The organism is Gilliamella sp. Gris3-2 (assembly GCF_001690345.1).
Lineage (GTDB): Bacteria > Pseudomonadota > Gammaproteobacteria > Enterobacterales > Orbaceae > Gilliamella > Gilliamella bombi.
The window spans coordinates 1-55200 of record NZ_LZHB01000075.1 but is presented as its reverse complement, the minus strand read 5'-3'; the positions used below and the strand labels follow the sequence as shown (position 1 = coordinate 55200).

General features: G+C 36.1%; 74 protein-coding genes and 1 tRNA gene (1 of these 75 only partly in view). 59 read left to right on the top strand and 16 right to left on the bottom strand.

Annotation, left to right across the window (positions count from 1 at the left end; translation table 11 throughout):
• The 8 genes from A9G32_RS11500 to A9G32_RS11470 form a co-directional block, all read right to left on the bottom strand.
• Positions 1–261 carry the 5' end (the start) of a Sak single strand annealing protein gene (locus tag A9G32_RS11500; RefSeq protein ID WP_065589192.1) on the bottom strand. It extends 348 nt beyond the left edge of the window, so only the first 261 of its 609 coding nucleotides appear in the window; it begins with the start codon at positions 259–261; the stop codon falls past the left edge of the window.
• Positions 262–274: 13 nt separating this feature from the next.
• Positions 275–451 carry a hypothetical protein gene (locus A9G32_RS13125; RefSeq protein WP_176701322.1) on the bottom strand — a complete coding sequence of 59 codons (177 nt, stop codon included), beginning with the start codon at positions 449–451 and terminating at the stop codon, positions 275–277.
• Positions 448–849, bottom strand: a complete 402-nt coding sequence (locus A9G32_RS11495) for a hypothetical protein (protein WP_065590572.1) — start codon at positions 847–849, stop codon at positions 448–450. Before A9G32_RS11495 ends, A9G32_RS13125 begins: the two co-directional genes overlap by 4 nt.
• Entirely contained in the window at positions 849–1151 is a 303-nt protein-coding gene (locus A9G32_RS11490; RefSeq protein WP_065590571.1) for a hypothetical protein, read from the bottom strand. Before A9G32_RS11490 ends, A9G32_RS11495 begins: the two co-directional genes overlap by 1 nt.
• Positions 1152–1257: 106 nt before the next feature.
• Positions 1258–1542, bottom strand: a complete 285-nt coding sequence (locus A9G32_RS11485; RefSeq protein ID WP_065590570.1) for a hypothetical protein — start codon at positions 1540–1542, stop codon at positions 1258–1260.
• 2 nt (positions 1543–1544) lie between these two features.
• Positions 1545–2078: a hypothetical protein gene (locus A9G32_RS11480; protein ID WP_065575885.1), complete on the bottom strand. Its 534-nt coding sequence runs from the start codon at positions 2076–2078 to the stop codon at positions 1545–1547.
• A 561-nt stretch (positions 2079–2639) separates the two neighbouring features.
• Entirely contained in the window at positions 2640–4088 is a 1449-nt protein-coding gene (locus A9G32_RS11475) for a DUF4236 domain-containing protein (RefSeq protein WP_065590569.1), read from the bottom strand.
• Between the two features lie 51 nt (positions 4089–4139).
• The gene (locus tag A9G32_RS11470) at positions 4140–4850 is read right to left on the bottom strand and encodes an XRE family transcriptional regulator (protein ID WP_141672907.1); all 711 of its coding nucleotides are present in this window, start codon (positions 4848–4850) and stop codon (positions 4140–4142) included.
• A 46-nt stretch (positions 4851–4896) separates the two neighbouring features.
• Between A9G32_RS11470 and A9G32_RS11465 the strand changes: the two genes are divergently transcribed.
• From A9G32_RS11465 to A9G32_RS11290, 39 genes are all read left to right on the top strand, one after another.
• Entirely contained in the window at positions 4897–5130 is a 234-nt protein-coding gene (locus tag A9G32_RS11465; protein ID WP_065590568.1) for a transcriptional regulator, read from the top strand.
• Positions 5127–5354: a helix-turn-helix domain-containing protein gene (locus tag A9G32_RS11460; protein ID WP_065590567.1), complete on the top strand. Its 228-nt coding sequence runs from the start codon at positions 5127–5129 to the stop codon at positions 5352–5354. Before A9G32_RS11465 ends, A9G32_RS11460 begins: the two co-directional genes overlap by 4 nt.
• The gene (locus tag A9G32_RS12885; protein ID WP_065590566.1) at positions 5354–6070 is read left to right on the top strand and encodes a replication protein; all 717 of its coding nucleotides are present in this window, start codon (positions 5354–5356) and stop codon (positions 6068–6070) included. The genes A9G32_RS11460 and A9G32_RS12885 overlap by 1 nt, the downstream gene beginning before the upstream one ends.
• Entirely contained in the window at positions 6067–7476 is a 1410-nt protein-coding gene (locus tag A9G32_RS11450; RefSeq protein WP_065590565.1) for a replicative DNA helicase, read from the top strand. The genes A9G32_RS12885 and A9G32_RS11450 overlap by 4 nt, the downstream gene beginning before the upstream one ends.
• Before the next feature lie 168 nt (positions 7477–7644).
• Entirely contained in the window at positions 7645–7833 is a 189-nt protein-coding gene (locus tag A9G32_RS11440; protein WP_065590563.1) for a DUF1187 family protein, read from the top strand.
• 14 nt (positions 7834–7847) lie between these two features.
• The gene (locus A9G32_RS11435) at positions 7848–8186 is read left to right on the top strand and encodes a hypothetical protein (RefSeq protein WP_141672751.1); all 339 of its coding nucleotides are present in this window, start codon (positions 7848–7850) and stop codon (positions 8184–8186) included.
• An 8-nt stretch (positions 8187–8194) separates the two neighbouring features.
• Positions 8195–8443 (top strand): DUF3310 domain-containing protein, encoded by a 249-nt coding sequence (locus A9G32_RS11430; RefSeq protein ID WP_065590561.1) that lies wholly within the window; start codon positions 8195–8197, stop codon positions 8441–8443.
• Positions 8436–8879 carry a recombination protein NinB gene (locus A9G32_RS11425; protein WP_065590560.1) on the top strand — a complete coding sequence of 148 codons (444 nt, stop codon included), beginning with the start codon at positions 8436–8438 and terminating at the stop codon, positions 8877–8879. Before A9G32_RS11430 ends, A9G32_RS11425 begins: the two co-directional genes overlap by 8 nt.
• Positions 8879–9028: a hypothetical protein gene (locus A9G32_RS13120; RefSeq protein WP_176701349.1), complete on the top strand. Its 150-nt coding sequence runs from the start codon at positions 8879–8881 to the stop codon at positions 9026–9028. The genes A9G32_RS11425 and A9G32_RS13120 overlap by 1 nt, the downstream gene beginning before the upstream one ends.
• Before the next feature lie 159 nt (positions 9029–9187).
• The gene (locus tag A9G32_RS11415; RefSeq protein ID WP_065590559.1) at positions 9188–9733 is read left to right on the top strand and encodes a recombination protein NinG; all 546 of its coding nucleotides are present in this window, start codon (positions 9188–9190) and stop codon (positions 9731–9733) included.
• 3 nt (positions 9734–9736) lie between these two features.
• Entirely contained in the window at positions 9737–10237 is a 501-nt protein-coding gene (locus tag A9G32_RS11410; protein WP_065590558.1) for a hypothetical protein, read from the top strand.
• Positions 10238–10332: 95 nt separating this feature from the next.
• Positions 10333–10494: a hypothetical protein gene (locus A9G32_RS13115; protein WP_176701324.1), complete on the top strand. Its 162-nt coding sequence runs from the start codon at positions 10333–10335 to the stop codon at positions 10492–10494.
• Positions 10495–10665: 171 nt separating this feature from the next.
• Entirely contained in the window at positions 10666–10890 is a 225-nt protein-coding gene (locus tag A9G32_RS13740) for a phage holin family protein (RefSeq protein WP_081296841.1), read from the top strand.
• Positions 10850–11383 carry a lysozyme gene (locus tag A9G32_RS11405; protein WP_065590557.1) on the top strand — a complete coding sequence of 178 codons (534 nt, stop codon included), beginning with the start codon at positions 10850–10852 and terminating at the stop codon, positions 11381–11383. Before A9G32_RS13740 ends, A9G32_RS11405 begins: the two co-directional genes overlap by 41 nt.
• Before the next feature lie 268 nt (positions 11384–11651).
• Positions 11652–11972 carry a hypothetical protein gene (locus A9G32_RS13110; protein WP_176701348.1) on the top strand — a complete coding sequence of 107 codons (321 nt, stop codon included), beginning with the start codon at positions 11652–11654 and terminating at the stop codon, positions 11970–11972.
• Positions 11893–12147 (top strand): Rz1-like lysis system protein LysC, encoded by a 255-nt coding sequence (lysC, locus tag A9G32_RS13735; protein ID WP_442902822.1) that lies wholly within the window; start codon positions 11893–11895, stop codon positions 12145–12147. The genes A9G32_RS13110 and lysC overlap by 80 nt, the downstream gene beginning before the upstream one ends.
• 1 nt (position 12148) lies before the next feature.
• On the top strand, positions 12149–12550 hold the full coding sequence (locus tag A9G32_RS11395) for a hypothetical protein (RefSeq protein ID WP_065590555.1): 402 nt from the start codon (positions 12149–12151) through the stop codon (positions 12548–12550).
• 230 nt (positions 12551–12780) lie between these two features.
• Positions 12781–13506 carry a KilA-N domain-containing protein gene (locus A9G32_RS11390; RefSeq protein WP_065590554.1) on the top strand — a complete coding sequence of 242 codons (726 nt, stop codon included), beginning with the start codon at positions 12781–12783 and terminating at the stop codon, positions 13504–13506.
• A gap of 11 nt (positions 13507–13517) precedes the next feature.
• Positions 13518–13883 carry a hypothetical protein gene (locus tag A9G32_RS11385; protein WP_065590553.1) on the top strand — a complete coding sequence of 122 codons (366 nt, stop codon included), beginning with the start codon at positions 13518–13520 and terminating at the stop codon, positions 13881–13883.
• 68 nt (positions 13884–13951) lie between these two features.
• The gene (locus A9G32_RS11380; RefSeq protein ID WP_065590552.1) at positions 13952–14347 is read left to right on the top strand and encodes a DNA-packaging protein; all 396 of its coding nucleotides are present in this window, start codon (positions 13952–13954) and stop codon (positions 14345–14347) included.
• 5 nt (positions 14348–14352) lie between these two features.
• Complete coding sequence (locus tag A9G32_RS11375; protein ID WP_065590551.1) at positions 14353–15579, top strand: PBSX family phage terminase large subunit; 1227 nt, start codon at positions 14353–14355, stop codon at positions 15577–15579.
• A complete protein-coding gene (locus A9G32_RS11370; protein WP_065590550.1) occupies positions 15576–16844 on the top strand; it encodes a phage portal protein in 1269 nt (422 codons plus the stop codon). Before A9G32_RS11375 ends, A9G32_RS11370 begins: the two co-directional genes overlap by 4 nt.
• Complete coding sequence (locus A9G32_RS11365) at positions 16801–17640, top strand: phage head morphogenesis protein (RefSeq protein ID WP_065590549.1); 840 nt, start codon at positions 16801–16803, stop codon at positions 17638–17640. The genes A9G32_RS11370 and A9G32_RS11365 overlap by 44 nt, the downstream gene beginning before the upstream one ends.
• 62 nt (positions 17641–17702) lie before the next feature.
• Positions 17703–18836: a DUF2213 domain-containing protein gene (locus A9G32_RS11360; RefSeq protein WP_065590548.1), complete on the top strand. Its 1134-nt coding sequence runs from the start codon at positions 17703–17705 to the stop codon at positions 18834–18836.
• Positions 18836–19333 carry a structural cement protein Gp24 gene (locus A9G32_RS11355; protein ID WP_065590547.1) on the top strand — a complete coding sequence of 166 codons (498 nt, stop codon included), beginning with the start codon at positions 18836–18838 and terminating at the stop codon, positions 19331–19333. The genes A9G32_RS11360 and A9G32_RS11355 overlap by 1 nt, the downstream gene beginning before the upstream one ends.
• A gap of 2 nt (positions 19334–19335) precedes the next feature.
• A complete protein-coding gene (locus A9G32_RS11350; protein ID WP_065590546.1) occupies positions 19336–20292 on the top strand; it encodes a major capsid family protein in 957 nt (318 codons plus the stop codon).
• Between the two features lie 15 nt (positions 20293–20307).
• Entirely contained in the window at positions 20308–20685 is a 378-nt protein-coding gene (locus tag A9G32_RS11345; RefSeq protein WP_065590545.1) for a DUF4054 domain-containing protein, read from the top strand.
• Positions 20682–21149 carry a hypothetical protein gene (locus A9G32_RS11340; RefSeq protein WP_065590544.1) on the top strand — a complete coding sequence of 156 codons (468 nt, stop codon included), beginning with the start codon at positions 20682–20684 and terminating at the stop codon, positions 21147–21149. Before A9G32_RS11345 ends, A9G32_RS11340 begins: the two co-directional genes overlap by 4 nt.
• On the top strand, positions 21139–21465 hold the full coding sequence (locus tag A9G32_RS11335; RefSeq protein ID WP_065590543.1) for a hypothetical protein: 327 nt from the start codon (positions 21139–21141) through the stop codon (positions 21463–21465). The genes A9G32_RS11340 and A9G32_RS11335 overlap by 11 nt, the downstream gene beginning before the upstream one ends.
• A complete protein-coding gene (locus tag A9G32_RS11330) occupies positions 21437–21883 on the top strand; it encodes a phage neck terminator protein (protein ID WP_176701347.1) in 447 nt (148 codons plus the stop codon). Before A9G32_RS11335 ends, A9G32_RS11330 begins: the two co-directional genes overlap by 29 nt.
• A 2-nt stretch (positions 21884–21885) precedes the next feature.
• Entirely contained in the window at positions 21886–23397 is a 1512-nt protein-coding gene (locus A9G32_RS11325) for a DUF3383 domain-containing protein (protein ID WP_065590541.1), read from the top strand.
• Positions 23398–23405: 8 nt separating this feature from the next.
• The gene (locus tag A9G32_RS11320) at positions 23406–23837 is read left to right on the top strand and encodes a phage protein (RefSeq protein ID WP_065590540.1); all 432 of its coding nucleotides are present in this window, start codon (positions 23406–23408) and stop codon (positions 23835–23837) included.
• Positions 23837–24253: a phage tail assembly chaperone gene (locus A9G32_RS11315; RefSeq protein ID WP_065590539.1), complete on the top strand. Its 417-nt coding sequence runs from the start codon at positions 23837–23839 to the stop codon at positions 24251–24253. Before A9G32_RS11320 ends, A9G32_RS11315 begins: the two co-directional genes overlap by 1 nt.
• An 8-nt stretch (positions 24254–24261) precedes the next feature.
• Complete coding sequence (locus tag A9G32_RS13105; protein ID WP_176701346.1) at positions 24262–24405, top strand: hypothetical protein; 144 nt, start codon at positions 24262–24264, stop codon at positions 24403–24405.
• The gene (locus tag A9G32_RS11310) at positions 24405–26192 is read left to right on the top strand and encodes a hypothetical protein (RefSeq protein WP_065639604.1); all 1788 of its coding nucleotides are present in this window, start codon (positions 24405–24407) and stop codon (positions 26190–26192) included. The genes A9G32_RS13105 and A9G32_RS11310 overlap by 1 nt, the downstream gene beginning before the upstream one ends.
• On the top strand, positions 26192–26923 hold the full coding sequence (locus A9G32_RS11305) for a phage baseplate protein (RefSeq protein WP_065590537.1): 732 nt from the start codon (positions 26192–26194) through the stop codon (positions 26921–26923). The genes A9G32_RS11310 and A9G32_RS11305 overlap by 1 nt, the downstream gene beginning before the upstream one ends.
• Before the next feature lies 1 nt (position 26924).
• Positions 26925–27266 (top strand): phage baseplate plug family protein, encoded by a 342-nt coding sequence (locus A9G32_RS11300; protein ID WP_065590536.1) that lies wholly within the window; start codon positions 26925–26927, stop codon positions 27264–27266.
• Positions 27235–28059: a phage protein gene (locus A9G32_RS11295; protein ID WP_065590535.1), complete on the top strand. Its 825-nt coding sequence runs from the start codon at positions 27235–27237 to the stop codon at positions 28057–28059. The genes A9G32_RS11300 and A9G32_RS11295 overlap by 32 nt, the downstream gene beginning before the upstream one ends.
• A 37-nt stretch (positions 28060–28096) precedes the next feature.
• Positions 28097–28417, top strand: a complete 321-nt coding sequence (locus A9G32_RS11290) for an SHOCT domain-containing protein (RefSeq protein WP_065590534.1) — start codon at positions 28097–28099, stop codon at positions 28415–28417.
• Positions 28418–28535: 118 nt separating this feature from the next.
• On the opposite strand, the gene A9G32_RS11285 is transcribed toward A9G32_RS11290, so the two are convergent.
• Together A9G32_RS11285 and A9G32_RS11280 are read right to left on the bottom strand one after the other, a co-directional pair.
• Positions 28536–28982 (bottom strand): type II toxin-antitoxin system HicB family antitoxin, encoded by a 447-nt coding sequence (locus A9G32_RS11285; protein ID WP_065590533.1) that lies wholly within the window; start codon positions 28980–28982, stop codon positions 28536–28538.
• Between the two features lie 22 nt (positions 28983–29004).
• Positions 29005–29187, bottom strand: coding sequence for a type II toxin-antitoxin system HicA family toxin (locus tag A9G32_RS11280; protein ID WP_065560046.1), 183 nt, complete (start codon positions 29185–29187; stop codon positions 29005–29007).
• 72 nt (positions 29188–29259) lie between these two features.
• Between A9G32_RS11280 and A9G32_RS11275 the strand changes: the two genes are divergently transcribed.
• From A9G32_RS11275 to A9G32_RS11250, 6 genes are read left to right on the top strand one after another with little or no spacing between them, the layout of a single operon-like run.
• Positions 29260–29910: a Gp138 family membrane-puncturing spike protein gene (locus tag A9G32_RS11275; protein WP_065590532.1), complete on the top strand. Its 651-nt coding sequence runs from the start codon at positions 29260–29262 to the stop codon at positions 29908–29910.
• Positions 29907–30272, top strand: a complete 366-nt coding sequence (locus A9G32_RS11270; protein WP_065590531.1) for a hypothetical protein — start codon at positions 29907–29909, stop codon at positions 30270–30272. Before A9G32_RS11275 ends, A9G32_RS11270 begins: the two co-directional genes overlap by 4 nt.
• Positions 30253–31374: a baseplate J/gp47 family protein gene (locus tag A9G32_RS11265; RefSeq protein WP_065590530.1), complete on the top strand. Its 1122-nt coding sequence runs from the start codon at positions 30253–30255 to the stop codon at positions 31372–31374. The genes A9G32_RS11270 and A9G32_RS11265 overlap by 20 nt, the downstream gene beginning before the upstream one ends.
• A complete protein-coding gene (locus A9G32_RS11260; RefSeq protein ID WP_065590529.1) occupies positions 31367–32011 on the top strand; it encodes a DUF2612 domain-containing protein in 645 nt (214 codons plus the stop codon). The genes A9G32_RS11265 and A9G32_RS11260 overlap by 8 nt, the downstream gene beginning before the upstream one ends.
• Positions 32012–32021: 10 nt before the next feature.
• Positions 32022–33161, top strand: a complete 1140-nt coding sequence (locus A9G32_RS13730; RefSeq protein WP_081296840.1) for a phage tail protein — start codon at positions 32022–32024, stop codon at positions 33159–33161.
• An 18-nt stretch (positions 33162–33179) separates the two neighbouring features.
• A complete protein-coding gene (locus A9G32_RS11250; RefSeq protein ID WP_065590528.1) occupies positions 33180–33788 on the top strand; it encodes a tail fiber assembly protein in 609 nt (202 codons plus the stop codon).
• An 11-nt stretch (positions 33789–33799) separates the two neighbouring features.
• Here the strand turns inward: A9G32_RS11250 and A9G32_RS12870 are convergent, their stop codons facing one another.
• On the bottom strand, positions 33800–34015 hold the full coding sequence (locus tag A9G32_RS12870; protein WP_141672906.1) for a hypothetical protein: 216 nt from the start codon (positions 34013–34015) through the stop codon (positions 33800–33802).
• 345 nt (positions 34016–34360) lie between these two features.
• Between A9G32_RS12870 and A9G32_RS11245 the strand changes: the two genes are divergently transcribed.
• Positions 34361–34552, top strand: coding sequence for a thermostable hemolysin delta-VPH (locus A9G32_RS11245; protein WP_065574966.1), 192 nt, complete (start codon positions 34361–34363; stop codon positions 34550–34552).
• A 174-nt stretch (positions 34553–34726) separates the two neighbouring features.
• Positions 34727–36070 carry a prephenate-dependent tRNA uridine(34) hydroxylase TrhP gene (gene trhP / locus A9G32_RS11240; protein WP_065590527.1) on the top strand — a complete coding sequence of 448 codons (1344 nt, stop codon included), beginning with the start codon at positions 34727–34729 and terminating at the stop codon, positions 36068–36070.
• Positions 36071–36129: 59 nt separating this feature from the next.
• Here the strand turns inward: trhP and proA are convergent, their stop codons facing one another.
• The 4 genes from proA to gpt all read right to left on the bottom strand — a co-directional run bounded on the left by proA (position 36130) and on the right by gpt (position 40502).
• A complete protein-coding gene (gene proA / locus A9G32_RS11235) occupies positions 36130–37383 on the bottom strand; it encodes a glutamate-5-semialdehyde dehydrogenase (protein ID WP_065590526.1) in 1254 nt (417 codons plus the stop codon).
• A 170-nt stretch (positions 37384–37553) separates the two neighbouring features.
• On the bottom strand, positions 37554–38663 hold the full coding sequence (gene proB / locus A9G32_RS11230; protein WP_065590525.1) for a glutamate 5-kinase: 1110 nt from the start codon (positions 38661–38663) through the stop codon (positions 37554–37556).
• Positions 38664–38685: 22 nt separating this feature from the next.
• Positions 38686–39942: an alpha/beta hydrolase gene (locus A9G32_RS11225; protein WP_065590524.1), complete on the bottom strand. Its 1257-nt coding sequence runs from the start codon at positions 39940–39942 to the stop codon at positions 38686–38688.
• Between the two features lie 23 nt (positions 39943–39965).
• The gene (gene gpt / locus A9G32_RS11220; RefSeq protein ID WP_081296839.1) at positions 39966–40502 is read right to left on the bottom strand and encodes a xanthine phosphoribosyltransferase; all 537 of its coding nucleotides are present in this window, start codon (positions 40500–40502) and stop codon (positions 39966–39968) included.
• 146 nt (positions 40503–40648) lie between these two features.
• Between gpt and A9G32_RS11215 the strand changes: the two genes are divergently transcribed.
• The 6 genes from A9G32_RS11215 (at position 40649) to serC (ending at position 48360) form a co-directional block, all read left to right on the top strand.
• The gene (locus A9G32_RS11215) at positions 40649–42112 is read left to right on the top strand and encodes an aminoacyl-histidine dipeptidase (protein ID WP_065590523.1); all 1464 of its coding nucleotides are present in this window, start codon (positions 40649–40651) and stop codon (positions 42110–42112) included.
• A 237-nt stretch (positions 42113–42349) separates the two neighbouring features.
• Positions 42350–43360 carry an N-acetyl-gamma-glutamyl-phosphate reductase gene (gene argC / locus A9G32_RS11210; protein ID WP_065590522.1) on the top strand — a complete coding sequence of 337 codons (1011 nt, stop codon included), beginning with the start codon at positions 42350–42352 and terminating at the stop codon, positions 43358–43360.
• A 78-nt stretch (positions 43361–43438) separates the two neighbouring features.
• A complete protein-coding gene (gene argB, locus A9G32_RS11205; protein ID WP_065590521.1) occupies positions 43439–44218 on the top strand; it encodes an acetylglutamate kinase in 780 nt (259 codons plus the stop codon).
• A gap of 104 nt (positions 44219–44322) precedes the next feature.
• Complete coding sequence (locus A9G32_RS11200; protein WP_065590520.1) at positions 44323–45567, top strand: argininosuccinate synthase; 1245 nt, start codon at positions 44323–44325, stop codon at positions 45565–45567.
• Positions 45568–45741: 174 nt separating this feature from the next.
• Complete coding sequence (gene argH, locus A9G32_RS11195; protein WP_065590519.1) at positions 45742–47115, top strand: argininosuccinate lyase; 1374 nt, start codon at positions 45742–45744, stop codon at positions 47113–47115.
• Between the two features lie 159 nt (positions 47116–47274).
• On the top strand, positions 47275–48360 hold the full coding sequence (gene serC, locus A9G32_RS11190) for a 3-phosphoserine/phosphohydroxythreonine transaminase (RefSeq protein ID WP_065590518.1): 1086 nt from the start codon (positions 47275–47277) through the stop codon (positions 48358–48360).
• A 76-nt stretch (positions 48361–48436) separates the two neighbouring features.
• Here serC and A9G32_RS11185 read toward each other — a convergent pair whose 3' ends face one another.
• Positions 48437–48796 carry a DUF4156 domain-containing protein gene (locus tag A9G32_RS11185; RefSeq protein ID WP_065590517.1) on the bottom strand — a complete coding sequence of 120 codons (360 nt, stop codon included), beginning with the start codon at positions 48794–48796 and terminating at the stop codon, positions 48437–48439.
• Positions 48797–49012: 216 nt separating this feature from the next.
• Between A9G32_RS11185 and A9G32_RS11180 the strand changes: the two genes are divergently transcribed.
• The 6 genes from A9G32_RS11180 (at position 49013) to A9G32_RS11155 (ending at position 54897) form a co-directional block, all read left to right on the top strand.
• Positions 49013–49089, top strand: a tRNA-Ile gene (locus A9G32_RS11180).
• Between the two features lie 56 nt (positions 49090–49145).
• Positions 49146–50042: a ParA family protein gene (locus A9G32_RS11175; RefSeq protein ID WP_176701345.1), complete on the top strand. Its 897-nt coding sequence runs from the start codon at positions 49146–49148 to the stop codon at positions 50040–50042.
• A 41-nt stretch (positions 50043–50083) separates the two neighbouring features.
• Positions 50084–51415: a replicative DNA helicase gene (locus tag A9G32_RS11170; RefSeq protein ID WP_065590515.1), complete on the top strand. Its 1332-nt coding sequence runs from the start codon at positions 50084–50086 to the stop codon at positions 51413–51415.
• A 16-nt stretch (positions 51416–51431) separates the two neighbouring features.
• On the top strand, positions 51432–53063 hold the full coding sequence (locus A9G32_RS11165) for a ParB family protein (protein WP_065590514.1): 1632 nt from the start codon (positions 51432–51434) through the stop codon (positions 53061–53063).
• Between the two features lie 14 nt (positions 53064–53077).
• Positions 53078–53677, top strand: coding sequence for an STY4526/YPO1902 family pathogenicity island replication protein (locus tag A9G32_RS11160; protein ID WP_081296838.1), 600 nt, complete (start codon positions 53078–53080; stop codon positions 53675–53677).
• Between the two features lie 5 nt (positions 53678–53682).
• Complete coding sequence (locus A9G32_RS11155; RefSeq protein WP_065590512.1) at positions 53683–54897, top strand: STY4528 family pathogenicity island replication protein; 1215 nt, start codon at positions 53683–53685, stop codon at positions 54895–54897.
• The last annotated feature ends 303 nt before the right edge of the window (positions 54898–55200 follow it).

Below are 55200 nucleotides of genomic sequence, written 5' to 3'. Positions count from 1 at the left end.
GTCCATAACTGGTAGCCACATAAATCGAGTTGCTTCGTTGATATCCTCTTTTATTGTTAGTGTTACGCTAACCATCATAGAGCCATCCAGTTCAATTGTTGGCGGGTTAATTATGTATGATGATTGAGGATAATACTCCATTAAAACACCCCATGCCCACGCCCAAGACAGATATGTTAATCCGTTCTTTTTTTCTACTTTGTCGTTAACATTAACCTGCGATAGAGTTTCCCAAATTTTCTTTTCAAACGATTCTGCCATTTTTATATTTCCTTTAATTAGTTGCCACTTCTAACATCCAGCTAAACCACATAAACAATCCGCCGAATGTCACAATTAAGACACAAAAAAGGGCGTATACTTGCTCGCCCTTGTTTAGTTTGTAATTAATATTAAATCGGTCTGTTTGATAAACATTACAGCCGACGTAGTCAATTGGTATTGTGTTCATTTAGACGTCCTCTGGTCTTTTGTGAGTGACAGACTCCAGTTAATGCCATCAATATTGAAAGATAAGACGCTTCTACAATACTCACCGCTAGAATTATTCCAGTCAGTATCATCCTTATCGGCATATGGTTCATTAATATAAAAATACACTTCGCCATCTTTGTCCATTGCCGCATATTTCCATTTTTCATTAATCATCGCCCACATTTCACGTGAAATTGGCAACGGCGTCGGTTGCGGTACGATGCGATATTTTATATCTAATGAAACGCAATCATGGCCTGCTAAGCACCAATCGTTGTCATCAACTTTATATTCGACCCGTATACCCTGCATTTTTGCTAATAAAACCTGTACCATATGCTCTTGATGTTCATTTTGTGGTGTTAATTTTTCCATTATTCACTCCTCAACTCTTCGAAAAACCAATCTGTTATGCATTCTAAATCAGAGCTTCCAGCATCGAAATCATCTTGAACCTCCCAATAAAGTCTGTACCTATCGAAGAGAGAATATGCACCAATAACTACTGGTAGTTCTTGTTGAATTTGATCCGATATAAACGGCGCTTGTACATTGTCTAACCAGCTAATATTTGCATCCAAGCAAGCATTTAATACTAATGCTAATTCGTGCTCAGTTTCACACTTAACAAACCAATCTAATTGTAGTAATCGCTCAATAATCTTTTTACTTGTCATTGTTTAACCCTCATACTTTCTATTTGCTAATTCTGTAAAAAAGCCCCATTTCTGGGGCAAAGGATTTGCATGTACTCGTCTTTCCGAGTTGTCAAAATTCGTTAGCTTAATAAAATGATTTTTTATTTTTTTCATTAAAATGAAATTCAGCTTTTTCATAACATATGAGCTTTAATGCTTTTTGAACTGAATCAGTGTCAACATCATCCCAACCAAACGCTTTCATTATTTTTTCTTCAATTTCTAGATAATCACTATCGCTGAGTTTGTCATAAAGTTCGTTTGATTGAGCTTTAATTTCTGCTTCTTTAGCGTCTTGCATTTCAGAATTATTCATCATGTTGCAATAAGCATTTTCGTAACCATTTTCTACAGCTGTTTGTAATTGCATTTTTACATCCTCACTGGCATTAGGATTGCTATTGCTTCTTGATTCCAAAACTCAAAAACAGCAGGCTCATCACTGTTCATCGGCATGAATATTTTTACTGCAGGGAATTTTGGACTGATAATTTTTCCGACTTTTAATATGTCACTGAGATATTCAGTATTAAAACCGATTACAGACGTGTGTTTTTTAGTGGAAAGCTTAGGTATTATCTTTTTATAATCAGGATAAACCCCGTCAACAACCTCAATTAACCCAACTGATAAAGTTTCATCTTTTTCTGATTTGTAAAAGATTAGTCCTTTTTGTGTGTTTATTTCTGCATAATAAAATTTTGTTGGGATTTTATCTTTTATTGATATGATTACACCTGCCTTTATTTTACTCAAATGCTTTCCAACAAAAAGCTTATGCCCGTTTGTTGCTGCTAATGTTCCGTCTTTATCAAAGAAAAGACCATTTAAATAGTATCTTACGTCTTGATACGCTCTAAACAATTGGGCTGACAATAATTGAGCTTTTTCAACTTTGATAATCATCTTTTTATCTCCTCTTACCTCAAACTCAAGCGCACTTGTTTAAATGCGCTTTGATTTGATTATTAGGCGCAGACCTCTCAGCCTGCTTGGTGGTTTACCTGCACAATTCATCCAGTCACCCACTAGGCGGAATCAGCAACCAGTAGCCGCCTCTAATCTCTGGTTACTATATAAAATTAAGCAATCTTTTTACTAAAGAACTTGATGGCCAGTCGGTCTCTGTCGAGGCTGGGAGTGATTAAGTCGCTCACCCGATGCGTACTGCTGTGATTGCTTTCAAAACCGCTGTACTTTCATATGCCTCAGCTAGCTACTTGAATCTTCTTAACCTGTTAAATAACTCGTAGTCTTGTTTAACTTTTTGGTTAAGTTGATTTGTTTTGATGTGATTAAGTATAGTATATTTATACTTTATGTAAACTGTTTTTAAACAAAAGTATAAAAAAAATATACTGATTGATTATTTTTTAATCTTTTTGGTATGGTTATATTAGTAGAGGTGGGATTCAGGTATAAAAAACCGCCCATGAGGCGGTTGATGGTAATTTTCTATTTATTAATTTATGAGCAATATGCAATAATCGATAACACCATCCACGCAAAGCTGATAATCCTTGCTGTTTTAGAATACCCTTTTTTTAAGGTGAACCAAGCGAAAATACATGGAAAAAAGATAATCCCAATTATAAGTAATATACTAAGCGATTGATGTTGTGGTTTGTCTTCTCTTTTCTGTGATTCCTGTGCTGATAAGCCGTTATCTTCATCAGGATATTTAAGCTCGCTTACTTCTTCTTGCTCCTTTTCATTGTTGTCTCTTATGATTGTTGCAAAAGGAGTAATAGCTTTAAATACCCCAGTTTTACTCATGTCACGAATCAGATCAAATTGATTAAAACATTCAACCACATCAATATGTTCAATATTATTAAAATTGATTGACTTCCATTCCGCTTTATTAATATTGACACTCACAAGATACTGATCTTCTATATTTCCATTTTGATTGTTCGTCCTCTGCGAGTACGCGGAAAGGGTAATTCTTTTTATTGTTGGGATCAAACTAAATACATCAGCTATTATTCTAAAAATTATAGAATGAATATGTGTCATGTATATTTTTCTTCGCTCTGTGTCAGAAATCGTTTTTACTGAAATTCTTAGAGAGTTATCTGATGCCGTATATTTTTTATTCGGGATGTCTTCAATTTCTGGTAAATCTACATCAAGAACTAAATTATCTTCATTTATCTCAAAATCGACATTAGTTTCCTTTGGAAATGAAATATTGGATAATAAAGTTACCAATTCAGAATTTATTACTTCTTCATTGCCAGAAGCTAGTAATTCGTTGATTCTATATGCTATATCATTCTCGTTTTTATCAAAATTTTCTTTTTTTTGAGACCAAATTTTCAGTTTTTCATTATATGCAATCTCCATAGATTCATTGAATTTTAATCGATTTTTTTCAATAAAAGGTAATATTTTGCTTAAAAAGTTTTTTTCCTTTAACTTTGTTTTTTGTGGTCGAGGCTCAGGATAATCTTTTTTATGATAAATTCTAGTATCAGATGGTGGCATTGCAGTCAAATGAAGTTTATCTAGTAAATCTAAACCGTCATTATTTTTTTTACAAGCCTGTTTAAAAATGGATATTAATACTTCTTTGTTATTTTTTTTGATATCGGAGACTATATTTTCGGGTAAACGTGTATTGTCATTTGGATTCAAATATTCAACAGAACCGTCTTCATTTATCCTAACTTTTATCGAGATATCTGATATTGATTTTTGTGTTGTTGTCGGTCGTTTGACGTTTTGATTGCTTGATAACTTTGTGCGATATGACAAACCACTGCCGGGCAAACTTAAATTGCCATATGTGCCTTTTTTTCCAATGCTTAGTGAAGCTCCTCTTCCACCTAAGCTAACACTAGCACCACTTGAGCTTAAATTTAGTTTTACGCCCGGAATTATTTTTATTCTTTTCCTAAACCTTACAGCCATAATAATTATTTCCCCTTCTTTTTAAATTTTCTACGCACAACCGCTAAGGCGTTACAGACCAGCATTACCTCCAGTCCAAACAACACGCCCAATTATTTTATCATTTTGAAAAGCATACATATTTGGAAATGCACTTTTGTCAGCGTTATCACTGATGTAGATCCAGTCCCCATTTTTATCTCTAGTGATTCGCTTCATGATTAGACCGTTAAGATCTCTCATTATCAAATAAACTTTATTTTCAATTGGTATTGTTTGGCTTGTATCAATTAAAACAGCCTGTCCATCTTGTAATGTCGGATACATACTTAAACCTTTTGCGTATATTACATAGCAATATTTTGGATTGATGCCCATTTCTTTCAACCATTCTTTACTAAAAGATAAACCACCTCGAAGCTCAAAGTAATCATTGTATTCACCCGTTCCACATTCCGCTCTAACTGTTAATTCATCAATTATCACTGCAGTTTCTTCAGTTGGTGTTTTTAATTCATTTGTTGGCAACGATACGTCACAAATATGACATATTTTTAACATGACATTAAAACTAGGTGATGTCCTGCCATTTTCAAAAGCTGAAACATTCCCTTTAGTCATTGATAATTTTTCAGCTAGCTGCTCTTGTGTATAACCAGCATTTAATCGGGATTGTTTAACCCACTCTGCGACATTTAAATCCATAATTTCTCCTTTTTTAGAATAGTAAAGTAAATTTATACTTTTGTCGTATAAAAATACTTTACTTGTTTGTATAGTCAAATTATACTTTCATTATTATGTATTTTATTTTTATACATGGAGCAATATGGAAAAGAAAAACCAAGCAATAAAAAAGGCTATTGATTTCTTTGGTGGATCTCAAGTAAAGACAGCAAAAAAACTTAACGTTTCTAAATCACAAGTTTGGCAATGGTTAAACAACGTTAATGCAATAGCAATAGAAAAAGCAATAGATATAGAAGATAAAACAAACGGAGCTGTTAAATGCGAAGAACTCCGCCCTGATGTCAACTGGTCCGTTATTCGAGGTCGGGCATGAGCACATTAAACAATGAAAGCACACAAAGCCAATGTAAAAACATTTTACGACATTTGCAAAGTGGTAAAACCATTAATCCGTTACAAGCATTAGATCAATACGGTTGCCTTAGGCTAGGTGCGCGTATTTATGATTTAAAAAAACGTGGTCATTCAATAGATAGCCGCATGGTAAAAAGCCGAAACGGCAAGAAATATGCTGAATATTCGATGAGGGTTAATTGATGAATAAGTTTATATCTAACTCATTTCAAGTTCCCAACGCTGTTATTGATGAATTAATGGCTGATATGTCAGCTAATGCGTTACGTTGTTATTTGCTCATTACTCGCAAAACTACGGGGTGGGGCAAAGCGAGTGATAAAATCAGTATATCTCAATTTATGCAATATTTAGGGATAAAAGACAAGCGCACTATCTATGTCGCTCTATCTGAATTAACAAATTTAGGTTTGATCAATGCAATTAAAAATAATGGTGAGATTACTGAATATTCACTAGTGTTGGAAACGTCAGAACCAGTGACAAAAAATGCAGGTACAAAAAATGCTACTGGTAGCAAAAAATGCATAGAACCAGTGACAAAAAATGTTACTACCACCAGTGACAAAAAATGTCACTCTACAAAAGACACTATTAAAAACAATATTACAAAAGAAAATAATATTGATTTTGATTTGGTCATGGATGCATACAACGATGCTGTAGAAAACAGATTGCCACAGATTCAAAAAATGACTACTGCAAGAAAAAACGCAGTGAAGAAATTACTCAAAGAGCTTGATCAACCAACATTCCAAAACTTGGCTAATTATTTTTATGATTTTGTGGATCATGCAAAACCGTTTTATTTCGGTGAGAACGACCGAGGCTGGCGTGCTGATTTCGATTACATCATAAAACCAAGTACATACTTGAAAGTTGTGGAGGGTACGCTATGAACGTGATCCCACATGACTTAGTTGCTGAACAAGCCGTGCTTGGCTCAATGATGTTAGATTTTCAATCAGACCGCTGCCAAAAAGCAATCTATTCATTGAAGCCAGAATCATTCTACAGCAGACATCATCAAGTTATTTTTGCTGAAATGCTTGAATTAAATCGTAAAAATTACCCAATTGATCTGATTACTTTGTCAGACAGTATGGAAGCAAAGGGAACTTTGAAAGATTGCGGTGGTTTAGCTTATCTGGCTGAATTATCCAAAAATACGCCGTCGATGATCAACGTTACAGCCTATGCTGGAATCGTTCGAGATAAAGCGATAGAACGCTACACATTGCAAAAATTAAACGACTGTAGCGCTATGATTTTTGAGAAATCAAATCTATCTACTAGCGACAAAATATCGGCTATTCATGCGCTATTTACGCAAATTGATGACTATAACAAAACTGGTAAAACAACTGGACTTAAGTCGTTAAAAACAATTGCTGATAAATGGACAGAAACCCTTGGACAACGATTAGAAAACGCAGATAGTGCACGTGGTTTATCAACTGGAATCAAAGCATTAGATGAGAAATTAGCACCTAAAGGATTGGTCCGCGGATCGCTGTTTGTTGTTGGTGCTCGTCCAAAAATGGGTAAAACCACTTTCGAAATAAACATGGCTCGTTATTGCGCTATGAATGAGAAATTACCTGTGCTGATGTTTTCGTTAGAAATGCAAGATGAGCAAATGCTTGAAAACATTTTAGCCCAAGAATCAGGTGTAAACAGCAATATTTTCTATGACGGTGGTTTAGGTTCGGATTCAGAGTTTGCGCGTGTTATGCATCATCTCAACGAATTATCAAACACCGATAACATTTACATTGACGACACACCTGCGATCACACTATCGCATATCCGTTCAGAAGCTCGACGAATGGCAAGAGAAAAGGGCCAGATAGGCATGATCATGGTTGACTATCTAACTCTAATGGAGAAAGAAAAAACTGGCGATGATACTCGTAATGACTTGGCTTACGGAGCAATCACGAAAGGGCTTAAAGCGTTGGCCAAGGAGCTTAATTGCGTTGTTGTTATGTTAACTCAATTAAATCGTAATCTTGAATCAAGAGCAGATAAACGACCGATACCAAGTGACAGCAGAGATACGGGACAAATTGAGCAAGATTGCGATTATTGGGTTGGTATTTATCGTGATGCTGTTTACAACGACAACGCAGATAAAAACTTAATGGAAATTAACGTTGCGTTAAACAGACACGGAGCGGGAAATTTTACTGTTTTCGCAGGTATTAGCAATGGACGCATTTATGAAGTAGATCAGCTCGAATCACAAGCTAGAGCAAATCCAGAACCAGTGAAGAAAGAGCGTAAATATGCGAGAGCAGGTTAACCACTGCCCACTCGGTATTAATCACATGCTCGACAAAATAGCGTACGACTATGTGAGAGATATAAAGAACAGGGGAGCAAATACGGCAAAGATTAAACAGCAGTTGGCAGAACGAGTAAAAAATTATTCAGAAGAAGATAAGGCAAAATTGAGGGAGTTGATACAAAAATGGCTTACAAAATAACAGCAACAATCATAAAAGACGGACACCAACCGATAAATTGGACTCATTTTACTAATGAAGAATTAACAGTCGAACAATGCATTGAAAAGCTGTCAAACGGTAAAAAGAATTCTTTTGGGTGGAAAGCAAAAGAGCTAATTCGGCTTGATAACTTTGAGTGCGTAAGGGTTTAGTGATGAGATATTTAATGTACTTTTTGAGACGGGTTTTTATAAGTCATCTCAAGAAATTTAATAAAGATTGGGACAGAAAACTCAATGAAATTCTTGATGATTTTGAGATTGTAGAATCGAATCGATATTACGTAACACTTCAACACAACGGTGATAGTTATCAAATTTGGATTGATGGTTACCCATACGCTTCGTACAAACTTGAAGCAAAAAATGGAGCATATCTAAGTGATAAAGAACAGTTTAGACCATCAATTCGCACTCAATATCGATTTGATAATTTAGTTTTAAAACCCGTTTTAAAAGAGATGGAAAAGCAAGAACAACAAAGAATTAAAAAATTTTATGAGTGAGATAAGTGATGAGTGACAACGTAAAAAATCCTAAACATTACCAAATAATCGAGGGTATCGAATCTATCGACATCATAGCGCGTAGCATGACTGTAGAGCAGTTTAGAGGGTTTTGCCTCGGCAACATTTTGAAATATCGAATTAGGGCAGGTAAAAAAGATGCGTTAGAGCAGGATATTGCTAAGGCTAACGAGTACGAGAAGATTTTTGAGAGTAAAAAATGTTTATGTATTGATTGGGGTGTTACCAATGATTAAAGAATTTCGATTAACACACGAACTAGCACGCACTACAGCGATTAACGTAATAAATCAATTACCAGTTGATAGCGAGCACCCTCTAAGAGTTGTGATTGATGAAGAAAAACGTAGTAACGCTCAAAATCGCATGATGTGGGCTGTTTTAAATGATATTGCTAAGCAAGTTGAATGGAACGGAGAAAAGCTCACAGCAGAGGAATGGAAGCATTTAATCACGGCTAATTTGCACGGACAGAAATGCGTAAAAGGAATTCAAGGCGGACTGGTGTTTATGGGGTTATCAACGCGAAGAATGAATAAAAAAGAATTTGCTGATGTCGTGACTTGTGCTGAACAATTCGGGGCTGAAAACGGCGTTACATTTAGCGCAGATGCGCAGGAAGCAATTCGACTAGCAGAACAGTACAAAGACCAATTATCAAAGGTGGCATGATGAACAACGAACACAAAGAACAATTAAAACTATACGATGACAAAGAGCAAGAATTAGAGCGAGCAATCGCAATAGTTAGAGAGCAACGCAGAGAATACATTAATCAGCATAATTTAAACAAGGTTAACGACAATGCCGAAGAAACATAAATTAATCAAAACAGATTTTAAATGTCCCGAATGTGGCGGGGGTTGTTTATATAACGTTGATTGGGATTTGTATGTCTGCAATAGACCGCTAATTGGCGTTAATGGTGAAGTAAAAGGCTCATGTGGTAAGTTTTACAAGAATAAAGCGAAGTTTCGACGATGAAGAGAGAAATAAGGCAGAAAAAATGTAAAAGCTGCGGCAGAAAATTTGCGCTATTCAATTCGCTCGCTCAAGTATGTTCGGTTGATTGCGCTATTCAGTATGCAAAAGATAACAAAGTTCAAGAGCAAACCAGAATTAAATTAACACGAATAGCTAAGGAGAGCGTAAAAACACGCTCAGAGCATTTAAGAGATGCGCAAACAGTATTTAACGCATTTATTCGAGAACGAGATAAAAGCGAGCCGTGTATCAGTTGTGGGCGTCATCATAACGGGCAATATCACGCAGGGCATTATCGAAGTGTTGGAGCATGTCCAGAGTTACGATTTTGTGAGCTTAATGTACATAAGCAATGTTCAGCATGTAATAACCACAAATCAGGTAACATCATTGAGTACAGAATTAATTTAGTGAAAAAAATAGGTGTAGAAAAAGTTGAATGGTTAGAGGGGTATCACGAACCGAAAAAATACACAGTAGAGCAAATAAAGCAGATTAAAGCTGAGTATAAACAAAAATTAAAAGAGTTAAAGGGTAGGTAACAAATGCTAGCAGAATATGTATACGTTGATGATGAGCCAGATGTTAAGCAATTTGAAAATTATCTCAATAGTAAAAATTTATTTATTGAGAGAGCTAATGAGAACAATTTACTAGCCAAAGCTATTGATTTGTTAAAAATGTGGGGTGCATGCAATGCATATTCTAGCAGATGTGGCTATAAAAATGTTAGCGCTATGTTTTCAGAATTATACCCTAAACATAACCTTGTTTATATAGAAAACGAGCTAGAATTTATTGATGAATGCATGAGAAATGCTAAAAATTCTAAAGATTTAGCGTTAAGAGAGCAATGGGAATTAGCAGATTTGTATTACCGCGGCATTGATGTTGTTATTGATGGCTCAGATGGGAGCGAGAGATTAACATTAAGAGAAATAGCAAAAATGAGAGATATATCAAAAGATACAGTTGATAGGCGGCTAAAATCGTTTGAAAGTTATATTGTCGCTAATTTATCAAAAAGAAATGATATTTTTTATTAATTTAGTTGACGTGAGACAGAAAGTATACTACATTAGGCATGATAGGATTTTTATATATAAAGCTCGCAAATGCGGGCTTTTTTATTGTTTAATTTATGCAAAACACATCAACAAAAGAACTAGCGGATTTACAAGATAAATATTTAATCGATATTTTGGATGCGCTAAATAGCTCAGAAAAAGCGGGTTCGCTAGAAATTCCGCTTTACGCATTAGAAAGCGATGAAGCAATGTTAGCTTGGGTTATGTCGCTTTAATAATCAATATTACAAATGTCGGCGACATTGATGTCGTCGAGTCGTAACTGCGCCTAAACTTCTGCCGTTTAGGTCTATTTATTTCCACAGAATCGACAGCAAAGCTAGACACACACATAACTCAATATAGCTAGTACGCTGTCACATAATTAACTAACAAGAATATTTATTATGGAAAAATACACTTCACCGATTTCGTATTTCTGGGGAGCTATATGCACGCTTTTAGGTGCGCTTAGCTTAAACGATATAGCCATTATTGTAGGTATTATTTTATCAATAGCGACGTTTATTATTAACTGGGTATATAAACGCCGAGATTTCTATCACAAAAAGAACTTGAGAGAGCAATACTATGAAAAACACAACAAGAATAGCGACGAGTGCGATTTGTAGTGTTTCGGTAATCATTGGGATTGTTATTGCTAATTACTCAGATGAAATCCGAACGAGCAAGGTGGGGCTTGAAATAATCGGTAATGCAGAATCATGCGCACGAGAGCCGTATTATTGTCCTGCTAATGTATTAACAGTAGGTATCGGCTCAACGGGTAACATTCAGCAAAAAGCTTACACAGACGAGGAAATAGCTCAGCGTTGGGTTGGTGATATCAAAACTGCGGAGCGGTGTGTCAATCGCTACGCTAATGGTTTTCATTTGCCTCAACCTGTTTTTAATGCTGTTACTTCGATTACGTTTAATTGCGGTTGTTCAAACATGCGGAAATCAACAATGTATAAACATTTGAACAACGGTGATTATAAAGCAGCTTGTAATGAGTTTCCGAAATGGAATAAAGCAGGCGGTAAAGTACTGAATGGCTTAGTAATCAGGCGAGAAAAGGAGAAAGCGTTATGTCTATCTTATGCTTCATCATCGCTTCAATAATGGCTGTTAATGATGTCAACGGCTGGGGTTGGTTTTTATTTGTATCGTTATTGTTGAGTGATTCATCATGTTCAAATTGTCAAAAGTAAAAAGTAAATATGTTTTAGCTTCAGGACATAATTACGAAATAGCGCTAGAAACCGAGCGCAATTCACTAGAAGTGCTTATAGTAGAGTGCGTTTCGTGGCTTGTGGCTACAATTGTTACCGTTGGTTTTTTTTGTTTATATACAAAATTTGTCTGTCCTGAGGTGTGGAGTTACATCGTTATGAATAAATCAAGTATGGCGAGCATAGTATTAATCGTTGCTGCTTTTGTCTTTGCTGTCCACTTCGGTTACAACAATTATCAAGAGAAGAAACGGCTACAAAAAGATAAAGCTGAACTGTTCGGAAAAATCGAACAGTTGAACCAGGATATTGCTAAAAACAATCAAATTATAGCGCAACGAGAGCAAGAAAAAGCTCAAGACGCTATGTCAATTAAACAACTTCAAGAGCAAATGAAAGATGCGCTTAAAAATAATCAATGTGCTAATGATTTTATGCCTAGTAACGTGTCTGACTGGATGCGGAGCGGTAAAAACTGAGTACGTTTATCAATGCAATATTCCTGCATCACTAACACAACCAAATAACGAGCCTTATATTGATAAGCGAATCACGTGGGGACAATGTCCAGTTCTGTACACTGAATTATTGAACGAGCTTAGGCAGTGCAATGCGGATAAAAGGGCGATAAATCTAATCAACAACGGGAAATGAAATGCTTGAATTAAATCTCACAACGGTGACAGGAAGGAAAATATCTTTTGTTCATTATTCATCGTACGGCCCGCCAAGCGAGAGAGTGCAAGAAAATGGCGTATACGAAATAGATAAATCATTGTTCTTGTCTAGTGAGTTTTACAAAATTATTTGCTATACAGAGACCGAAAGACAATGCGACGATCCAAAAGTACCGGCAGGCAAGAAATTGTATGATGTGTATATTTATTCAATCTTGGATAAGGAAAAAACAAAATACATGCTCATGTATAACAATGATGATGATTTAAAAGAAAAGCTAAAGTTAAGCATTGAGCAAAAAAATCTCTCTATGATTGAATTGCGAAAAAAATTAAAGTTGCGTCGTAATAACTTAACTCGATCGGCTTTTTATAAATAACTATTTACTTTTACTGCATAAACTATAAAAATCCCGAGCAGTTATAAAAAATAACTGCATATTTAATCAAACCGCTTAATTGCGGTTTTTTTATATCTGAAATTTGCTATCACACGGCAAATATTAACCAAGAGCTTTACAGAATGAGCCTAAGAGAATGACAGCTAGTGTCTGAACTCTTGGGGCTGTTTATTCTGTGTGACTTAGGCTCATTCTATAAAGGACATAATATGAATATTATTAAATTTGATTTTAACGGTCATCAAGTTGGTTTTAACGATGATGGTTGGATTAACGCTACAGAAGCTGCGTCAAAATTTGGCAGAAGACCAAATGATTGGCTAACTCTTCCTGATACTGTTAATTATATCAATGCGTTAGAATCTAGATACCAGAAAATCCCGTATGTAAAAACTAGCAGAGCAAGAAAGGATCGTGGTGGTGGTACTTGGATTCATCCTAAATTAGCCGTTCGATTTGCCCGGTGGCTGTCTGTGGATTTTGAAATATGGTGTGATGAGCAAATAGATAAACTCATTCGCTCTCAATCAATAACGTACACAGACGAACAAGTATTAGCAATACTAACTCATAAAGAGCCTCAAACATGGGAAAAACGATTCCAACAACCTTTTTATCAAGCATTATCAAAAATGACTAACTTGCCATTCAATAATCATGCTGGTGGTTGTCCATCATTATTCGGAATGATAACCCAAAAGTGGGTTTATGGTGTCGTACTACCTAAAAAGGTTTATCAGAGCATCAAAGAGCGCACGAAAAAAGGTGAAAAAATCCATCAATTTTTAAAGCCAGAAGCTTTGAAAGCGGTAGAAGACCAACTAATCGCAATAACAACAATTGCAAAAGGCTGTATTGATTACAAAGATTTCGAGGCTCGATGCTCAACAATATTGAATACGCAGGGACAGATTAAATTTATATTGGCAGCATAAAGGTAACTATAATGGATAATAATAAAAACCCTATTTTTTACGCTCGCATTGTTAGCATCTCATATGTAGAACATCTAATTAGAATAAATGGCGATAATATTTTCAAACATCATCTAGGAAACTTGGAATTAGAACCCGACAGCCTGGCGTCTTTTTTGGAAGGATTCTATGAACGAGAGCTTTCAGAATTTGAACGCATGTGTATGTATGGTTCAATGATTGATATGAATAAAACAAAAGAGGGCTGTTCATTAAAAATCGGCACTACCTTTTATTTAAATCAATCTGGCATAGATAAATTAAACAATCTAATGAGTGATTTCATGCTAATGAATTTAGAAGAGAAAGAAACAAAATCAGCAGTTACATATCATTAACATAAATGATTAATCATACTCGCAGGGTAACGATGAAACAAATTCAATTATTAGTTTAAGGAAAGATTATGAAAAAGGGCGAAAAGAAAAAAGTAGGTCGCCCAAGTGAACTAGCCGAATGTCTCGTAAAGGCTAAACAATACTTACTTGGGGACTACGAAACATTTGGGGATGTAGTGCCAAGTGTTGCAGGTCTTGCTTGCTATCTCGGTAAGCACAAGTCATCAATGTATGAATACGCAAAACAAAACAAAGAGTTTTCCGACACGCTAGAAGCAATTAAAACTTTACAAGAGAATAAGCTAATAAATGGTGGACTAACTAGCTCATTCAATCCAACTATCACAAAGCTGATGCTATCTAATCACGGCTATAGCGAAAAACAAGAAATCGATCATCAATCATCAGACGGCAGTATGTCACCCAAACCAACACGAATAGAGTTGGTAACACCGAAAGAGTAAACGACATGACAACAGCACAAATACAGTTACCTAAAAAATTGATATCTGTGTTTGTAGCCGAAAATGTCAGATATCGCGGTGCATATGGCGGTCGAGGTAGCGCTAAAACTCGTTCATTTGCATTGATGACAGCAATTAAGGGTTATCAATTTGCAGAAGCAGGGGTAAGCGGTGTAATACTGTGCGCTCGTGAGTTTATGAATTCGTTAGCTGACTCATCCATGGAAGAAGTCAAGCAGGCGATTCGCTCGGTTGATTGGTTAGCTGATTATTACGATATTGGGCAAAACTATATCAGAACAAAAAACGGATTAGTTAGCTATGTGTTTTGTGGTTTACGTCATAATCTCGACAGTATTAAATCAAAAGCACGCATATTACTATGTTGGGTTGACGAAGCGGAAAACGTATCAGAAATCGCATGGCGAAAGTTAACCCCTACGGTTCGTGAGACTAACTCCGAAATATGGGTAACGTGGAACCCCGAAACAGAGGGAAGCCCAACAGATATAAGATTCAGACAAACCCCGCCAGATAATGCCATCATCGTTGAGATGAATTATAACGATAATCCATTTTTCCCTGATGTGTTAGAGCAAGAGAGATTAAACGACTTGGCCCGATTGGATTATGCATCATATGCCTGGGTGTGGGAGGGCGCTTATCTCGAAAATTCAGATAAACAAGTTTTAAGTGGTCGATATGTTGTTGAAGAATTTGATGACAACCTGCACAAACAAGCGGACCGTTTATTATTTGGTGCTGACTTCGGCTTTGCAAATGACCCGAACACATTAATCCGCTCATTTATTCTAAATGATTGTCTGTATATTGAATACGAGGCATACGGCGTTAATATCGAGCTTGACGAAATGGATTCGTTTTATGATTCGGTGCCAGAGTCGAGAAAATGGCCGATTAAAGGCGATTGCTCAAGACCTGAAACTATTAGCCATATTAAGCGCAAGGGTTTTAACATTTCAGCCGCAAAGAAATGGCAAGGCAGTGTTGAGGACGGTATCGCATATCTGCGAGGGTTTAAGAAAATTATTATCCATCCTCGCTGTAAACATACCGCAACCGAAGCTCGGTTATATAGCTATAAAACTGACAAAATGACTGGTGAAGTGCTACCAATTATTGTTGATGCAAATAATCACTGCTGGGATGCTGTTCGATACTCGTTAGACGGTTATATTAAAAACAAATTATCAATCTTGGATGTGTTATGACACAAGCAAATTATATTACTGATTCAGTAGAAAGCCTGTATACATCACTGGGCAATAAAAGCGATTCGGTGAAATATTCAAACAAAAAAATATCTGACCGACAATTATTGAATATGTATAGCAGTTCGTGGTTAACTGGCAAATACATCGACAAAACAGCAGAGGACATGCTCAAATTGCCGAGAGTATTTAGCGGTGATTATGATGAAAATCTGCTAAAACTAGTTATCGAAAAAGAAAATCGATTAAAGCTAAACGAGATAAAAGAAAAATTTTTGGCGTTTAGTTCATTGCTTGGTGATGCGTTAATTGTCGCCATTACTGATGCTGGTGATTTGTCGCAACCGCTATCAGATGTCGAGGATATACAGCGTTTTATCGTGCTAACAAAAGGTGAGTTTGATCCCGATAGTAATATCGATGATGATTTGAAATCAGCGAATTTCGGTAAACCAATTCACTACACAATTGGAAAAAATAATAAGGTTCATCATTCACGCTGTCACAGATTAAAGTTAGGTAAATCAAAACTGACAGATAGAAATCAATTTGGCACATCTGATTTACAAAACAAATACAATGCTATCCGTTTGTTTGATACGACAATTACATGTATTGGCGATATTATTCAAGATAGTAATGTTGATGTGTTGTTTATTCCCGATTTGATAGCAAAAGTGGCGCAAGGCAAAGAAGATGATATTAGAAAATTCATCAATCTAATTAATCACACTAAATCGTCAATGAATGCTATTGCGTTAGATGCTGGCAATAGTGAAGCTCAAGGTCGTTGGGAGCAAAAAACAGCAACATACGGCGGATTATCTGAGGTTTTAACAAAACTCATTACTGTTACCGCGGGTGCGCTAGATAGACCGATTACAGTGCTATTTGGACTATCTGCGAGTGGCTTTTCCACAGGCGAAGAAGACTTAGAATCATATCACGGTACAATCAACGCATTACAAGAAAGCAGATTACGACCTGCTCAGGAATTCATTGATAAATTTATTCTCGATAAGATGATGCCGAATCATGGACTAACGTTTGAATACCCGTCGATAAAAGTAGTTAACGAAGACAAAGAAGCGGCAAGATTTGGACAATTCGCTAGTGCTTTTTCGGCTTTAGTTACTGCTAATATCATTTCTGATAAAGTGGCACAAACCGAGTTAATCGCGCGCAAACTGCTAATTAACACTACAGAAGAGGATTTGAAAGATGGAGATTTATTCTCTACTGAAGAATTCACTATCGGGGCGTGATAGATTTTTACCACCAACAACGCCTAGTAAAAGAGCCGAAGTTTATTATCGCGATGCGTTAGCTGATTTTATTCGGACAATGATAAACCGAATCACGGATGCACTCAGTAAAAAAAACTTGGTTGATGCTGTCGCTATTAGTGATGATGATTATATCAATTCGTTAATCGAAGTACTCGCGTCAATTGCTGGCGAGCGCATCGAAGAAAGAGCTAAATTGTTGGCCACTCGATTCGTGACTAAAGTTCACTATCAGAATAAAACACAATTTACTCGCAACTTTAAAAATGCTTTTGATATTGACCTCTCAAGCATTATCGAAAAAGAAATTTTGGGCGATACGTTAGCAGTAGCTATTCAGCAAAATGTCGAGCTAATAACATCAATCAAAAATGACTTTATCAATGATATCGGTTCAAATGTCTTCACGAACTACAAAAAAGGCTTTAGACATGGCGAGCTAATTAATGAAATTCGCGCAAGAGGTAATGTCTCTTATTCTCGCGCAAAACTCATTGCAAGAGACCAAACAGCCAAAATCAACGCCGATTTTGAAGAAGAGCGCAATAAAAAACTAGGCTTTGATGTCTATAAATGGAAAGGCACTGGTGACGCACGAGAGCGTGAATCGCATTTAGTTTTAAATAACATGTTATGCAAGTATTCAGACCCTACAGTCTACTCAGATGACGATGGTAAAACATGGAAAAAGCGCAAATCAATCGGTGGCTATATCGGTAAATGTGGCCAAGATTATCAGTGTCGATGTTTATCTATTCCTTATATTAAATTCTAATCAAAATTGATAAATCTATGCTCTTAGCTGAGTAGGATTATTTACGTCTAAAAGAGGGTTTTATGGCTTGGGAAATAACACCGCAAGGCTACTTAAAAACAACTGCAAAAATCACTAAAGGCGGAGTTTTACAGTATTACGGTCATGAAATTGGATTAACGGACAGCAGAGCAAACAAGCTTGTTGATGTTAACCGCACAATTGAGGAGCTTAGTAAAGCCGACACACTTAAATCAATTGATGGTATGCCAATCACAATCACACATCCGGACAAAAAGTCAGTTGATGCGACTGACTGGAAAAATAAAACAGTTGGGCATGTTCAAAATCCAAGAGCTGATGGTAATTACATTGTATGCGATGCATATATTCAAGATGCTTCAGCAATTGAGTTACTCAAAAACAAAGATATTCGCGAATTATCGGTTGGTTATGAGCCTGCTGATATTCAAGAAGTTAACGGTAAGTTTTATCACAAAAATATCAAGGTCAATCATGTTGCTATCGTTGCCGAAGGTCGCGCTGGCTCAGATTGTAGATTAAACGATAGTAAACCAAAAACAGGAGCAACATTAATGAAATTTAAAGCAAAAAGAAAGTCGCTTGTTGACGCTATCAAGAAGTTGTTAACAGATTCTGACTTATCTGCTGACGAAATCAACAAAAAAATTGATGAACTCATGCAACAGCTTGAAGAAGTTCAAGGTAAAGAAGATGAGGAATCAAAAGCCAAGGCTGATGAACTTCAAAAACAAATCGATGAGCTAAAAGCAAAACTTGAAGCTTTGAACGATGAAGAACCAACAGCAGGCGAAGACGATAAGGACGCCCGAATTACGGCTTTAACAGCAGAGCTTGAACAAGTTAAGAAAGAGCGTGACGAATACAAAGCGCGCGTTGAAGAGCTTGAGGCTGAAAAAGACAGGGATAGCGTAATGAATGATGCTAAAGCACGATTCCCAAAAGTGAAGCTAAATGATGCTAAAAGTGGGCGTGATGTTCGTATAGGTGTTTTGGTCGATCATGGTATTTACACAAAAGACCAAGCATCAAAATTAACAGATGCGGAAATTCGCGCGGCTTATGCAGGTCTAGTAGCAACAAGCACGAAGAAAAACAAGGTTGTTTCAAGTTTGCTTAATGACAGTAAAGAAGCGCCGGCAAAATCAGCAAGCAAACGATTAGGAGGTAAGTAATGGGTTACAGTTTTACAAGTTGGGATTCAGAACAAGGGACAATGCAACCCGGTTCTATTTACCGTGTATCTAGCTCAGACAGCAAAGTGTGGGGTGAAGAAAATTTAACGGGCAAAGATTTATTGTGCGGTACTTTTGTTGCAGTAAATGCCGACGGTGGTATCAAAGCGATTGAATCAGCAAATGATTTAATTCACGGAATTATCGTGCGTGATATCTACGGCGACAAGCACCCAAATAACCGTCACATCAACATCGGACACTTCTCTCACGGTGATTCTGTTGTTGCGTTAGCGGTAAATGACATTGAGTTAAAACGTGGTGAGCGTGTTTATATCGTGCCAACGGGCGAAGATGCGGGGAAAATTACAAACGTTGCCGAGGGTAATGTCGATTTAGGTTATTGGGTTGAGCGCGTTAGTAATGGTAATCACTGCGCGGCAATTACATTGGGTTATGCGCAATCTGTAAAGGTTGCAACAAGGGGAGCTAAATAATAATGGCATATGAAAATGTAGATTATAGTGACGTTATCACAGAACAACTGTTAGAGCGTGATAAACAGTTACAAGAAAAAGAACTACCAGAAATTAACATCGGTCAAGCTGTGCCGGTGACAGAGGGGTTAGACTTTGCAACCGAAGAATGGGAGTACGGTGTAACAGAAGTTCGCGGGTCTGTTAAAAATGGTGTAATTGGTATTAAAACCACATCACTTGAAACAATTGACAGCACCATTGAAGCGAAAAAATCGCCAGTAGTTCAATGGGCTAAAGGTCTTGTATACACTCAACAAGAAATTGAGAAAGCACAAAAATTGGGTATCAATTTACCAGCTAAGAAACAAAATGATTTATACGCGAACGCTGTAGCAACTATTCAATATGCTGGCTATGTTGGGCACGAACAAAAAACTGGTCAAGAGGGTTTATTGACTGGCTCACAAGTTAGTGTAAGCAATGACACATCAGGTAAGACGTTAGAAGAAATGTCATCTGAGGAATTCGTTAAAATGATTCTTGGTGCATACGATAAAGTTTGGTCTCGTTCTGACTATACTATTCAGCCTGCAAATATCGCAATGGATGCAAAAGATTTCATGACAGCAATGCAGAAATTCGACCCAAATCCGCAAATTGTCGGTACGGATTTATTACCAATTGCTGCGATGGATCGTGTTATGGCAGCATTGCGAAAAGCGTCACAAAATGACAGCTTTAATGTCAATTTTGTTAAAATCCCAGCAGGGTACGCCAAAAATATCAACAAAAACAAATCACGTTTAGTAATCTATACGCCAGACGAAGATTATCTTGAAATGAAAGTGCACATGCCAGAAATCTTAGAAGTGATGCGAAAAGATTTACTCTCATATCAAAGTGGTTATCGCTCAGCATTTACTGGCGTAATGTGGAAAGAGCCTAAATCTGCGCAGTATGTAGATTATAAAGCCTAAAAATAAGGGGTATTTATGAACTTTCGTGATGAATACCCCGAATTTTCAAAAGTCGATGACGGCACAATCAAGCATTTCTTAGAAAGCAGTGCGCTAGTTGTGAGTGAAAAAGTATGGGGTAAGCTGTATAACCTTGGCTTATTTGCTTACACGGCGCACCGATTAGCTATCAAAGGCTTTTTAAATCGGGATTTAGACGATAACGTTATTTTTAACAATGGCGAAAACTTTAAATCAGTATCGAGCAAATCAGCAGGCGGTTTATCAATCGGCTACACATCACAAAACACATCATCGGGCAACCCAAGTGACTACGATTTAACCTCCACTTCTTACGGTCAAGAGTATCTACGCTTACGCCGTTTAATAACTCCGATTGGGGTTATTGGATGAGTGAACTAGAAATCGTAAAACGACTAAAAGAAGTAATGAAGCGAGCTGAACAACTAAATCGTATTCAATTAGTTGTCGGTATTCCGAGCGATGAAAATTCACGAAAAGAATCGACTGGCATAACTAATGCCGAACTTGGTGTTATTCATGAATTCGGAGCACCTGAAAAAGGTATTCCAGAACGTTCTTTTATGCGGTCCACAGCGTCAGAAGAAGCTGAAAACTTGGGGCAACTTGGTAATGCTCGTATTGCCGAATTTTTGAAAGGTCAAAAATCTGCGCATGATGCTTTTGCTGATGTTGGTGCTTATTTGCAAGGTAAAATCGTTGAGAAAATAACTGATGGCGATTTTGTGGCAAATAAAGAAGAAACAGCAAAGCGCAAGAAATCAAGCAAGCCTCTTATCGATACTGGACAATTACGAGCGTCGATAACTTATGAGATAAGAGAAAATGAATCGTGAATTAATATCGCAATTTTTAAGCGATCCGTTTTTTGCTACTAAAGTTAATTTTGAATCGCTTGGTAGTATTACCTGCATTGTTCAACCTGCTAGTAATGATGATTTGCAAATACTGCCCGAGGGAGACAGATACAATCCAACCGTTAGAGTATTTTCTCGTGAAAAGCTAACGAATGGCGTGCTATTTCATCATCACGGTATGAGATTTAAAGTTATTTCGGAAGCAATATGGAGTGATTATGGCTATTACGACTGTCTCGCGACTAGATATGACGGCTCTCAGGCGCATGATAGCGGAGGTTTTGACGTTACCTGAGGAGTTAGTTTTTGATGCTAACAATATGCAGGACGTTTCAAAACTGGATAAATTTATCACTGTACTAAATGCGTATCAGTCAGACATTGGGACCGAAATTAAATTTAACGGTACTGATGAAGAAGAAATAGCGTCAACACTTAGAGAGGTTACTATCTCAATCAATGCATACGGTAAGAATGCGTACGATATGCTGTGTAAACTCACTGAATCAATGCGATTAACAACAGTTTGGCAAAGGCTAAGGCGTTTAGGTATGGGGTATCTCAAATGCTCACAAATTCGAAGTCTACCGACAACTATCGCAGGCGGTAAAGAACAGCGTGCGCAGGTCGATCTTACATTTTCAATTAATCCGATCGTCAAGGCTCAATTGAGGCGTGGCGATACAGTTAAATTAAACATAAAAAGAGGGTAATAATGAGTTTACCAATTAGTCAAGTGGTGGATGTAACTCTACCGCAATCTCCACGTGGCGCACAAAAGCGTGATTTAAGCGTAGTTGCTATTTTCACTGATGAAATGTGCGACGAATTTACAAATCCAGACACTCGCTACGTCGTTGTTTCAGATGTTAACAGTGTAGCGTCTTTATTTGGCACTAATTCAGATGCGTATCGTGCGGCTTCCGCATTATTTTCAGCACGACCAAAACCAAAAACAGCATTAATTGCTAGATATATGAAAGAAAATTTCACATCATCAGCGATTAGTTCAAAAATAAACGGTTCAGCGTTAGCGGTTTCATATATTCAATTTAAAAATATCACAGACGGCTATCTGTCATTCTATTTCGGTGATGCAAAAATCGATGTTAAAGAGCTAGATTTTTCTACTGTTTCAAGCATGCAAGATGTGGCAAATGTCGTTAATGCAAAACTAAATGACATTGGTGTCAAATTCATTTATGACGCTGTCGGCAGTCGATTTATCTTATCAGCAAATACCGAGGGTAAAGGTGCTAATTTTGGTTATGTATTTGATGCGCAATTAGATGGTACATATGTCGGTAATATGACTAATCTAATCGACGGCAGAGGTACGCTAATTAACGGTGAAGATGCGATCACTTACAACAAAGAAACACCTGCGGAAGCACTTAGCAAGTTACAAAACCAATACCAGAACTGGTACGGCGTTTATTTTGCTAACACAATTACTGATGCTGAATTAGTTGAAGCCCACGACTGGGTGGTAGCTCAGGGCGTCGAAAATGCTAAAGTCATGGCGTACACAGAAACCCGACCTGCTAACATTGAATATACTGATAACAACGTGCTTAAAACGCTATCAAAACGTAATAGCGGTCGTTTAATGGTTCAGTATAACAACAAAGGCAATACACATGCTGCCGCTGAATTAATCGGTATTGCTTTGACAACGGTTTGGACAGGTGTAAACACGGCTAAAACTGTAAAATTCAAGCAAGAAGTTAGTGTCACTTCAGACGATAAAATCACAATCAACGAAGCCACAAAATGCAGACGTTTGGGTATTAATTTTTATACAGATTATGCAGGTGTAAACATGCTAGCAGAAGGTGTTATGCTTGGTGGTACGTTTATTGATGAAACGACAGGCTTAGATGCTTTCATTAATGCAGTGCAGGTTCAAGCATTTAATACTCTACAAGGTCAACCGACAAAAATTCCACAAACCGATCGAGGTCAGCAAATTTTAATCAGTTCAATCAAGGTGGTTGGTGAACAATTTATCAATAACGGATTCTTAGGGCTAGGCAAATGGACACTGGGCGACCTAGGCGAGTTATCTTACGGCGACCAAATCAATGGCTATTATTTCTATTCTGATTCGTTCGATATGCAAGATACAGCGGATAGAGAAGCTCGTAAGATGATGCCAATCAATTGCGCTCTTAAGCTTGCTGGCGCAGGTCATAGTGTCGATATTATTGTTCAATTCAATCGATAGAGGTTTATATGTCTAAATCATTTTCTTTAGAAGATGCTGTTTTAACAATAGACGGCACTGAAATTACTGGCTACGAGAATGCGCAAGACGCTATCAGCATTGCACCAATCGGCGATGATGGCGATATCACATACGGCATTAACGGCAAGGGTGTTTTTGTTCACTCATGTAATCGTGGCGCAACTGTTACTATTAAAACGTTACAGCATTCTGAAACTAACCAAAAATTAAATCAGTTACGTAATGCTCAAATTAATAACCCAACAACAGCGACGGGTAAATTAATCACATACAAAGACTTACGTAATGGTGATGAGTTTTTACTCACGGGTTGCTGGTTTACAACGCCACCAACGCACGCACGGGGAACGTCACACAACGGCGTAACATGGACATTTAAAGCAACTAAAGCAGAATTTGATATTAAGGGCGGTTTATAATGCAAAGCACAGATTTTACTATTGATGATGTAGTTTATACATTCACGCAAGCAGATTTTTTCAAGTCAAATAAATATCTAAAAAAATTAACAGCTCTACTTCAGGGCTGTTTTTCATTTAATGGAAACAAATCAGGTGTTGACATTGGTCAACTAGCATCAAATATTGGCTCTGAACAATTTGCTGAAATAGAAAAATTCATACTTGATTATGTCACTGCGGTAGATGAAAACGGTAAAAAAGTACTGTTTCAAAAACCACAAGAAGCGGGGGAATTTTTTAACACGCATCGAAGCCATTACTATCAAGTTATTATTGAGGGTTTAAAATTCCATTTTTTGGGTTTTTTACCAAGTGGCATATTGTCCAATCTAAGTACGCTCAGCTTGGAGGAGATAGCTCAGAAAGCGATGTAGATTGGTTTGTGTGGGGCGTTATCGTAAATAGATATGCAACGCTCCATGAACTTCGGACTGTTTATTCTCTTGATGATGTTATCGATATGCATAACGTAATAGCTGAAACTAAATTAGCAGAAAAGCAACAACAGCAAAGCGAGGCGCAATAATGTTTTTAGAAGAATTTTTGATAAAAATCGGTGTTGATGCCTCAAAAGCCGGTGAAATAACGAAAGTTGTTAATAATTTACAAGCTGGCGCAAATCAGCTTGCAGATACTGCTAATAGCATACAAGAAGATGCAAACAAAGCTATTCGAGAGACAAAAAAATCAACAGCAGAAGCAGGTAAAGCAGCAAGTCAAACAAAATCGAAATTATTTTCATTGAAGATGATTTTGGTTGCGTTAGCTGCAACCGCTGTATTGTACGGTAAAAAATTGATTGGCGCTTTTAATAACGCAATCGATAAAGCCAAAGAGCTTGCCGCAAAAAAAAGCGCACTGTTCAAAATCTCACAAAAAGAGCTTAAGCAAGCTGAGCTTTATAAACGAGAGATGAGCAAGACGGGGCTAGCACTCGATAGCGTAAAAACTAAGATTGCACTAAATCTTGCACCTGCTTTGACTAATTTAATTGCTGGATTTCGTAACTGGTTAACAGTTAATAAGGAATTGATTGCTGACGGCATTACTAAAGTCATTAAAGCGGTCGGTATGGCAATTCAGGTTGTTGTTAATTTTGTTAAGTTTATCGACAAAATCATATCAGGGACAATCGGCTGGAAAAACGCACTAATTGCGCTAGGTATTGCTTGGGCAGTTCTCAATCGAGCATTTTTATTTAGCCCTCTCGGTATAATTCTTGGGCTACTGACTGCTTTAATGTTGCTGATTGATGATCTCATGGTCTACATGAACGGCGGTAAAAGCCTGTTCGGTGAGTATTGGCAACCATTTATCGATGGCGCTAAAGCCGCTTGGGAATTTGCAAAAACATTTTGGGAATTCATTAAAGCGCTGTGGTCTGGTGATACTCAAAAAGTTAAATCGCTATCAAAAAGCTTGTTTGATTCGATAGTAAGCGGTTTTAAATCAATAATATCTGGAATTAAGTCTCTACTGTCAAAAGCATTCAAGAGCATACTAATGTTTTTCGGTATGTCTGAAAGCGAAGCGAGCAAAACGGTCGATAGAGTCGGTAAGATTTTTAACTTTATTATCGATGTACTAACGCTACCTTTCCGTTCAGCATATAACACTATTTGTCAAATAATGGACTGGTTAGGTGTTGATGCTGGGGATTCTGTTAATGCTATTGGAGAGACGTTTAAAGCGATTATCGAATTATTAGTTGCTCCGTTTAAAGCTGCTTGGAAATTTATCAATGATTTGTTTGACATCTGGGAAGATGACACTACCACTACTACAGAAAAACTAGGCGAAACACTTTGGGCTATTTTCGATTTTGTTATATCCCCGTTTGAAGCCGCTTGGAATTTAGTAAAAGGCTTATTTAAAGCGTGGGTCGGAGATGTTGGAGATACAACCAAGAAATTTGCTGAAACGTTTTTAAAAGTGCATGAGTCAATTACTGCGCCATTCAAAAAAGCGATGGATTGGATAAAAGATAAATTTTATGGATTTATTGATTCAGTTAAAAGCAAAGTTAAGGGGGCGTTGTCGTGGATCGGGCTAGGCGGTGACGATGATGAGATAGAAGTCACAGCTAAGCGATTAACTAACACAAACATACAAGCAAAGCTCAGTACTGACGGAGCTAAAGCAGGAAGTCTTATGCCATCAAACAAAAACATCAATAATAACAATGCGGTAACTATCAATAACACGATGAACGTTACAACACCTCAAGAGGGTTTTGATAATGTTTATAACATTGTCGATAACACAGCAAGACGTATAAACGATAATACACAAACAGCCCTGGGGTCTAACTAATGTTTCAATCTATATTAAATAAATCATCAAAAGATAGCGGTTTGATAATTACCGAGAACACGGTATTTAGTCTTGATATTAATACCGTTGAGCAACACGCGTCAAAGTTAAGGGTAACGGAAAATCCGATCGAAAATGGGGCTAATATTGCTGACCATGCGGTATTAGACCCGAAAGAAGTGACAGTGTACGGCTTGGTTGTTGGGTACGAAACTAATACATTTTCATTTGATAACTTGGTCGGTTTTAATTTTTCAGATTATCCGCTACCGATGCCGGTTAAAACCATAACGGCACAGGCAGAAAACATGGTAAATCGTTTTGCATCACACTTTAAAACAGGAACTAAAGTTACAAATCAAGTTGTAGCTGATTTTTTACTTGATTATCAATCTCCGTTTTTAAACAGCTCATCATCCGATCGCATCTCTGATGCTCATGAAAAACTGTTAGCAATACAGCGAAGCGGTGAGCCTGTAACACTACAGACTAACACACGGCAATATAAAAACATGATACTTACGTCTGTTGGTCTTACTCAAAAACAAAACACTAGCGGAGAGTTTGTATTAACATTTCGTGAAATTTTCATAGTTGAAACGCAAATCGCTAGCGGTCTGAGCGTACAAAAACCGAAAACAAGGAATCTTGGTAAAACTCAACCGCAAAAAGTTGATCAAGAGTCAATGGCGAAAGCAGGGGTAAGAGTACTTACCGGGGGGGAATGGTAAAATGTACATCATACAAACAACAAGCGATGATGTGTTAGAGCAATCATTTTCATTATACGATATGAACTTGCGATTAACATTAAAATATAACGCAATATCAACTGGGTATCAATTTGATTTATTTGATATTGATGAAGATGAATATATCACGAAAAACAAAGGTTTGTCTGTCGGTAGTCCGTCATTAATTGAGTTTAATTTGCCGTTTGTATTGGTTTTAGATGACAAGTCAGGGCTTGGAATTAATGCTATATCTAAAGACGATCTTAATAATCGTATGCAATTACTAATAATGACCAAGGAAGAATATCGTGAGGCAATTTGGGCGAGTTCTAGAACTTAAAATTGGTAACCGTAAAGAAAGCATTGTTATCAATAATTTACGTGTCGCTTTTTCGATTAAAAAAACGTTAACTTCTGAGCCCAATGCGGGAGAAATATCAGTCTACAATCTTAATGATTCAAGCCGCAATCTTATTACTAGTAAGCAGTATAATTTTTTAGAGCTATCAGTCTGCTATAAAGAGGATGTTTTGCGGTTGATATTTTGTGGTGACATTTTGACCGTGGAAAACAAGCAAATTGGGCAGGATATCATCACAACAATGCGTTGTGGTGATGGTCACCGAGCTTATACCGAAAAAACTATTATTAAAACAATGCAAAAAGGGCAAAAAGACAGCGACTTTTTAAACGAAGCGGTAAGCAGTTTTGGTGTTCAAAAAGGAGCTATTAATTTGCCAAATGATAGAGCGTTGCTACGTGGTAAAGTGCTCATGTGCGATACACGCGAAGCCATGCATAAAATCGCTATTAACAATAATGCGGACTGGTCTATACAAGATGATCAGCTAGTTGTTATCCCCAAAAATAAAGCCCTTGCTAATAACGAGGGTTGGGTAATTTCTAGAAATACGGGAATGATTGGAAGTCCTAAAACAACTAATGACGGGTTAGAAATTACAACACTATGCAATCCGCATTATAGAATAGGTTCGCTTGTTCGTGTTGAGTCAAAGATTGCGGAGTATAACGGCGATTATAAAGTTAAATCGATTGAACATAATGGCGATTTGTACGGTGCTAACTGGTATAGCAAATTGGTTTGCGTGGGTGGCAAATTTGAAAAGGTTTGATATAATGCTTGACTTTTAAGCATGCTGGGAAGTTTAGATGACGATGAAATATTGCACTTTGTGCCAAAGAAATGTAATACCAAAAAGGAAAATTGGAATAGGAACGCTTATTGGTATTATCTTCACGGGTTTTATTTGGGTTTTATTTATTCCTTTTTACAAAAAAAGATGCCCTCTGTGTCACGGAGATAGACTGGTTAAACCTGAGAAGGTTTTGCAAAATTCAAATAATCATCAAGCAATTCAGAATCAGAATATATCCGTTTCTGATGAATTGAAAAAATTAAATGATCTAAAAGAAAGCGGTGTTTTATCGCAAGAAGAATTTGAAAAGCAAAAAAGAAAATTACTTAACTAATGATTAGATGCCGAGAGGGCGAGGATGTCTGCATGGTGGAAATCACTATTCAGGAAGACAAAACCCGCTTCGGCGGGTTTTTATTAGCAGTTGTATGGCGCTTAATAAGCAAAAATAATTAACGCACTCTATTTTGTGCCGCCAATTCATTAATAGCGGCTTCTGCCAAAAAATTACTCCGATCTTTATAAAAAGAGTTCGGTGCTTTAACTGCGTTATCTATTCTATCGATAAGAATATCGGGTAATGTGATATTAATTCTTTTTTGTTTACCAACGAATGATGACAAATCAACATCAATAATGACCCACGTATCGCAATGAGCATATTCATCGTTATTTTTATACGAAACATGATCGTTGTGAATATCTTTAACATCATAATCGCCCGATTCGATCATATCTTGAACAGTTAACAAAATAGCTTCTGTCGCCATTGCTGGAATATCGCTTTCTCTGTCTGTGGCAGAATAACAACTATATTTTTCATTACATAATGCAGGCACGACAATGCCGTAAGCTGTATTGCTATCGTTCGGTGTTTCAATGCCAAGAGTAAAAAACATAATACCTCCAAAAGTTGGCGGGCTATAAAAGCCCCGCCGATTTTTTGATTGATCTTACTGTGCCAATCGGTAAATCCGATTTTGGGTGAGGAACTGGAAACGTTTTATTAGTTATTGGTGAGTAAAACATATGATGACTACCTCTAACTCGTTTCAGAATACACCCAGCGTTGGTAAGTTCCTTTATCAGGTCAGTTGATTTCATGTTTACCTCCTAACCTGAAAATTATTATACACACATATACACATAAATCAATAAATTTTTATTAGGTAATTTATGACAGATTCACTATTTGAAGCGGTTGAAAATCAAATAAAGCGTGCTCAATCGAATATATATACTGCGCTACCAGCCAAGGTTATTAGCTTTGATGGTCATACTGTTAGCTGCCAAGCGATGGTTAATCGAGTTGTAGCAAACGGGCAAGAAATAACGATACCACCTTTAGTGGATGTCCCTGCTCAATTTCCTCACGCTGGCGGATTTTGCATTACTGTGCCGATAAAAGAGGGCGACGAGGGTTTGGTAGTCTTTTCTAGCCGTTGTATAGATGGTTGGTTTGCATCGGGTAATGCGTCAAAACCATTGGATAATCGAATTAATGATCTTAGCGATGGCTTTTTTATAGTTGGTTGCAATAGCGTGCCTAATAAGATTCCTGATTTTTATCATGACGGTGTATCAATGCAAACTGATGACGGTTCAACGCATATTAGGCTAACAAACGGAAAAATCTACATAAAAGGCAATATCGAGCACGAGGGCAACACTGAGCAAATCGGTAGCTACAATCAAACAAGTGGAAATACAACAAGCACAGGAGTTATCACTGCCGAAGATGTTAAGACGAATAAAGGTATTGATTTGAATACGCACACGCACACAGATGTAAAAAGTGGTAATGAAAAAACAGGAGCACCGACATGATTGTAAGACAGCTTGATGATAATCACGATTGGACGTTTGGACATGGTTTAGGTAACTATTTAGATAGTTCCGAGGCGATAGCGCAATGCGTAAAAACCAAGTTATTAGCATTAAAAAGGGATTGGTTTTTAAATCGCGAGGACGGTATCGCATGGTTTGATTATCTAACTAAAAACCCGAACACAAAACAGTTAGAAATTGATGTAAAAGCGGAAATTTTTAAAGTGGATGGTGTGATCAACATCGATAGTTTCGATATTTTGTTAGATAGCGATACTCGACAATTTTTAATACAGATTAGTTATACAGATAAATTTAACAAAACTAACGAGGCATCATTCAATGTTACAGATAACAGATAAGGGCGTCGAAATTGATGACTTATACACTATTCAAAATCGATTAGTTAGCGCATTTAAGTCAATTTATGGTGAGAATGTCAACCTTGACAGTGATACGCCAGACGGTCAATTATTGGGTTTATTCTCGCAAGAGCTTGCAAACATTCATCAAGCCGTTTCGTTTATCGTTCAGATGTTGGACCCATACCAAGCAACTGGGCATTGGTTAGAACAGCGAGCGATGTACGCAGGAATAACACGAATTACAGCATCTTATTCTTATATTGATGAAGTGATTTTCACAGGCTTACCAAAAACTACAATACCGAACAATTCTATTTATATAGACAAGAACAAAAATAAATGGGTAACGACAGAATCGATAATATTAAACGATTTGGGTAGTGCTCGCGTTAAATTCAGGTCGTTAGAACTGGGTAATTACACTGTTAACGCACTTGATGAGTTCACGCCAAGCACAATTATCATCGGCGTTGATAAAGTCACAGCAAATACGAAAAGCTACGGCGGAGTTGATGAAGAAACAGATGCGCAATTATTAAAACGTTTCATGCTTTCTCATTCAATTAATAACTATGACGATAGACGAGGCATACAGTCCGCACTAATGAATATAACTGGCGTGACTAAATGTGTTGTATATGAAAATTACACGAATAAAACAGATGAAAAAGGCGTGCCTGCTCACTCATTTAATGCCGTTATTTTGGGTGGTGCTGATGAAAAAATAGCGGAAGTGATCACCAAGAAGAAAATTGGTGGCTGTGGATTATTTGGTCAGATTGAAACGTCTTATCTGTTAGATGATATACCAAGAAGAGTTTACTTTGACAGACCAAAAAAAATTGATGTTAACGTCTCAATGACAATTGGTCGTTATAAATCATTTAACGATATCAATACTGAGCAAATCAAAACTAATTTAAAGAGTTTGGAATTTGAAATTGGCGAGAATGTTTACGCCTCACGCATTATTTCGAGCATTAATTTAGTTGATGGCTTTTATATTAAAGAGCTTACGGTTAATGGCTCAAATATAGCTAATATCGGTTATCGAGAATATGCACAGATAAATAATATCGAGGTGCTGATAGATGAATAGGGAAAATTTCATTATTTGGCAATATCGTACTAAACCCAAGGCATTGGGTACGATTAGAGCTATTTACACAGAAACAGATAACACGTTTAAAAATGTCGTTCAAGTAGCAGATATTCTCAACATTGACGATGCGACTGGCTATGCGTTGGACCTAGTCGGTAAACATGTTGGTGTATCAAGGGTTTTACCAACAGCGATAGCGAAAGAATATTTTGGATGGTTAATGGATGAAGCAGCGTTATCGTTTGGAATTGGCGAATTTTATCGACATGGTGACGCACTGCATGCATCTGTAGTTTTAAATGATAGCGACTATCGTTTTTTTATCAAAGCGAGAATCACTAAAAACTACCAAACTGGTGAAATATCAAACATTGTTAAATCAATTAAATTCATGATCGGCGAGCACGGAAACATCATTGATGCGCAAGATATGACGATGAACGTGTTAGTAAATAGCGATCAGCTTAATTCATTAACGCTATATGCAATAAGCAAAATGGATATTTTAGTACGTCCGATAGGCGTTATGTATCGCTATTTAGTTTTAGTCAATAACAAGCCATTTGGCTTTGCACACGATAAACATTCATACGGATTTAATTCAGGTAAATTTGTAAGACTTCAAGAAATATAGGGATCAATTTATGAACATTCAAGAAAAACCAGATTATTTAATTTTTGCTGAGTCCGCAAAAAAAGGCGAAGTTTCTGATTTTCCAGACGTAAGTCGAGGGTGGGGGATAACTATTGAGCAAACAGGCTCAAAACCTCCTATGGAGTGGATGAACGGCGCATTTAATCGTGTCGATAAAAACATGCTGTATTTATTACAGCAGGGTGTGCCAGAGTGGTGCGAAAGTGTCAAGTATCCAGCTAATGCAATCATTAAATATAACGGTGTTTTATACACATCGATAGTTGAAAATGATAACTCAAATCCCGCTACAAGCACTACAAAATGGAAAAAAACACAAGCAGAAGTTTCGAAAGCAAGCACAACACAAAGCGGTATAGTTAAATTAAGCTCAGAAATTAACAGCGAATCAGAAACCGAAGCAGCAACACCTTTGGCTGTAAAAAAAGCGTACGATTTGGCAACTGAAAATCACAACAACTTATCAAATGTAATTGATAAATTTACATCGAACAATAATGAATCTGTCGTTTTTTCTCCGGATCATAACTATCACATCGTGATGAGAAATGACGGTGTTTGTGGTGTTTATAATCATTTAACAAACAAATTTTCTTGGCTAATTGATAAAAATGGAGGTATTGACGGTTACATTGGTTGTGACCGTATTGTCGGTCTAGATGATTATGTTCGATGGCACTCACTACCTGTGGGCATTCCCCAACCGTGGCCGACATCAACACCGCCAGCCGGCTGGCTTGAATGCAATGGCGCGCCATTTGATGTAAACAAGTTTTCTAAACTCGCATCAGTTTTCCCGTGGGGTCGGTTGCCGGATTTGCGTGGTGAGTTTATTAGAGGTTGGGATAACGGACGAGGTGTTGACTCGGGCAGACAAATACTGAATTGGCAAGAGGATGCAATCAGAAATATTATGGGGGAAATGTCGCCGATTTCAGAAACTTTTGCATCGGAGCCAGTCACTACTGGTGCTTTCAAATATTTCGAAAAACACGCTGGACACACTCCGACATCTGTTGATCGCGGCAGCGTAGGCGGCGTTGTATTTGATGCATCACAAGTTGTACCCATAGCTAATGAAAACAGACCACGTAACATCGCATTTATGTACATAGTTAAAGCAGAATAATTTTAGGAGATTTATATAATGAAATATCAATTACAACCAGAAATTGCAGCTTTAGATAAAAACGGATTAACAGTGAGCGCTGGATATGCGATCATTTATAATTTTGATGCATTAACTGGCGAATACAAAAATGCCAGTTATCAGTATTTACAAGTTGGGGTCGGCGTGCCGGCTAACTCATGCATTGATGCACCGAAAGCGGTTGACGACGAACACTCTATTGTGCGCGTCGGTGATAAATGGACATATCCGAGCGATTGCCGAGGCAAAAAAATCTACTCAATAGAAAATGGGGCAGAATCAACAGTAACGGAAATCGGCGACATTCCGAATGATTACACGCTGTTAAAACCATCAAGCGAATTCGATAACTGGGACGGTGAAAAGTGGGTATTAGATGAAAATAAACAGCATCAGCACTATGTAGCTGTAGCAACAGCACAGAAAAAACAGCTATTAAGCGAAGCTAGCTCACAAATTGATTATCTACAAGATGCAATTGATACTGATATTGCAACAGACGAAGAAAAAGCGTTATACGCGGCATGGAAAAAATACCGTGCTTTACTAAATCGTATTGATGTCGATACTGCGCCAGATATCAAATGGCCGGAAAAACCACAGTAACCACAATAACATCACGTCACACTATCAATCTTCAACTTACAATACTCAACAGCGTCTTCTAACATCACAAAATCCGCGATATCGTATAGTGCTTTCTGCGTTTGATAGAATACATAATTGTGCTCGTCGTCGCTGTTGATAATGTAGCACTCGCCCGATAACTCTATTTCGTAATCTTCTGGCGTCATGCGTATGTAAATTGGTAGTGTGTAGTTTATTGTTATCATGATAAGCGAAAGTGTATTTATTTGGAGTATTTTATATTGATTGTATTTTGATGTGAATTTGTGATGTGAAATTTTGAGAAAATGGTCGCAAAAAGTGTTAGAATATGTGAGAATATAATTGAATAACTTATTGATATTTAACGATGAAAAAATCGATAAAAAGTACTGTATATTCTAAGTTATTTTTGTAACTGATTGATTTATAATAATATATCTTCGGATTGCAAATCCGTCTACCTCGGTTCGACTCCGGGACGCGCCTCCATTTTTTAAATTAATCAATTTTTAGTTTTTTCAGTTACATTTATTTTTCAATTTTATAATCTAACTTTATTAACATTATTTATGAGCTACTTTAATTATCATGCAAAAGCAAAGAAGTTAATCAAAAATGGTAAACTTGTTAGATATGAGTTCGTGGATAATTGGAATGGTATTAAACCTGCATTAGTTTTATATTTTAAAGAGGTTAACCCCATGCCAATTAGAGAATACCGATGGGATGAATATTTACCATTATTGAATAATAAAACCTAACTTATCATACTTAAACAAAGTAAAAAGTGTCGGGAAAAGCAATAACTGAAAGTTTTTCACAGCTTGGAATATAATAAATTTGCCAACAGATAGCCTAAAGCGTAAAATGCCCATCCTATTTTGCTTAACCTATTACTTATAAGTAATACTGACCTGAAATCAGAGGCATTTTTAATGACAAATTTATATGCAAAACCAGAATTACTTTCTCCTGCCGGTTCTTTAAAAAATATGCGTTATGCTTTCGCATATGGTGCAGATGCTGTTTATGCCGGCCAACCGCGATATAGTTTACGAGTTCGTAATAATGAATTTAATCATGAAAATCTAGCAATTGGTATTAACGAAGCACATGCTCAAGGTAAGAAGTTTTATGTAGTTGTGAATATAGCACCACATAACTCGAAGTTAAAAACTTTTATTCGTGATTTAGAACCCATTGTAAATATGAAACCTGATGCTTTTATCATGTCAGATCCAGGTTTAATCATGTTAGTTCGCGAACATTTTCCTGATATGGAAATTCACTTATCTGTACAATCGAATGCTGTTAACTGGGCAACAGTAAAATTTTGGCATCAAATGGGATTAACTCGAGTCGTTTTATCGCGTGAATTATCACTTGATGAAATTGCTGAAATCCGTGAAAAAGTTCCTGAAATGGAGTTAGAAGTGTTTATCCATGGGGCATTGTGTATGGCATATTCTGGGCGCTGCTTGCTTTCGGGCTATATTAATAAGCGTGATTCAAATCAAGGGACATGTACTAATGCTTGCCGTTGGGAATATAAAGTTGCTGAGGGTAAAGAAGACGAAGTGGGGCAAATTGTACATAAATGTGAACCGATCTCGGTAAAACAAGTTGAACCAACATTAGGAATTGGTCAAACTACTAGTAAAGTATTTATGCTTGAAGAATCAGGTCGCCCAGGTGAATATATGCAAGCTTACGAAGATGAGCATGGTACATATATTATGAACTCAAAGGATTTAAGAGCAGTGGAATTAGTAGATGATTTAACAAAAATTGGTGTACATTCGCTCAAGATTGAAGGGAGAACTAAATCTTTTTATTATTGTGCAAGAACAGCACAAGTGTATCGCCAAGCTATTGATGCAGCGAGTGAAGGTAAGCCTTTTGATCCTCGCTTGTTACAAGAGCTTAATGCACTTGCTCATCGAGGGTATACGGAAGGATTTTTACGTCGCCATAAGCATGAAGAAATGCAAAACTACAAACATAGCCATTCTGTTTCGGAAAGGCAACAATTTGTTGGTGAGTTTAGTGGTGAACGATTAAATGGGTTGGCTGAAGTTATCGTAAAAAATAAATTCTCTGTTGGGGATAGCGTTGAAATGATGACGCCGAAAGGCAACAAAACTTTTACGATTGAGCGAATGGAAAACAAAAAAGGACAACCTGTTCCTGCTGGTTTAGGTGATGGTCATATTGTTTATATTCCGATTCCTGAAGAAATCGATTTAAATTATGCATTATTAATGCGTAATTTTGATTAGTTTGGTTAAGCATAAAAACTGTTCGGGATGTCCGAACAGTTATATTAAACAGAATTTTATTATTGACGAATTAAATTGTCTCCATAACCTATCCATTTATAGGTAGTTAAAGCTTCGAGTCCCATTGGTCCGCGTGCATGTAGTTTTTGTGTACTAACTGCTACTTCTGCACCTAATCCAAATTGCCCACCATCAGTAAAACGTGTTGATGCATTGACATAAACTGCAGCTGCATCAACCTGATTTACGAACTGTTCTGCATTAAGCAAGTTACGCGTGAGAATGGATTCCGAATGCCCCGTACCATACTCGCGGATATGCTCTACAGCCAATTCAAGTGAATCAACAATGATCACATTTAAATCTTTTGATAACCATTCTTGCCGTAATTCTTCATTTTTTACTGGTAGGATAGTTGCATTACCTGTTTTTAATATGTCATAACAGTTTTGGTCAGTATGTAATACGACGTTATTATCTGCCATGACCTGACAAAGTTTTGGTAAAAACTGCTCCGCAATATTTCGGTGGACTAGTAACGTTTCAAGCGTATTACAAGTGCTTGGACGCTGAGTTTTGGCATTGACAATAATTGGTAGAGCATTATCAACATCAGCACTTTCATCAACAAAAATGTGACAGACTCCAATACCACCTGTAATGACAGGTATTGTTGAATGTTCACGGCATAATTTATGTAAAGATGCACCACCTCGGGGGATAATCATATCGATATACTTATCGAGTTTAAGTAACTCATGAATATATTTACGATCAGGATTATTAATACATTGAACAGCTGTCTGGGGTAAACCAACTTGTTTTAACGCTTTTTGTATAACAGAAATTGTGGCCATATTAGTATTGATTGTTTCTTTACCCCCGCGAAGTATTGCGGCATTGCCTGTTTTTAAACAAAGAGCTGTAATATCAATTGTTACATTTGGTCGAGCCTCGTAAATCGCACCAATAACGCCAAGTGGTACTCTGTGACGGTGTAACTTTAAACCGTTTTCTAAAGTAGAACCATCAATGATTTGACCAATAGGATCAGTTAATGAAATGATTTTACGGACATCATTGGCAATAGATGATAATCGTTTGGGTGTTAAGAGTAGACGATCTAAAATGGCTTCGTTTAAATTTTGTTTTTTTGCCGCTTGGATGTCCTTTTCATTTGCAATGAGTATACTTGCGCTATGCTGTTCTAATAAATCAGCAATAACCATCAACGTGTTGTTTTTCATTGCGGTAGGACATTGTGCTAGTTGATATGAAGCAAGTTTAGCAGTTTTACCCATTTGCTGTAACATTGTTATCACCACTATTTTATATTACTATTTAGTTGTTTTATATTATTTATTTCTTTTAGTAATGATTGTTTATCATCATCAGTCATATAATTTAAATCTATCTACTGCTAACCAATTAGCAATTATACCTCCAATAGCTAATCCCATGATTATCCTTCCTTGTTTATTATTTATTTTATTATCATATCATCACGATGAACAGCAACGTGACCATATTCATAGCCAATAATTTGACTAATTTCTTGAGAATGATGCCCAGCAATTTGCCTTAAAGCATCACTATTATAACGACTGACACCTCGCGCAATGCGTTTGCCAAATTTGTCGCAAATATCAATAACTTCACCGCGAGAAAAATCTTTCTCTACGCTGATAATTCCTTTAGGTAATAGCGAACTACCATTATTTAAAATCGCATTAACAGCACCATCATCTAATAACACTTTTCCTGCTTTTGGTGCACCAAACAACCAGTGTTTACGATGTTCTAATGGTGTTTTTTGTGGTGAAAAATGTGTTCCAATCGGTTTATTATTGACAATATCAATAATAACATTTGGTTTATTTCCTGCAGCGATAATAACTTCTATACCTGCACTTCCAGCTGCTTCAGCTGCTTGTAATTTTGTGCTCATACCACCCGTGCCAAGCCCTGAAACACTATCACCGGCGATACTTCGCAAATTATCGTCAATATGATCAATTTCATGAATTAACTTGGCATTTTTATCAGCTCTTGGATCGGCTGTATAAAGACCTTCAATATCGGTTAATAAAATCAACTTATCTGCTTCGGCTAAAATGGCAGCTAGTGCTGATAAATTATCATTATCGCCAACTTTAATTTCTGCGGTTGCAACAGCATCATTTTCATTGATGATTGGAACGATATGATTATCTAACATTGCTTTTAAAACGTCTTGGGCATTTAAAAATCTTTCACGATCTTCAAGGTCTGCACGGGTAAGTAACATTTGACCAATATAGATCTTATAGATAGAAAATAGCTGTTCCCAAAGTTGAATAAGCTTACTTTGTCCAACAGAAGCAAGTAATTGCTTTGAAGCAACAGTATTAGGTAGGGTAGGGAAGTTAAGATATTCGCGTCCAGCTGCAATTGCACCAGATGTAACAATGATAATTTTATGTCCATCTTGATGTAGACTCGCGCATTGTCTTATTAACTCAACTATTTGTGCTCGATCAAGTTGTTTTGTTCCACCTGTTAGTACACTGGTGCCTAATTTAACAACCACGGTTTGTTGTTTTTTAATAGTCATAGCATATTCTTATTTTTTCACGTTATATAACAGACTTCATCCAATTTACTGATTGTGTTAATGCCTGATGCAAACTTTTTTGTAACTGTGTTTTAGGTACAGTTATTACTTTATTTTGTTTGATTGAATGAATTAATTTTGCTTCACAAAGATCGCTTAACTTATCATCCTCAAAGATGATATTCATAACAGGTACATGACAAGCATGAGTTAAAAGTCCTTGATTTTTTAGTGAAAAATAATTTAATTCTGCTGCCAATTGTTGGTTGGATATTGAAGGTAATCCCAAACGACTAGCTAACATATCTTTATAACTATTCGGTAGATTTTTTTGCAGATCTTTATCAACAAAAATTTGATGAATAAACGGAGTAAAGTTAAATACGCCTTTTATTTTATTTGGCATCAAATAAGCTAAACGTGTGGCAATATGCGAACCAAATCTAAATCCAGCAACAACAATCCGATGATCATCTATCCATGGAACAGAAGACAACTGCTCTAATATAGCTTGATGAATTTGGCTACTATTTTGTGATAAAGTAAAGTTACGGCTATAACCAACAGTTGGTAGATCAACAGTTAGCATGGCAAATCCATGCGGCGCTAAAAATTCACTAAAATAACGATAATAATCGATCTGCAAATTGCCTAACGCATTACAAATCAACACAACAGGGCAAGTCCCTTCGCATTTTGGTAAATGTAAAATTGTTTTGACACTACGATTATCGACTTTAAATTCCAGTTCTTTTATCAAAAATGGCGAAAATTGAAGAGCTTTTGCATAATACTGATAAGCGCATGTTTGGGCATACATTGCTAGTTGGTCATTTTTAAAATGAGGATAACTAGCAATACTTGCATATATGCTGGCTATGAGATAATAATCGTGTAAATTATTTTTATTTTCATCTATAAGATTTGCTTCATCAATTGATTCAGCTTTAGCTTGCCATACTGCCGCTTGATTTAAAAATTCATAGACCCAGTTGCCAGATTGATAACCAACAACAGTGTCTAGCCGGGTATCATTTGTGTGGCGTCGAGTTGAAGCGGCAATTTTTGATAAAACCGCTTCAGCCTCTAATTTGGGTAATCCACGCCAATGCCACAAAATGGGATTAATAATTCGATACCATCTGGAGTCAACTTCTCCATCTAAGGCGCTAATGCTACTACCATTACTATTATCAATGCGATTGATAAGTGTTGAAGTTTCAGGATAATCAAATTGTGGTTTAAATATCTGTTCAGTTAGATTTTCGGTAGTTGCCATAACAACCTTAACTTCCTTATCAATTATTTATGATCGCTAATAGGTTTAACAAACATAACACCTGTATCCCATGGCTGTTCAATCCAAGTATCTTGTGCAATATCCACAACATAATCATCAACAAGTGGTTTACCAGCAGGTTTTGCAAAAATAGTTACGAAGTGAGCTTTAGGGTACATTTCGCGAATTGTATGAGCAGTGTTACCAGTGTCAACTAAATCATCAACAACAATAAAACCTTCACCATCGCCATTAGCTTGTTTTAATATTAGTTTTTCACGTTGATGATCATGATCATAACTTGAAATACAAACGGTATCGACATAACGAATACTTAATTCGCGCGCTAAAATTGCCGCTGGAACTAATCCACCACGACTAACGGCAATAATACCTTTCCATTGATTTGCAGGTAATAAGCGTTCAGAAAGTTGGCGCCCATAGGATTGCAACATTTCCCAAGTAACATTGAATTTTTTCTTTTCTGCAATAAGTTCTGCTTTATGTTGTTTTTTGGCTTGGATTTCTTCTTCTGTTAATAAAATTTGATCTGTTGACATTGAGTAACCTGCAATTTTAATCGATTGTATGAATAAATAAATATTAATGAACTAAAAATAGATGTAAAATTGCACCTTATTATAATGTGATTCAATAAAAAAAACCACTCATTAATTTATTACATACTTAATATTGAGGTTATATTATGCTTTCTACCTTAACGCCTAAATTTGTTTGGCAGATTTTTAATGATATCTGTAAAATTCCGCACCCATCTCACCATGAACAAATGATAACTAAATATATCGTCGATTTTGCTAAAACTCATGGTATTGATTGCAAACTTGATAAAGTAGGTAATATTTTGTTAAGTAAACCTGCTACCAAAGGTATGGAAGAGTGCCCATCAATTGCATTACAGGCTCATATGGATATGGTGCCACAAAAAAATGAAGGTACTAGTCACGACTTTTTAACTGACCCAATTCAAGCTTATGTTGATGGCGAATGGGTAAAAGCCAAAGGAACGACATTAGGTGCTGATAATGGCGTTGGGTTAGCATCTGCATTAGCTGTTTTAATTGATCCTGCTGTTGAACATGGACCAATTGAAGTATTGATAACAGTATCAGAAGAAACTGGTATGCACGGAGCCTTTGGTTTACAACCTAATTGGCTAAAAAGTCACTATCTAATTAATACTGATTCTGAAGATGAAGGCGAAATATTTACAGGTTGTGCTGGCGGCGTTGACTTTACTACAACCTTTGCTGTTACTTATGCAGTAATGCCAGAAAAGCATGATTGTTATATGAACATTTCACTTAAAGGATTAAAAGGGGGGCATTCAGGTTGTGATATTCATCTTGGTCGTGGAAATGCAATTAAATTGATGGCTCGCTTTTTAGCGCAATATGCACAAGATATCTCGTTTAGATTAGCTGATATAAAAGGTGGTTCACTACGTAATGCGATCCCAAGAGAAGCCTTTATTGAAATTACACTAAATAAACAAGATCTGCCAAAATTAGAAGCCATTGTTAAACAGTATCAAACAATTTTACACAGTGAGTTAGGTCATGTAGAACCTGCTATCGAAATAACGTTATCGAAAGTTGAATCAAACAAAGTAAAACGTGTATTAACTACAGAGCATCAAAATAAAATCATAAGCTGGTTAAATTCAGCGCCTAATGGTGTAGTTAGAATGAGCGATCAACTTCATGGTGTGGTTGAAACATCGCTCAATTTAGGTATTGTTAGTATTGAGGACAATCAACTGAATGTCCATTTTCTTATTCGTTCTCAAGTTGATAGTGCTAAAGATGCGGTTGTATCAACATTGACATCACTTAGCCAATTAGTGGATGCTAATTATGAAATAAGTGGCGGTTATTCAGGTTGGGAACCTAATTTAGATTCACAGCTTTTAAAGCTTGCTAAAGATAAATATCACGAAATTTTTTCTCAGAAAGCCAAAATAATGGTGATTCATGCAGGGCTTGAATGTGGTTTATTTAAACAAAGTTACCCAAATCTGGATATGATATCAATTGGACCAACGATTGTTTCGCCACATTCACCAGATGAAAAAGTTAACATTCAAAGTGTTTATCGTTATTGGGAATTATTGATAGCGATATTAAAATCAGCAACTTTATTAAAATAATCCAACACCTCACCTGCCGATCTTTATCGGCAGGCATTCCGAACAGATTACTCGTGTTTATATTTACTAAAAAACAATTTAATACAACATAATACGTTAGAATATTAGGGTGTCTGCAAAAAATATTTGAAATTAAATTCACAAAAAGTGAATAAAAATTCATTTCGTACTTGTAATAGCCTTATAAATAACCTACTATATGCACATTATTGCATAAAAAATAGATAAGGGTAGGGTATGTTAAAAGCAATTATTGTTGGTGCAAGTGGTTATGCAGGGGCAAAATTAGCTCATTATTTACACAAGCATCCGCATATACAACTTATTGCTTTAACTGTGTCTGAAAACAGCCAAGACGGTGGTAAGCTTATTTCTGATTATGATTTACACCCTCAATTAAAAAGTGTTGTTGACTTACCACTTATTGCCACTGCAGATTATTCTGCCTATATCAATGATCTTGATATAGTTTTTTTAGCTACTGAACATGCAGTCAGCCACAATATAGCTCCTTATTTTTTAGAACATGGTTGTACCGTTTTTGATTTGTCGGGTGCGTTTAGAGTTAACTCAGCTAGTTTTTATACCGATTATTATGGTTTTACCCATCAGCATCAAAAATGGTTAGATAAAGCAGTTTATGGCTTAGCAGAATGGAATAGTGAACAAATCAAACAGGCACAACTGATTGCTGTACCAGGATGTTACCCTACAGCATCACAATTACCATTAAAACCATTAATCGAGGAGGGGCTATTAGATAATTCACAATGGCCTGTTATTAATGCTGTGAGTGGGGTGAGTGGAGCAGGGCGAAAACCTTCGCATAATAATATATTTTGTGAAGTAAGTTTACATGCCTATGGACTTTTTACTCATCGGCACCAACCCGAAATTGCAACACATTTAGGTCAAGAAGTGATCTTTACACCTCATTTAGGCAGTTTTAAACAAGGTATCCACGCCACAATTACTTGCCGAGTAAATGAAGGTGTTACATCACAAGATATCCTCAAAGCTCTAAATAAATATTACAAAAATAAGCCTTTGATTAGAATTTATCAAAAAGATTGGCCAGCATTAAAATCTGTCATTGGTTTGCCTTATTGTGATATTGGATTTGTATTAAAAGATCGTCATTTAATATTAATTTCTGTTGAAGATAACTTATTAAAAGGCGCAGCAGCACAAGCTGTGCAGTGTATGAACATTCGATATAATTTTGATGAAACCACGTCATTATTATAAAAATGAGTAAATTATTTCAAAAGCTCTGTACAAAATTTTTAATGAATTAAAAGTAGGTTAAATTAATAGGAAACTAAAATGAAACCATTAATTATAAAACTTGGAGGCGTATTGCTCGACAATAAAGATGCCTTAAGTAAATTATTTGACGTTATTAGTGAGTACAAAAAAAATTTTCAACGATCATTAATTATTGTTCATGGTGGTGGTACGGTAGTTGATTCATTAATGGATAGGCTTTCTTTACCCGTAGTCCGTCGCAATGGATTACGGGTAACTCCTGCTGATCAAATTGATGTTATTGTTGGTAGCCTTGCTGGCAGTGCCAATACTACTTTATTGTCAGAAGCAAAAAAACAGCAAATAGCAAGTGTAGGACTCTGTTTAGCTGATGGTAATAGTGTAGAAGTTAAACAAATTTCAGAAGATTTAGGTTATGTTGGTGAAGCCAAAGCTGGCGATCCTACATTAATAAATCTACTTATTAATTCGGGGTACCTTCCCATTATTAGCTCGATTGGTATTACTCAAGCGGGACAAATGATGAATGTTAATGCCGATCACGCAGCGGTAGCACTAGCTAAGACCTTAAATGCAGATTTAATATTATTGTCTGATGTAGTTGGCGTACTTGACGAAAACAAACAACGCATTGAATCATTAACTCAATCGCAAGCGGAGCAACTGATTGCTACAGGTGTTATTACAGACGGTATGGTTGTTAAAGTGAATTCAGCTTTCGAAGCCGCCAAGGCCTTAGGACGACCAATTGATATTGCTAGTTGGAAAGAATCCCACCAACTCATCGAATTATTTAATGGGCAATCAGGCACTACAGGCACAAGAATCATTGCTTAGATATTGAGCAGCTATTATATTAAGCTAGTTATCTATATCTAACAATTAATAAAAAAATGTCTTTAACTCATTTTTATCGTCAGTTAATTTAGAAAGGGTATAACATGAAAAAAAGTGGAACAAAAAAGGTTGTGTTGGCTTATTCGGGTGGCTTGGATACATCAGCAATTATTCCTTGGTTGAAAGAAAATTATGGTGGATGTGAAGTTTATGCCTTTGTTGCTAATGTAGGTCAAGATCCAAAAGAACTAAAAGATGTAGAAAAAAAGGCTAAAGCATCGGGTGCAGTTGCATGTAAAATTGTTGATTTAAGAGAAGAATTTGTTAAAGATTACGTATATCCAGTCTTAAAAACAGGAGCCTTATACGAGGGAACTTATTATCTTGGTACCTCAATGGCTCGTCCAATTATTGCAAAGGCGCAAGTTGAATATGCGTTAGAAGTCGGGGCTGATACACTCTGTCACGGAGCGACAGGTAAAGGCAATGACCAAGTGCGTTTTGAAACAACCTATACTGCACTTGCACCACAACTTAAAGTGATTGCTCCTTGGCGTGAATGGGATCTGCGTTCACGCGAAGCATTAATTGATTATTTAAAAGTTCGTAAAATTCCAACAACTGCAACCGTTGAAAAAATTTACAGCCGTGACGAAAACGCATGGCATATCTCCACTGAAGGTGGTGTGTTAGAAAGCACATGGAACCAAGCTAATACAGATTGCTGGGCTTGGACTGTTTCGCCTGAAGATGCTCCAAACCAACCAGAATTAGTGACCATTGGTATTGAAAAAGGCGAAGTAGTTTCAGTAAATGGGAAAAAATTATCGCCATATAACTGTGTTGCAACATTAAATAAAATTGGTGCAAAACATGGTGTTGGTCGAGTTGATATTATTGAAAATCGCTTAGTCGGTATCAAATCGCGTGGTTGTTATGAAACTCCTGGCGGCACAATAATGATGACAGCATTACGTGGTTTAGAACAATTAATATTAGACCGCGACAGCTTTAAATGGCGTGAACAGCTAGGTATTGAAATGGCTTATGTTGTTTATGATGGACGCTGGTTTGCACCATATCGTCGATCAATTCAAGCTGCGGCTGAAGTTTTGGCACAAGACATGACGGGTGAAGTAGTGGTTAAACTTTATAAAGGTAATGCAACTGCCGTACAAAAGAAATCACCAAATAGCCTATATAATGAAGAATTTGCTACATTTGGTGAAGATGAAGTTTATGATCATAGCCATGCAGGAGGATTTATTCGTCTATTCTCATTATCATCGCGTATACGTGCTTTAAATGAGGAACAGCAAAAACAAACTGCCAAAAAAGCGAAAAAGTAAACGCCAATTTGCAAATATACTAGTGATAATAATAAATATATACAGGCAATGTCCTGTATATATTATTCTTGATTAAATTTAAGTTTATTATAAAAATAAATATATAAAACGAAAATTGAAATTGTACAGCTAATCATTAAGATAACATTCATTTAAGATAATATTGAGGTAATTATGGCATTATGGGGTGGGCGTTTTAGCCAAGAAGCAGATCAACGATTTAAGCATTTTAATGATTCATTACGCTTTGATTATCGTCTTGCAGAGCAAGATATCATTGGCTCAATTGCTTGGTCAAAAGCATTGGTAACGGTTAACGTTATATCTTATGATGAACAAAAAAAATTAGAAAAAGCCTTAAATGAATTGTTACTATTGGTTAAACAAGATCCTAACCAAATTTTACAAAGTGATGCCGAAGACATACACAGTTGGGTTGAACAAAAACTGATTGAAAAAATTGGCGACTTAGGTAAAAAATTACACACAGGACGAAGCCGTAATGACCAATCAACAACCGACTTAAAATTATGGTGTAAAGACCAAATTCCTCATTTAATTAATGCGATAAATCACTTACGCCAATTACTAATTACAACCGCTGAACAGCACCAAAAAGCCATTATGCCTGGTTACACCCACTTGCAACGAGCACAACCAATTACATTTGCGCATTGGTGCTTGGCTTATTTTGAAATGCTAAGTCGTGATGTCAGCCGTTTAGAAGATACATTGCAACGTTTAGATGCTAGTCCATTAGGCTCAGGTGCATTAGCCGGAACTGCCTATCCTATGGATCGTGAGCAATTAGCGCATTGGTTAGGGTTTGCTCAAGCAACTAATAATAGTTTGGATTCGGTGTCTGATCGTGATCACATTCTTGAACTATTAAATAATGCCTCAATAGGTATGATACACCTATCGCGTTTTGCTGAAGATCTTATTATTTTTAATAGTGGTGAAGCCAATTTTGTTGAACTATCAGATCGAGTGACCTCAGGATCTTCACTCATGCCACAAAAAAAGAATCCAGATGCATTAGAACTGATTCGTGGTAAAGTAGGGCGGGTTGCGGGTGCATTAACAGGTGCCTTAATGACCTTCAAAGGTTTACCACTTGCTTATAATAAAGATTTACAAGAAGACAAAGAGCATCTATTTGACGCACTTGATACTTGGCAAGAATGCTTAGATATGGCCACACTAGTACTAGAGGATATTAAAATTAACTATACAAATTGCCAAGAAGCTGCCAAACAAGGTTATTCTAATGCAACTGAATTAGCTGATTATTTAGTTGCCAAAGGCATACCTTTCCGTGAAGCTCACCACATTGTTGGCGAAGCAGTTGTTGATGCTATTGCAAAGCAAAAAGCGCTCGAAGAACTTTCGCTTGAAGAACTACAAAAATTTAGCCCAGTTATTGATAATGATGTTTATCCAATATTATTGCTAGAATCATGCCTAGCTAAACGATGTGCCAAAGGTGGGGTTTCACCACAACAGGTAAAATCAGCGATTGAAGTTGCCAAGCAACAACTATTATAAACAGCTATATTAATCTAATAACAACTATACCTGTATTATCTGGTATTTTTATACTGAAACACATAGTTACCTGAAACTTTTTAACAAAAAATCTGATTGTATATCTGTTCATACAGTGTAAAAATAGAGCTCTTTTTGAATGGATTAAAGTGAAGCATAATGAGTAAAAGTTATAATTTTAGTGCAGGTCCAGCAAAATTGCCTGCTGAAGTATTAAAACAAGTTCAAACTGAATTATTAAATTGGCATAATACAGGCGCATCAGTCATGGAATTAAGCCATAGAGGTAAAGATTTTGACGCTTGTGCTATTGAGGCCACCAACGACCTACGAGAAATCTTAAACATTCCAAACAATTACAAAATTCTTTATTGCCAAGGTGGTGCCAGAGCACAATTTGCTGCTGTTCCATTAAATATTTTAGGAAATAAAACCAGTGCCGACTATATTAACAGTGGTTATTGGAGCCAATGCGCAATCAAAGAAGCCAGCAAATATTGCCAAGTGAATGAACAAAATGTTGTTATCAAACAAAACGGACTAACGGCTGTTAAATCTATGTTAGAATGGCAATTAAATGACAATGCTGCCTATGTACACTATTGTCCAAACGAAACAATTGATGGCGTTCAAATCTTTGAAGAACCCAACTTTGGTGACAAAACCGTTGTAGCTGACTTATCATCGTGTATATTATCGCAACCTATTGACATAAATCGATATGGCATAATTTATGCGGGTGCTCAAAAAAATATTGGTCCATCAGGTATTACCATTATCATTGTGCGAGAAGATCTAATTGGCCATGCAAAAAAAATCTTACCATCAGTACTAGATTACAAAATCTTAATGGACAACGATTCAATGTTTAACACTCCACCTACATTTGCATGGTATTTGTCGGGGCTAGTGTTTAAATGGATAAAAAGTCTTGGTGGATTAAAAGCAATGCAGCAACGAAACCAAGCTAAAGCACAATCACTATATCAATTCATCGACCAATCTAACTTTTATCGAAATAATGTTGCAGTAGCAAATCGGTCAATTATGAATGTTACTTTTTTATCACCAAATGAAGAGTTGGATAAAAAATTTGTAAGCGAAGCAACTCAAGCTAACATTATTGGCATTAAAGGTCACCGAATTGCAGGAGGTATGCGAGCATCAATTTATAACGCTATGGATCAAGAAGGCATCAATTATTTAATTGATTTTATGCAGCGATTTGAAAAACAAAATAGCTAAATTAACTCAAAATATTACAAGTTATTACTATCAGCAAAAAGGGAAGGAAAAACTTCCCTTTTTCATTTAATCAGCATTATTTACAGCTATAAACCTCACCAACCATAACCGCATCTGTTGGTGCAATATCAGAAATATATTGCATTGAAGTATCCTGTGCATTATAAATCACATTACCACCCATTGCAGCAGCTTTATTCATCAGGTCAGAAGCCGCATCACGAATAAGCTCACTATGTGTTTTAAGACCAGAAAAAAAACTACTACGACGCCCCTCTGCTTTACCTAATAACTGACAAGAAGCAGCTGGTTTAGTATCTATAAACCGAACTTGACTACCGGCAGAAGTAGTTTGATAGTTAGAACTACTACAAGCACCTAAAAGTAAAGTCGCAACCATCGTAACACCAATGCATAATAATTTTTTTATAGACATAATATTTCCTCAACCAATAAAACAACAATCAATAATAAACTAAATTATTGTAGCAGTTTAATTAAACAAAAAATATCAGTAATTAAACTTGTATAAAATCTAATAAATCACAGGATAATAAATAATCAAACCGACCTATTTTATTAATTAACTATAGCAAATTCGATTTAACTCTATTATAATCGCAACCCTACTAACTAAGTAGCACATCCAAATGGCCCCTTAGCTCAGTTGGTCAGAGCAGTCGACTCATAATCGATTGGTCACTGGTTCAAGTCCAGTAGGGGCCACCATCAATATCATGATTTTAATGTTTAATAAATTTTTTAATTTTTTAAGGGTTAATATCATGAAAAAAAATGCAACAGTGATCACTATAGCCGATACTAAAGGCGGTTCTACCAAATCGACTACAGCAGTTAATATTGCTGCTTTTATAGCTCATGCTGGGTTAAAAACACTATTATTGGATTTTGACTTAGAGCAGCCTACAGCTTGTTCATATTTTCCATTGCAAAAAGAAGCTCCATACGGCGTTTATGAGTTTCTTATAATGCATGAAACAGATTTAGATAAACTAATATCTGCGACAACAACACAAAATTTAGATGTTATGTCATCAAACAGCGTTAGACAAGAAATCGTTTCCCATTTAAACGCTTCGGCCGATGGTATTATCCGTCTAAAATCATGCTTAAAACTTCTCAAAAGTGAGTATGATGTGATAGTCATTGATACAGTCGGAACAATTGATCCCACTGTTAACATGGCAGTACTTGCTTCTGATGTGGTTTTATCTCCGCTAGATCCTTCCATGCCAGGCGTTCGAGAATATCTACGGGGTACTATTTCTAATTTGTTTAGAAGTTTGATTCCTTTCACTGATTACGGAATAGAATTACCTCCTGTTTATACGTTTTTTAATCGAGTAGAAGAAAATAATGATTGCCGTCGTATAAAAGAACTTTTTAATCAACAAATCAAATCTCTGCCACCATTACCTTTTCAAATTACTGTTTTAGATAAAGATATTAAAAAGAAAAATAGTTACAAAGTTGCAGCATCACTCGGTATTGCAGCATTTCAACATTATACCGAACCAACAAATAAAGTAGCTCATCCGTATAAAATAACAAAAGCCCAAGCTCAAAGTATCAAAGACGATATTTATTATTTGTGTCAACACCTATTACCTAGGTACCAGCCACAATTTGATGCATTCATGAAAACCGAAATTGCTCATTAATCGTTTTTATTTCTGTTCACAATAAATAACAAGGTGATTATATGAATAAGCAATTTTATTCTAATGATACTGAGCGATCAGTACTGGGTGCATTATTAATCGATAATAGCCATATTGATGATACATTTGAAATAAAAGTGGATGATTTTTATATACCACAACACAAATTGATTTTTAATTCCATAGTTTCTTTAATTCAAGAAGGTAAGCATGCGGATATTCTGACTGTATCTCAGGCTCTTTCCGAAGAACAACTAAAAAATTGTGGTGGTTTAGCATATTTAGCCGAATTGATTAGAGATACACCGAGAGCAACAAATTTTAAACACTATGCATCAATTTTACGCAATTATACAAAAGCTCGTAGTGCAAATAATATTGCAAAAACATTGATAAAAAATCTCACAAAAGCGTCATTTAGTAATTCAGACAGCAGTAATCAGATTATAGCACAAACTGAATCCGAACTTTTTCAGTTGGGACATGCTGTAGATAATCAAGATGAGCAACTTATACCAGCAATGTTGAATAATATTATGACATTTTTGGAAACGGAGCACTCTCCATTTATTTCAACAGGCTTTAAAAATTTAGATTCTAAAATAGGTGGGTTGGAACCCAAGGAAATTACAATTATTGCCGCAAGACCCTCCATGGGGAAAACAGCATTTCTTATTTCATTGATTTACAATCACATAATAGCTCTTAATGATAATCCTAATTTACCTATACAACCTATTTTTGTTTTTAGTTTGGAAATGGATGCGCAATCGTTGATGTTGCGATTATTATCAGCATTATCTCATGTACCATTTATCGATATAAAGAATAAAAATCTGGATGATAGTGATTACGGAAAAATTTCTGATGCGATTGCAATTTTATTGAAATTAAAAAATATTCTGATTATTGATGATAATGCGTATTTAACTCCCAGCATTTTTAGACGTAAAGTTCAGCGTTATACACGCATATATGGTCAACCGATATTTGTTGGTGTTGATTATGTGCAGTTAATGTCATCAGGTGAAAAAAACAATGAAAATCGTGCTGTTGAAGTAGGCAGTATTAGTAGACAACTAAAAATTCACTGCAAGGATTTTAATATTCCGTTGGTTTTGCTTTCACAATTAAACCGGTCTGTAGAATCTCGTTCTGATAAACGTCCGCTTTTATCTGATTTAAAAGAATCTGGTAGCTTGGAGCAAGATGCTACAACAGTGATATTGCTATATCGGGATGAGGTCTATAACGAAAACAGTCAATTTAAAGGAACTGGTGAATTAATTGTGGCCAAAGCCCGTAATGCAGCTACTGGTAAAGTAGCAGTCAAATTTGATGGGCCATATATGCATTATCAAAATTTAGCTTAAGGAAAATATTAATATTATGGTAGAACAAAAATCATCTGTTGATGTTATGCGTGAACGTATGTCTACAGGTTTCCCAGACGGTGATCGGGCAACAACTAAAATTACATTGAATGAAATGCCTATGCGAGTAAATCTTGACGAATTAAGACCTAGTCAGGTATTACCACGCTTGAAAAAAAATGAATTATATGAAGATATTAAAGAATCTATTCGAAAAAAAGGACTTGATCATGCTCCTGCTATTACAAAAATGCCAGGAGAGGAAGGGTATGTAATTTCTGATGGGGGAAATACACGATTACAAATTTTGAAAGAGTTGTATGAAGAAACTGGTGATAAACGTTTTTATACAATTAATTGTATTTTCAGACCTTGGGGCGGAGAGCTGAAATCCATTGTTGGACATTTAACCGAAAATGGACTGCGTAGCGATTATACATTTATAGAAAAAGCATTGGGCGTTTCAAAAAGTAAAACCTTATATGAAAAGGAAGCTGGCAAACAATTATCTTCACGAGAATTGAGTGAGTGTTTAAAAAATCATGGATATCCTATTTCACATACATTGATCAACAAGATGCTAAATACAGTTGATTATTTGTATCCTCATATTCCTGAGATTCTAAAGTTAGGGTTAAGTCGAAATCAAATTGAAAAAATTCTAATGTTAAGAAGTATATGTTGGGATTTATATAAACGTTCCGAAAAATATGATGATGACAATGCTTTTGTTGAAGGTTTTAATTTAGTATTAAGTGAATTTGATTATGAGCCAGAATTATTTAGTTATGAACGTTTACAAGACGAGATGTTTGGTTATTTTGCGAAATTGTTAGGAATTAGCTATCAGCTTTTTGAATTTGAATTAGAGGAAAAAAAACATAAAGGGATAAAGAAAAACTTGCCACCAATTGATGTTAGCAAAAATGTTGGACAAGGTGGGGAAGATAAATTGGAAGTTGTTCCAACATTAAAAGGTCAATTGCAACAGGATATTTCATCAGAAACTAATGTTAGTAGCCAACAATCAACTAAAATTGACCCAATTTCATTAAAAAGAGAGATAAATCCAACAATCATATCCGATGATGAGCCTGAATCGGAAACTGCTTCTTATACTATTTTACCTAATGGTGATATTACTGTACATGACGGGGCTGATGTTAAATCAGTGATGGAAGACATAATTAAAAGTACTGATTTAACTAAAATTAATCCACATGCTTATAGTCTCAGTGCTAATTTAAATACATATGGGAAAACGGAAAGAACACCTATTTTAGATATTTGGAAACTGCAAGAAGAAGCTACTAATTATGAATATGTTTTTCGAGATATTGCAGGGCATGTACTTGATATTTTTGATGAGCTAGGCATCAATAACCAATCTTTTGCATTTTCAATTGACGATAAAGATAAATCAAAATTACCCATTATTGCATTTAATCCTCTCTCTACAGAAGATGAAGTAGATAGCAAAAAACGCACCGCATATAAACTATTATTATCATTACTTACAAAACAGATAGAAGAACCAATTAGTATGCATTATTTAATCACTGAATTCAATGATTTTTTAGTAATTAAATTTTTACGAATTATTCGATTGTTCCGAGTTTATAACGAGTTTTTAAATCAACAACATTAAATATAGGGCATATCATGGTAAGTGTTAGTAATAATATAAATTTGGCGATCCTGAACATGGTTCATAATTTTATTAATGAAGGAAAGATTCACTCATTAATTGAAATGGGATTTACAATTGAACACTTAAAACAAATGAAAGAATTGAGTTATTCACAAGTTACTTATATTGCAAACTCACCTGTGCTATTGATTCAAGTTACTATAGATACAAAATTATTTGATGTTGTACTTGCAAGAGCAAAAGAATTTGAAGAAAGAAGCCATATTATTGACAAAGCACATTCACTAGGCGCATCTATAGAAATTTTAAATAAATATTTTGGGTTATCAACATCTGATATTAGTTGTTCCAGAAAACTAAAGGATTTAACTGTATCAAAGGGGCGTTTTAGGAAACCAGACGAAGCCGAAAAAATAGTTATTTGGGAACAATGGCAGCTTAAAAAAAATGAAAATCCAGATGTTGTAATAAACGATGATTTGAATCGTTTATTAGTTTATATGGATATTACTCAGCATGTTTCGATGATGAGCGATGATAATACTGAGCCTTTAACATTAACATCGGTAATTAAAGAGCTAGAGCCATTAATTAATTCAAATAGTTTGTAAATATTATGGTAGATTTTGAAAATCAAATTAGCGTATTACGTAATGCATTAGTTGAGCAGAAAACAAATAGCATTTCTTCTGATGAAAAGATTGCCATGTTTTTTGCAGGTCATCAATATGACTCAATGCCTCGCGCATTATTAGAAGATGATTCAATTACATCATTAGATAAATATGCTTGGCAACGGTTGTATATTGAATTACAAAAATACAGGCACAATAACTACTTTCCAACTTACGATAATTTACAAAAGTTGTGGGGGAACCTAGGCGGTACATTGTCTAGAAAAACTGTACGAGAAATACTTTCTAGATTAGTTTTATCAGGCTGGTTGTCATTTAGAATGATTAGAAGTAGTAATGGTCAAATTATGGGTAATATTTATATTCTTCATAATACAGCACTGCCTCTTGAAAAGATTATTGATGACAGTGTTATACACATTTTAACATCATTGTTAAATAAAAGTAGCATTACAAAATCATTAGCGATACTTGCATACAATCTAATCAACGAATATATCAATAAAAGCACTCAATCTGACAAAAACATTTTCTTGCACATTAACGATTCAAAAAATGAAAGCAATATAAATTACAAGTTTAATAATATTGCATCATCGTTACTCACTCACTTACAAAATTTATTAAGTTCCCAAAAGAAACTAAGTGAAAAAACACCAAGTTCCCAAAAGGAACTAAGTGAAAAACAACTAAGTTCCAAAAGTGAACTAAGCCTAAACTCACTAAGTTCCAAAAAGAAACTACCTAAAAAATCATTATGTTATGATTCCCCTAGTAGTACTACTAGTAGTAGTTTATATAGTAGTACTACTAATAGTAATGTTTTTTTAGATTTAAATGTTCCAGACAATATTAAAGCTAATCTTGGTATTCAAGGATTGAATGATGTTATCAGTGCGATAAATAAAAATAGTTTAGACATACAAATTGCCAATAATGTATTAAAAACTATCTCGATGAAAGATATTACTAAAATTAAAAATATGACTGCTTATCTTGTAACAAATATACAAAAAGCCGCTCGGGGTGAATATAACCTCATTTCAACGAGTAATCAGGGAACCACAGCAGATGAGGATCCTAGCAAACAGGAAATTTCAAGAGTCTTACCTGTTGAGAAGAAGATGATTAGCAAAGAAGAAATAGAACAACTCTTGAATCCATTAAAAAACATGTTATGTGAGGTTAATCCTTAATGTTACGGGGGGTTACAGCTAGCTGAGTAGTCCAATTACTGTAACGGGGGGTTACAGCTAGCTGAGTAGTCTAATTACTGTTACGGGGGGCAACAGCTAGCTAAGTAGTCTAATTACTGTTTACTGTAACGGGGGGTTACAGCTAGCTGAGTAGTCCAATTACTGTAACGGGGGGTTACAGCTAGCTGAGTAGTCTAATTACTGTTACGGGGGGCAACAGCTAGCTAAGTAGTCAAACTACTGTTTACTGTAACGGGGGGTTACAGCTAGCTGAGTAGTCCAATCACTGTAACGGGGGGTTAC

Bases quoted from the DNA above. Each gene is read 5' to 3' on its own strand.
- A9G32_RS13125 (WP_176701322.1), bottom strand. From the start codon at position 451: ATGAACACAATACCAATTGACTACGTCGGCTGTAATGTTTATCAAACA.
- A9G32_RS11495 (WP_065590572.1), bottom strand. From the start codon at position 849: ATGGAAAAATTAACACCACAAAATGAACATCAAGAGCATATGGTACAG.
- A9G32_RS11490 (WP_065590571.1), bottom strand. From the start codon at position 1,151: ATGACAAGTAAAAAGATTATTGAGCGATTACTACAATTAGATTGGTTT.
- A9G32_RS11485 (WP_065590570.1), bottom strand. From the start codon at position 1,542: ATGCAATTACAAACAGCTGTAGAAAATGGTTACGAAAATGCTTATTGC.
- A9G32_RS11480 (WP_065575885.1), bottom strand. From the start codon at position 2,078: ATGATTATCAAAGTTGAAAAAGCTCAATTATTGTCAGCCCAATTGTTT.
- A9G32_RS11475 (WP_065590569.1), bottom strand. From the start codon at position 4,088: ATGGCTGTAAGGTTTAGGAAAAGAATAAAAATAATTCCGGGCGTAAAA.
- A9G32_RS11465 (WP_065590568.1), top strand. From the start codon at position 4,897: ATGGAAAAGAAAAACCAAGCAATAAAAAAGGCTATTGATTTCTTTGGT.
- A9G32_RS11460 (WP_065590567.1), top strand. From the start codon at position 5,127: ATGAGCACATTAAACAATGAAAGCACACAAAGCCAATGTAAAAACATT.
- A9G32_RS12885 (WP_065590566.1), top strand. From the start codon at position 5,354: ATGAATAAGTTTATATCTAACTCATTTCAAGTTCCCAACGCTGTTATT.
- A9G32_RS11450 (WP_065590565.1), top strand. From the start codon at position 6,067: ATGAACGTGATCCCACATGACTTAGTTGCTGAACAAGCCGTGCTTGGC.
- A9G32_RS11440 (WP_065590563.1), top strand. From the start codon at position 7,645: ATGGCTTACAAAATAACAGCAACAATCATAAAAGACGGACACCAACCG.
- A9G32_RS11435 (WP_141672751.1), top strand. From the start codon at position 7,848: ATGTACTTTTTGAGACGGGTTTTTATAAGTCATCTCAAGAAATTTAAT.
- A9G32_RS11430 (WP_065590561.1), top strand. From the start codon at position 8,195: ATGAGTGACAACGTAAAAAATCCTAAACATTACCAAATAATCGAGGGT.
- A9G32_RS11425 (WP_065590560.1), top strand. From the start codon at position 8,436: ATGATTAAAGAATTTCGATTAACACACGAACTAGCACGCACTACAGCG.
- A9G32_RS13120 (WP_176701349.1), top strand. From the start codon at position 8,879: ATGAACAACGAACACAAAGAACAATTAAAACTATACGATGACAAAGAG.
- A9G32_RS11415 (WP_065590559.1), top strand. From the start codon at position 9,188: ATGAAGAGAGAAATAAGGCAGAAAAAATGTAAAAGCTGCGGCAGAAAA.
- A9G32_RS11410 (WP_065590558.1), top strand. From the start codon at position 9,737: ATGCTAGCAGAATATGTATACGTTGATGATGAGCCAGATGTTAAGCAA.
- A9G32_RS13115 (WP_176701324.1), top strand. From the start codon at position 10,333: ATGCAAAACACATCAACAAAAGAACTAGCGGATTTACAAGATAAATAT.
- A9G32_RS13740 (WP_081296841.1), top strand. From the start codon at position 10,666: ATGGAAAAATACACTTCACCGATTTCGTATTTCTGGGGAGCTATATGC.
- A9G32_RS11405 (WP_065590557.1), top strand. From the start codon at position 10,850: ATGAAAAACACAACAAGAATAGCGACGAGTGCGATTTGTAGTGTTTCG.
- A9G32_RS13110 (WP_176701348.1), top strand. From the start codon at position 11,652: ATGAATAAATCAAGTATGGCGAGCATAGTATTAATCGTTGCTGCTTTT.
- lysC (WP_442902822.1), top strand. From the start codon at position 11,893: ATGCGCTTAAAAATAATCAATGTGCTAATGATTTTATGCCTAGTAACG.
- A9G32_RS11395 (WP_065590555.1), top strand. From the start codon at position 12,149: ATGCTTGAATTAAATCTCACAACGGTGACAGGAAGGAAAATATCTTTT.
- A9G32_RS11390 (WP_065590554.1), top strand. From the start codon at position 12,781: ATGAATATTATTAAATTTGATTTTAACGGTCATCAAGTTGGTTTTAAC.
- A9G32_RS11385 (WP_065590553.1), top strand. From the start codon at position 13,518: ATGGATAATAATAAAAACCCTATTTTTTACGCTCGCATTGTTAGCATC.
- A9G32_RS11380 (WP_065590552.1), top strand. From the start codon at position 13,952: ATGAAAAAGGGCGAAAAGAAAAAAGTAGGTCGCCCAAGTGAACTAGCC.
- A9G32_RS11375 (WP_065590551.1), top strand. From the start codon at position 14,353: ATGACAACAGCACAAATACAGTTACCTAAAAAATTGATATCTGTGTTT.
- A9G32_RS11370 (WP_065590550.1), top strand. From the start codon at position 15,576: ATGACACAAGCAAATTATATTACTGATTCAGTAGAAAGCCTGTATACA.
- A9G32_RS11365 (WP_065590549.1), top strand. From the start codon at position 16,801: ATGGAGATTTATTCTCTACTGAAGAATTCACTATCGGGGCGTGATAGA.
- A9G32_RS11360 (WP_065590548.1), top strand. From the start codon at position 17,703: ATGGCTTGGGAAATAACACCGCAAGGCTACTTAAAAACAACTGCAAAA.
- A9G32_RS11355 (WP_065590547.1), top strand. From the start codon at position 18,836: ATGGGTTACAGTTTTACAAGTTGGGATTCAGAACAAGGGACAATGCAA.
- A9G32_RS11350 (WP_065590546.1), top strand. From the start codon at position 19,336: ATGGCATATGAAAATGTAGATTATAGTGACGTTATCACAGAACAACTG.
- A9G32_RS11345 (WP_065590545.1), top strand. From the start codon at position 20,308: ATGAACTTTCGTGATGAATACCCCGAATTTTCAAAAGTCGATGACGGC.
- A9G32_RS11340 (WP_065590544.1), top strand. From the start codon at position 20,682: ATGAGTGAACTAGAAATCGTAAAACGACTAAAAGAAGTAATGAAGCGA.
- A9G32_RS11335 (WP_065590543.1), top strand. From the start codon at position 21,139: ATGAATCGTGAATTAATATCGCAATTTTTAAGCGATCCGTTTTTTGCT.
- A9G32_RS11330 (WP_176701347.1), top strand. From the start codon at position 21,437: ATGATAGCGGAGGTTTTGACGTTACCTGAGGAGTTAGTTTTTGATGCT.
- A9G32_RS11325 (WP_065590541.1), top strand. From the start codon at position 21,886: ATGAGTTTACCAATTAGTCAAGTGGTGGATGTAACTCTACCGCAATCT.
- A9G32_RS11320 (WP_065590540.1), top strand. From the start codon at position 23,406: ATGTCTAAATCATTTTCTTTAGAAGATGCTGTTTTAACAATAGACGGC.
- A9G32_RS11315 (WP_065590539.1), top strand. From the start codon at position 23,837: ATGCAAAGCACAGATTTTACTATTGATGATGTAGTTTATACATTCACG.
- A9G32_RS11310 (WP_065639604.1), top strand. From the start codon at position 24,405: ATGTTTTTAGAAGAATTTTTGATAAAAATCGGTGTTGATGCCTCAAAA.
- A9G32_RS11305 (WP_065590537.1), top strand. From the start codon at position 26,192: ATGTTTCAATCTATATTAAATAAATCATCAAAAGATAGCGGTTTGATA.
- A9G32_RS11300 (WP_065590536.1), top strand. From the start codon at position 26,925: ATGTACATCATACAAACAACAAGCGATGATGTGTTAGAGCAATCATTT.
- A9G32_RS11290 (WP_065590534.1), top strand. From the start codon at position 28,097: ATGACGATGAAATATTGCACTTTGTGCCAAAGAAATGTAATACCAAAA.
- A9G32_RS11285 (WP_065590533.1), bottom strand. From the start codon at position 28,982: ATGTTTTTTACTCTTGGCATTGAAACACCGAACGATAGCAATACAGCT.
- A9G32_RS11280 (WP_065560046.1), bottom strand. From the start codon at position 29,187: ATGAAATCAACTGACCTGATAAAGGAACTTACCAACGCTGGGTGTATT.
- A9G32_RS11275 (WP_065590532.1), top strand. From the start codon at position 29,260: ATGACAGATTCACTATTTGAAGCGGTTGAAAATCAAATAAAGCGTGCT.
- A9G32_RS11270 (WP_065590531.1), top strand. From the start codon at position 29,907: ATGATTGTAAGACAGCTTGATGATAATCACGATTGGACGTTTGGACAT.
- A9G32_RS11265 (WP_065590530.1), top strand. From the start codon at position 30,253: ATGTTACAGATAACAGATAAGGGCGTCGAAATTGATGACTTATACACT.
- A9G32_RS11260 (WP_065590529.1), top strand. From the start codon at position 31,367: ATGAATAGGGAAAATTTCATTATTTGGCAATATCGTACTAAACCCAAG.
- A9G32_RS13730 (WP_081296840.1), top strand. From the start codon at position 32,022: ATGAACATTCAAGAAAAACCAGATTATTTAATTTTTGCTGAGTCCGCA.
- A9G32_RS11250 (WP_065590528.1), top strand. From the start codon at position 33,180: ATGAAATATCAATTACAACCAGAAATTGCAGCTTTAGATAAAAACGGA.
- A9G32_RS12870 (WP_141672906.1), bottom strand. From the start codon at position 34,015: ATGATAACAATAAACTACACACTACCAATTTACATACGCATGACGCCA.
- A9G32_RS11245 (WP_065574966.1), top strand. From the start codon at position 34,361: ATGAGCTACTTTAATTATCATGCAAAAGCAAAGAAGTTAATCAAAAAT.
- trhP (WP_065590527.1), top strand. From the start codon at position 34,727: ATGACAAATTTATATGCAAAACCAGAATTACTTTCTCCTGCCGGTTCT.
- proA (WP_065590526.1), bottom strand. From the start codon at position 37,383: ATGTTACAGCAAATGGGTAAAACTGCTAAACTTGCTTCATATCAACTA.
- proB (WP_065590525.1), bottom strand. From the start codon at position 38,663: ATGACTATTAAAAAACAACAAACCGTGGTTGTTAAATTAGGCACCAGT.
- A9G32_RS11225 (WP_065590524.1), bottom strand. From the start codon at position 39,942: ATGGCAACTACCGAAAATCTAACTGAACAGATATTTAAACCACAATTT.
- gpt (WP_081296839.1), bottom strand. From the start codon at position 40,502: ATGTCAACAGATCAAATTTTATTAACAGAAGAAGAAATCCAAGCCAAA.
- A9G32_RS11215 (WP_065590523.1), top strand. From the start codon at position 40,649: ATGCTTTCTACCTTAACGCCTAAATTTGTTTGGCAGATTTTTAATGAT.
- argC (WP_065590522.1), top strand. From the start codon at position 42,350: ATGTTAAAAGCAATTATTGTTGGTGCAAGTGGTTATGCAGGGGCAAAA.
- argB (WP_065590521.1), top strand. From the start codon at position 43,439: ATGAAACCATTAATTATAAAACTTGGAGGCGTATTGCTCGACAATAAA.
- A9G32_RS11200 (WP_065590520.1), top strand. From the start codon at position 44,323: ATGAAAAAAAGTGGAACAAAAAAGGTTGTGTTGGCTTATTCGGGTGGC.
- argH (WP_065590519.1), top strand. From the start codon at position 45,742: ATGGCATTATGGGGTGGGCGTTTTAGCCAAGAAGCAGATCAACGATTT.
- serC (WP_065590518.1), top strand. From the start codon at position 47,275: ATGAGTAAAAGTTATAATTTTAGTGCAGGTCCAGCAAAATTGCCTGCT.
- A9G32_RS11185 (WP_065590517.1), bottom strand. From the start codon at position 48,796: ATGTCTATAAAAAAATTATTATGCATTGGTGTTACGATGGTTGCGACT.
- A9G32_RS11175 (WP_176701345.1), top strand. From the start codon at position 49,146: ATGAAAAAAAATGCAACAGTGATCACTATAGCCGATACTAAAGGCGGT.
- A9G32_RS11170 (WP_065590515.1), top strand. From the start codon at position 50,084: ATGAATAAGCAATTTTATTCTAATGATACTGAGCGATCAGTACTGGGT.
- A9G32_RS11165 (WP_065590514.1), top strand. From the start codon at position 51,432: ATGGTAGAACAAAAATCATCTGTTGATGTTATGCGTGAACGTATGTCT.
- A9G32_RS11160 (WP_081296838.1), top strand. From the start codon at position 53,078: ATGGTAAGTGTTAGTAATAATATAAATTTGGCGATCCTGAACATGGTT.
- A9G32_RS11155 (WP_065590512.1), top strand. From the start codon at position 53,683: ATGGTAGATTTTGAAAATCAAATTAGCGTATTACGTAATGCATTAGTT.